This is a genomic window from Geodermatophilus sp. DSM 45219 (assembly GCF_900104025.1).
Taxonomy (GTDB): domain Bacteria; phylum Actinomycetota; class Actinomycetes; order Mycobacteriales; family Geodermatophilaceae; genus Geodermatophilus.
Window position 1 is genome coordinate 1 of the sequence record NZ_FNIQ01000009.1, and the last position, 56,498, is coordinate 56,498.

Below are 56,498 nucleotides of genomic sequence, written 5' to 3' on the forward strand. Positions count from 1 at the left end.
CGGCGGATACCCGCGTCGTCCCACAGCCCCTCCTCAAGGGGTCAGGTGGCACGAAGATCCAACAATCGGACTCCACGAAACAAGGGGCGGACCAACGAGTCAACCGAAGTCAAGGTCGTGCAGCACCGGCTCCGGCACGGCAGCGCCAAGACGACGCTCGACACCTACGGGCACCTCTGGCCGGACAGCGACGAGTCAGCACGGGCCGCCGTCGGTGCGGTGCTGGCGGCCCGTGCTGGGGACTCGTTGGGGACTGGCAGCGCCTCTCCGCAGTGAACTTGCAGGTCAGCGCGGTGTGAGACCTAGATGTCGTAGTACATCGCGAACTCGTGCGGGTGCGGGCGGAGGCGGATCGGGTCGATCTCGTGCTCCCGCTTGTACTCGATCCACGTCTCGATGAGGTCGGGGGTGAACACCCCGCCGTCGATCAGGTACTCGTGGTCGGTCTCGAGCCGGTCGAGGACGGCGTCCAGCGAGGCCGGCACCTTCTCGATGCCCAGGGCCTCCTCGGGCGGCAGCTCGTAGAGGTCCTTGTCGACCGGCGCCGGCGGCTCGATCTTGTTCTTGATGCCGTCGAGGCCGGCCATCAGCATCGCCGAGAAGGCGAGGTAGGGGTTGGCCGACGGGTCGGGCACGCGGAACTCGATGCGCTTGGCCTTGGGGCTGTCACCGGAGATCGGGATGCGGCAGCAGGCCGAGCGGTTGCGGGCCGAGTAGACGAGGTTGATCGGCGCCTCGTAGCCGGGCACCAGGCGGTGGTAGCTGTTCACCGTCGGGTTGGTGAAGGCCAGCAGCGACGGGGCGTGGGCCAGCAGCCCGCCGATGTAGTGCCGGGCGGTGTCGGACAGGCCCGCGTAGCCGGTCTCGGCGTGGAAGAGCGGCTCGCCGTCCTTCCAGAGGCTCTGGTGGCAGTGCATGCCGGAGCCGTTGTCGCCGAACAGCGGCTTGGGCATGAAGGTCGCCGTCTTGCCCTCGGCCCAGGCGGTGTTCTTGATGATGTACTTGAACAGCATCAGGCTGTCGGCCGACCGCAGCAGCGTGTCGAACTTGTAGTTGATCTCCGCCTGGCCGCCGGTGCCGACCTCGTGGTGGCCCCGCTCGAGCTCCAGGCCCGCGGCGGCGAGGTTCTTCATCATCGTGGCGCGCAGGTCGCTCTGGTGGTCGTAGGGCTCGACCGGGAAGTACCCGCCCTTGGGACGCGTCTTGTAGCCCAGGTTCGGGCCGCCGTTCTCGCCGGTCAGGGCGCCGGAGTTCCAGGAGCCCTCGACCGCGTCGATGTGGTAATAGCCCTCGTTGATGCCGGTGGAGTGCCGCACCGAGTCGAAGACGTAGAACTCCGCCTCGGGCCCGAAGTACGCGGTGTCGGCGATGCCGCTGCTCGCGAGGTAGGCCTCGGCCTTCTTCGCCACGTTCCGCGGGTCGCGGCTGTAGGCCTCGCGGGTGATCGGGTCGTGGATGAAGAAGTTGACGTTCAGCGTCTTGTGCCGGCGGAACGGGTCGAGGAAGGCGCTGTTGGCGTCCGGCAGCAGCAGCATGTCGGACTCGTTGATCGCCTGGAACCCGCGGATCGAGGAGCCGTCGAAGCCGAGGCCGTCGGAGAACGTGTCCTCGCCGAAGGTCGACGCGGGGATCGTGAAGTGCTGCATGACGCCGGGCAGGTCGCAGAAGCGGACGTCGACGAACTCGACGTCGTTGTCGCGGATGTAGGCGGCGACCTCGTCGGGACTGGTGAACATCGATCCTCCGGGAGTGGGCGGACAGCCGTGGCGAACGTACGAGCGGGCGGTTGCCCTCGGGTGTCTCCGGTGTTTCAGGCCGGTAACAACGGCACACGGCGTGTCGCCGTCCCGTTGCCGCCGGTCAGGCGGGCGGTCTGCGGGCGCCTCCTACGCTGAGGGCCATGGTCGGGGACGCACAGCCACCTTCTCAGGAGCGCCGGCGCGGCGCCGCACTGGGGCTGCCCGCCGAGGGCCCCGGCTCGCTGGCCCCGTTCGGCAGCCGCGTCGGTGCCTTCCTCGTCGACGCGATCGCCTCGGCGCTTGTCGCGGGGCTGTTCACCGCACCGGTGCTGCCCGGCAACTGGAGCCTGGTCGCCTTCGGGCTCATCACCGTGGCCACCCTCGTCGTCTTCGGGCAGACGCCGGGCATGCGGCTGCTGGGGCTGCGGCTGGCGCACCCCCAGGCGGGGCAGCGGCTGGCGCTGTGGCGGGCCGTCGTCCGCACGGCGCTGCTCGTGCTGCTGGTGCCCGCCCTGGTGGTGGACACCGACGGCCGGGGGCTGCACGACCGGGTCACCAGCACCGCCGTCGTCCGGGATTGACAGAGGAGCTCCTTGCCCCCCACCACTCGCGAGCTCGCGGCGGGGCCCTGCAGGGAGGCCGTCAGCGGCGGCGGACCTGGCGCTGGCTGACCGACATCTGGCGGCCGCCGGGCAGCGGGCCGCCGGGGACCGGCATCCGGCTGCCGCCGAGCGCGGAGAGCCGCTTGCGCAGGGCGTTGAGCTCGGCGCCGGAGAGGTTGCGGGGCAGCTTCATGACGTGCGTGCTGAGCTTGCGCAGCGGCACCTGGCCCTCGGCGTCCCCGACGAGGAGGTCGTAGATCGGGGCGTCGCCGGCGATCCGGGCGATCCGCTTCTTCTCCTGGGCCAGCAGCGGGCGCACGCGGGAGGGCACACCCTCGCCGACCAGGATGATGCCCGGCCGGCCGGTCACCCGGTGGACGGCGTCGAGCTGCGTGGTCCCGGCGACCCCGGAGGACACCTGCCAGTCGCCGCGCATGCCGTCGAGCACCCAGGCCGCGGCGCCCGGCTGACCCTCCACCTGGCGGTAGGCCGAGCCCTGCGCGCGGCGCCCGAACACGACCATCGCGGCCAGCGCGCCCAGCAGGACCGCCAGCGGCAGGAAGAGGAACGGCGAGCTCAGCAGGATGCCGATCAGCTCGACGACCGCGAACACCACCACGAAGGCGATGAGCATGAACCAGGGGAGCTTCGGGTCGTTCTTGCGGGTCAGCGAGTAGGCCTGCTTGATCATGCGGGCCTGGTTGCCGACCTTCTTGAGCCGGCCGACCTTCGGCTGGCCGTCCTTGCCGGCCTTCGCCGCGCCCCGGCCGGAGGCCGTGGCCCCGGTCGACCCGCTCCGACGACGGAAGCGGGAGCCGGGCCCCGTGGCGGCCTTGCCGGTGCCGGCGGGCGCGGGGGAGTCGCTGGGCCTGCTGCGTGCCATGCCCACAGGATAGTCGGAGGACCAGCTGCCCCCCGCCGCTCGCAAGCTCGCGGCGGGCCCCTGCAGCAGGCCGAAGGGCCTGGTTACCGCGTCGGGTTCAGACCGCGGGCCTCGACGGCCTGCTGGTAGAGCCGGCCGGCCCGGTAGGAGCTGCGCACAAGCGGCCCGGCCAGCACACCGGGGAAGCCGATCTCCTCCGCGGTCTGCTGGAAGCCGACGAACTCGTCGGGCTTGACCCAGCGGACGACGGGGTGGTGCCGCGGCGAGGGCCGCAGGTACTGGGTGATCGTGAGCAGGTCGCAGCCGGCGTCGTGCAGGGCCCGCATCGTCTCGACGACCTCGTCGGGCTCCTCGCCCATGCCCAGGATCAGGTTGGACTTGGTCACCAGCCCGGCCTCGCGGGCGGCGGTGATCACGGCCAGCGACCGCTCGAACCGGAAGCCGGGCCGGATCCGCTTGAAGATCCGCGGCACCGTCTCGACGTTGTGCGCGAGCACCTCGGGGCGCGAGGAGAAGACCTCGGCGAGCTGGTCGGGCTCGGCGTTGAAGTCGGGGATGAGCAGCTCGACTCCGCAGCCGGGGAGCTGGGCGTGGATCTGGCGGACGGTCTCGGCGTAGAGCCAGGCGCCGCCGTCGGGCAGGTCGTCACGCGCGACGCCGGTGACCGTGGCGTACTTCAGCCCCATGGTGGCCACGCTCTCGGCGACCCGGCGCGGCTCGTCGGCGTCGAAGTCGGCGGGCTTGCCGGTGTCGATCTGGCAGAAGTCGCAGCGCCGGGTGCACTGGTCGCCGCCGATGAGGAAGGTGGCCTCGCGGTCCTCCCAGCACTCGTAGATGTTGGGGCAGCCGGCCTCTTCGCAGACGGTGTGCAGGCCCTCGCGGCGCACCAGCGACTTCAGCTCCGTGTACTCCGGGCCGGTCCTGAGCCGGGTCTTGATCCACTCCGGCTTGCGCTCGATCGGGACCTGGCTGTTGCGGACCTCGAGGCGCAGCAGCCTGCGGCCCTGGGGCTCCGCAGCGGAAGGGGTCGGGGCCACCGTCTCGCTCATGATCGACCACGGTACCCCCGCAGACGGCAGCGCCCGCCTCGGTCGAGGCGGGCGCTGCTGCTCAGGCGGGGTGTCGGGTCAGGACGCCGGGTTGCGCGGGTCCTCGGAGTCCGAGCCGACGCCGCCGGAGGCGGTCTGCGGCTGGTCGTTCGGCGAGGCCGTCGCGGTGTCCAGCGCCGGGTCGTCGGAACTGGTCGTGGCGGTGCCGGGGGTGGCGGGCCCGGGGCTCTCGGACGGGGCGTTCTGCTGCGCCCACGAGCCGGCGTCGGTGTCGGGCGGGGTCGCGTCCCCCGGGGTGGTCTGGGCGGTCGAGACGGTCTTGCCGGAGTTGCTCGGGGAGCTGGGCACGGGGTCCTCTCGGTAGCTGGGCACGGGCCCGTCGCCGGTGGGGGCGGGGGTCCACAGCTCGTCAGTACCCCGCCGACGGCGCAACACCACGAACACCGCGGCACCGATGCCCAGGACGGCGAGCAGCCACGGCCAGCGCCGCGGCCCGGACCCGACCGCGGGGGCACCCCGCCGCACGCGGGTCCCGGCCTCGGCGGCCTTCCGGGCCGCCTTCTTCTCCAGCTCGCGGCGGCGCTTGACCGCCTGCTTGCGGGCCTGGGCCGTGGAGGCGGTGAGCTCCAGGCGGCGCAGCTCCAGCTCGTCGCGGGCGCTGCCCAGCCCGGAGACGAGGGTCTCGCGGGTGCTGTCCAGCACCGGCGAGACCGCCTCGCGGGCGGCGAGCACCCGGGGCGCGGCGTAGGCCAGCGTGGCCGCCTGGGCGGCGGTCAGCCGCGGGACGACGTCCTCGGTGAGCGACCTCTGCGCCGCGTCGCGGGCGGCCTCGACCCGCGGGCCGAGGTCGGCGGCGGCCTTGGCGGCCGCGGCCTGGGCGGCGGTCACGGCGGCGGCCAGGTGGGGGGCGGCCGCCTCGCGGGCGGCCTCCACTCGCGGGCCGAGGTCGGCGGCGGCCCGGCCGGCCGCGTCGCGGGCCGCGTCCACCCGGGGGGCGAGCGCGTCGCGGGCTGCGTCCACCCGGGGGGCGAGCGCGTCGCGGGCCGCCTCGACGGCGGGCGCGGCCACGGCCACCGCGGCGGCGACCCTGGGCATGACAGCCCCCTTGGCGGCGTCCAGCGCCGGGCCGCTCGCCTCGCGGGCGGCCTCCACGCGCGGTGCCAGCTGCTCCGTCGCCGCCTTCCGGGCCTCCGCCACCGCCGTCCCGATGTGGACGAGGCCCTCCTGCAGCTCCTCGCCGATGATCTGGCCGTGCGTCTTCTTGCGGAACACGGGATGCACCTCCGGTAGATCGTGTCGGCGGCCATCCTGCCCGCTCACCGCGGACGGCACACCCCCGGGACGGATCTCCGGGACGGCGGCGGCGGACCGCCCCGGACAGCGTCGGCGGGTGCAGCTACGCGTCCTCACCGAGCCCCAGCAGGGCGCCACCTACGACGACCTGCTGGCCGTCGCGCAGCGGACCGAGGAGACCGGCTTCGACGCCTTCTTCCGCTCCGACCACCACCTGGCGATGGGCGGCGACGGCCTCCCCGGGCCGACCGACGCCTGGGTGACCCTGGGCGGGCTGGCCCGGGAGACCAGCCGCATCCGGCTGGGCACGCTGATGTCGGCGGCGACCTTCCGGCTGCCCGGCCCGCTGGCGATCTCGGTGGCGCAGGTCGACCAGATGAGCGGTGGCCGCGTGGAGCTGGGTCCCGGGTCGGGGTGGTACGAGGCCGAGCTCGCCCGCCGGGCGGCCGCGATCGGCCGGGACGTCGACGAGCTCCGCGCCCACGGCGCCGCGGGCACGCCCGCCGAGGTGGTCGACGTCCTCGGCCGCTACCGCGAGGCCGGCGCGACCCGGGCCTACCTGCAGGTGCTCGACCTGGCCGACCTCGACCACCTTGACCTGGTGGCCGCGGAGGTGGCCCCCCAGCTCGGCTGACCCGGTCGCTACAGCTGCTGTAGCCGGACCGGCGTCTCCAGCCAGGCGAGGAGGGCGTCGACCGGCATCGGGCGGGCGACGGCGTACCCCTGGGCGGTGTCACAGCCCAGCCGGGCCAGGACGGCGGCGGTGTCGGCGTCCTCGACCCCCTCGGCGGTGAGGGTGAGGCCGAGGTCGTGGGCGAGCGCCACCGTGTGCCGGACGATGGCCGCCGCGCGCGGGTCGCGGCCGACGTCCAGGGTGAGGCTCCGGTCCAGCTTCAGCTCGTCGGCCGGCAGGTGCCGCAGGTACGCCAGCGAGCTGTAGCCGGTGCCGTAGTCGTCGATCGACGTCCGGACGCCCAGCCGGCGCAGCTCGCCCAGCACGGCGCGCCCGCGCTCGGGGTCGGCCATCAGGGTGTCCTCGACCAGCTCCAGGGTCAGCGCGGCCGCCGGGAGACCGTGGCGGTCCAGCGCGCGGGTGACCTTGGCGGGCAGGTCCAGGTCGGTGACGTCGGCCGCCGACAGGTTGACCGAGACCGGCACGCGGCGCTCCGGCCACCACCGGGCCGCCGCCGTCAGCGAGAGCTCCAGGACGGCGTCGGCCAGCGGGCGCAGCAGCCCGGCCTGCTCCGCGGCGGGCAGCAGGGCGGCGGGGGACAGCAGCCCGCGGACCGGGTGGTGCCACCGGACGAGGGCCTCGACGCCGACGACGCGGCCGTCGGCGAGGTCGACCTGCGGCTGCAGGTGGACGGCGAGCTGGTCGCCGTCCTGCAGCGCCGTCCGCAGCTCCTCCATGGTGTGCAGGCGGTCGCCGGTACCGCCGTGCGGGTCGGGCACGTAGACGCGCACGCCCTCCCGGCTGGCCTTGGCGGCGTACATGGCGACGTCGGCGCAGCGCAGCAGCTCGCTCACGGTCGCGGCAGGCACCGGCGCCGTGGAGACACCGATGCTCGCCCCGACGTGCAGCCGGGTGCGCTCGACGAGGAAGGGCTGCTGCAGCAGCTCGCGGAGCCGCTCGGCGGTCCGCTGCGCCTCGTCCAGCGCGACGTCCGGGAGCAGGACGGCGAACTCGTCGCCGCCGAGCCGGGCCAGGGTGTCGGCGCCGCGCAGCGCCCCGCGCAGCCGGGGGCCGACCTGGCGCAGCAGGCTGTCCCCGGCGTGGTGCCCGAGGCTGTCGTTGACCTCCTTGAACCCGTCGAGGTCGAGGAGCAGCAGCGCGGCCGGGTGGCGCGCGGTCGCGGTCCCGAGCACCCGGCGGGCGTCCTCCAGCAGCGCGCGCCGGTTCGGCAGCCCGGTCAGCTCGTCGGTCCGGGCCTGCTCGCGCACCTCCTGGAAGGCGCGGACCTCCCGGAACGTGATCGCGGTGCGGGCCAGCGCGGCGAGGACGCAGCCGATGGCGCACCAGCCGGCCACCGGGGAGAACGTGCCGCCCCAGCCGGCGGCGAGCACGACGAGGCTGGCGAGGACGCACACCAGCGGGACGGCCAGCACCCGCCAGCCGACGCGGGTGGAGAGGCTGCTGTCCGGCAGCTCGCGCCGGCCGGGTCGGCTGATGTGCGCCGCTCCGGCCATGAGGGAGACCCCGAGCAGCCAGCTGAGGTCCAGCGGTCCACCCTCCACGTAGACGCCCTGGGTGGCCAGGTTGAGGAAGACGATGTCGCCGGCCAGGTTGGCGAGGATCCCGGCCGCCAGCAGGGAGACGGTGAGGTCCCGCCGCAGCCCGAGGATCGAGCCGAGGGCGACGAGCACGGCCAGCAGCAGCACGTCGGCCATCGGGTAGGCCAGGCTGGTGAAGACGGCGGCCGGATCGCCCTCCGTCACCTCCAGGGCGGGACCGAGCAGGAGGCTGACGGCGACGGCGGCGCCGCCGAGGGCGCCGATGACCCCGTCGAGCCACATGCTCGCGTGGAACCGCGGCACCCGTGTCCGGATCAGCCCGAGGAGGGCGACGTAGAGGGGCAGGTAGTAGGCGAGGTAGAACGCGTCGGCCACGGAGGGGAAGGGCTCCGGGTCCAGGGTGGCGACCACGAGCGTGTAGACGACGTTGCCCGCGATGCCGAGGACGAAGGCCAGGGACATCGCGGCCCAGGCCCCGCGCTCGGTCGACGACCGGCGCGCCGCGGCGGCGCAGACCACCGCGGCCCCCAGGTAGACGGCGTTGTAGAGCACCAGGTCGTAGACGACGCCCCAGGCCTCGCCGTCCGGCCGCCCCCACACCCCGGTCGTGAACAGCGCCAGGGCCCCCAGCGGGACCGCGAGCTGACGGCGCGATGGAGCGGCCGGCGGGGTCGATGGCACACCGTCTTCTCGGCCACCCGCCTCCCGGGCTGCACCCCGACGTCGCACGGGTGCCCCGAGCGGGTGAGATCGGGCCCGGGGCCCGCGCGCGGTAGGCTCGACGTCGTGACCGGGCGGCTCCTCCTTCCGCGGCCGTGCTGACCTGAGACCCACCAGTCGGCACGGCGACCCCTCCTGCGTGAGGGGTCTTTTGCTGTCCGCCCCCGGTACGCGCACCCCGAGGACCCAGGAGCACCGACGATGAGCCAGACGGCCGACCAGCCGAGTGTCGAGCAGCCGGTGGGCGACGGGGTGGGTGGGGAGACACCCCCGCACCGCTACACGCCCGCCCTGGCGCAGCGGATCGAGCTCGCGTGGCAGGACCGCTGGGCGGCCGAGGGGACGTTCCACACCCCGAACCCCGTCGGCCGGCTGAGCCAGGGCTTCGAACGGGTCGCCGACCGGCCCAAGTACTTCGTGATGGACATGTTCCCGTACCCCTCGGGTGCGGGCCTGCACGTCGGCCACCCGCTGGGCTACCTGGGCACCGACGTCACCAGCCGGTTCCGCCGGATGGACGGCGCCAACGTGCTGCACCCGATGGGCTACGACGCCTTCGGCCTGCCCGCCGAGCAGTACGCCGTCCAGACCGGGCAGCACCCGCGGGTCACCACCGAGGCCAACATCGCGGCCATCCGGGCCCAGCTGCGCCGCCTGGGCGTCGACCACGACGACCGCCGCAGCTTCGCCACGATCGACCCGGGCTACTACAAGTGGACCCAGTGGATCTTCCTGCAGATCTTCGGCTCCTGGTTCGACGAGTCCGCCGGCAGGGCGCGGCGGATCGAGGAGCTGGTCGCCGAGCTGGACGCCGGTACCCGCGAGCCGGCGCCGGGTACCAACGACACCGGCCGGCCGTGGGCCGAGCTGGACGACGTCGAACGGCGGCGGGTCGTCGACGCGCACCGGCTGGCCTACCTGCACCAGGCGCCGGTCAACTGGTGCCCGGGGCTGGGCACGGTGCTGTCCAACGAGGAGGTCACGCCCGACGGGCGCTCCGAGCGCGGCAACTTCCCGGTGTTCCGGCGCCCGCTCACCCAGTGGATGATGCGGATCACCGCCTACGCCGACCGGCTGCTGGACGACCTGGACCGGCTGGACTGGTCGGACTCGCTGAAGCTGATGCAGCGCAACTGGATCGGCCGCTCGACCGGTGCGCGGATCGGCTTCTCCTGCGGCAGCGAGACGATCGAGGTATTCACCACCCGGCCGGACACGCTGTTCGGTGCGACCTACATGGTCCTGGCACCGGAGCACCCGCTGGTCGGGTCGCTGACCGCCGCCGCCTGGCCGGACGGGACCGACCCGCGGTGGACCGGGGGAGCGCCGACCCCGGCGGAGGCGGTGCGCGAGTACCAGCGGCAGGCCTCCCGCCGCTCGGAGCTGGACCGGCAGGACGCCGGCCGCGAGAAGACCGGCGTCTGGCTGGGCGTCACCGCGGTCGACCCGGTGAACGGCCGCGAGCTGCCGGTGTTCATCGCCGACTACGTGCTGACCGGCTACGGCACCGGCGCGATCATGGCGGTGCCCGGCGAGGACCAGCGGGACTGGGACTTCGCCGAGGCCTTCGGGCTGCCCGTCGTCCGCACGGTCCAGCCGCCGGCCGACTGGGACGGCGGTGCGTACACCGGCGCCGGCGCGATGATCAACTCCTCCAACGACGAGATCTCCCTGGACGGCCTGGACAAGGCCACCGCGATCGCCACCATCACCGACTGGCTGGTCGAGCACGGCCACGGCGAGGCGACGACCACGTACAAGCTGCGTGACTGGCTGTTCAGCCGGCAGCGCTACTGGGGTGAGCCGTTCCCGATCGTCTACGCCATCGACGGGGACGACGCCGACCTGCCGGTCGCCGTCCCGGACCCGATGCTGCCGGTGCTGCTGCCCGAGGTCGACGACTACTCGCCGAAGACCTTCGCCGACGACGACGCCGACTCCGCCCCGGAGCCGCCGCTGTCGCGGGCGACGGAGTGGACGACGGTCGAGCTGGACCTGGGTGACGGCCCGCGGAAGTACCGCCGCGAGACCAACACGATGCCGAACTGGGCCGGGTCGTGCTGGTACTACCTGCGCTACCTGGACCCGGGCGACGACACGCAGATGGTCGACCCCGAGCTGGAGCGGTACTGGCTGGGGCCCCGCGGGGACGGCGACGTCGGCGGCGTGGACCTGTACGTCGGCGGGGTCGAGCACGCCGTGCTGCACCTGCTGTACGCCCGGTTCTGGCACAAGGTGCTGCACGACCTGGGGTACGTCTCCAGCGAGGAGCCGTTCCGCCGGCTGGTCAACCAGGGCTACATCTCGGCGTTCGCGTACACCGACGAGCGCGGCTTCTACGTGCCCGCCGCCGAGGTGGAGGAGAAGGACGGCCGGTTCTTCCACGACGGTGCCGAGGTCAACCGCGAGTACGGCAAGATCGGCAAGAGCCTGAAGAACATGGTCACGCCGGACGAGATGATCGGCGCCTACGGGGCCGACACCTTCCGCGTGTACGAGATGTCGACCGGACCGCTGGACCAGTCGCGGCCGTGGGAGACCAAGGCCGTCGTGGGCTCGCAGCGGCTGCTGCAGCGGATCTGGCGGGTCGTCGTCGACGAGCAGTCCGGCGCGGTGCGGGCCGCCGAGGTGGAGCCCGGCGAGGAGACGCTGCGGGCGCTGCACCGGACGATCGCCGGGGTGCGCGACGGGTTCGCCACCCTGCGGTTCAACATCGCGATCGCGCGGATCACCGAGCTGACCAACCACCTGACGGCTGCCTACGGGGCGGACTCCCCGGTGCCGCGGTCGGTCGCCGAGCCGCTGGTGCTGATGGTCGCGCCGCTGGCCCCGCACATCGCCGAGGAGCTGTGGTCGCGGCTGGGCCACGGTCAGTCCCTGGCCTGGGCGCCGTTCCCGGAGGCCGACGAGCGCTGGCTGGTCGAGGACACCGTGCAGGTCGCCGTCCAGGTCAACGGCAAGGTGCGCGCGCAGGTGGGCGTGCCGGCCGCCGCCGACGCCGCCGCCCTGGAGGCCGCCGCCCGCGCCGACGAGAAGGTCGCCGCCCAGCTGGCCGGGAAGACGGTGCGCCGGGTGGTCGCCGTCCCCGGCCGGCTGGTCAACTTCGTCGTCGGCTGAAAGAGGACCTCCCTGCCCCCCACCGCTCGCACGCTCGCGGCGGGCCCCTGCAAGGAGGCCGTCAGGCGGGGACGCTCGCTCCCGTCAGGACGGTGCGCATCGCCGCCTCGACGGCGTCGACGACCTCGGCCACGGGGACGTCGCGACCGAGCTCGGTCGTGAGCGAGGTGGCACCGGCGTCCACGATCCCGCAGGGGATCATGTTGCCGAACGCCGACATGTCGGGGTCGCAGTTGAGCGCGAACCCGTGCATGGTCACGCCCCTGGCCACCCGGACCCCGATGGCGGCGACCTTGCGGTCCGGACCCCTGTCGTCGGCCCGCACCCACACGCCGCTGCGGTCCTCGACCCGCTCGGTGGCCAGGCCGAGACCGTCGCACACGTCGATGAGCGCCGCCTCCAGGCGCCGCACGTGGGCGACGACGTCGACCGGGTCGGCCAACCGGACGATCGGGTAGCCGACGAGCTGACCCGGGCCGTGCCAGGTGATCTTGCCGCCGCGGTCCACGTCGATGACGGGCGTGCCGTCGAAGGGCCGCTCGTGCGGCTTGGTGCGCTTGCCCGCGGTGTACACCGGCGGGTGCTCCAGCAGCAGCAGCGTGTCGGGGCCCTCGCCGGCGACCCGGGCCGCGTGCAGCTCGCGCTGCACCGCCCATGCCTCCTCGTAGGGGACCATGCCTGCCCGGACGACCTGCAGCTCGCTCACCGGACCAGCCTAGGCCCCCTCCCGGGCACCGCCCCGAGCTGGCGAGGGGTGGGGAGGAGGGGGTCCTTCATCAGCGGAGCCGGCGGGGGTCGATGCGGGTCTCGACCGCGGTGCCGTCGGGCCCCCGCTCCACGCGGTAGGCGGCCTTGTCCGGCCGGTCGGCGACGGCCTCCACCAGCTCGGTGCCGCGGTACACCAGCCCCACGCCGTCGTCGGTGGCGTGCCCGCCGGGCAGCGTGCCGTCGGCGACGAGCCGGTGGTAGAGCGGGCGGCGCTGCTCCTCGGAGTCGTGGTGGACGCCGTTGGAGGTCGGGATCAGCCCCAGCCCGTCGGTCACCGGGCGCAGGTCGGGGCCGTAGGAGTCGGTGGTGCCGCCGACGTGCCAGCACAGCGACCCGGCCGACACCCCGCCCAGCACGACACCGGCCTCCCACACCTCGCGGAAGACCTCATCCAGTCCGTGCACCCGCCACACCGCCAGCAGGTTGGCCACGCTGCCGCCGCCGACCCAGACCACGTCCTGGGCCAGCAGGTGCGCGCGGACGTCGGGCACGGTGGGCATCGGGAACAGGCTCAGGTGGCTGACCTGCACGCCGCTGCCCGCGAACGCGCCGTAGACGCCGGCCACCCGCACGGGGTCGTCACCGGTGGCGGTGCCGAGGTAGCACAGCCGCGGCCGCGCCGGGGCCCCGGCCAGCTCGAAGGCGAGGTCGAAGACCGGACCCGGCGCCCAGTCGTAGGGGCCGCGGCGGCGGGAGTCGAACCCGATGCTGGTCGCCAGGATGGTCGGGGCGGTCGCGGGCACGGTCAAGCAGCTCCTCGCCGGTCGGGGGCCAGGAGGCGCAGGACGGCGCGCGCGGCCCGCGCCCCGCTGGCCATCGCGCCCTGGATGGACGGGGTGTCACGGTGGTCGCCGGCCACGTACAGCCCGCCGCCGAGGTCGACCGGCTGCCGCAGGCGCAGCGGCGGGACGGCGGCCGGCTGGGCCCGCGGCACGGTGACCGAGGTGAGGTGCTCCAGGTCGCCGGGGCCGACCCCGTGCAGGGCGGCCACCTCGGCGCGGACGTCGTCCTCGCGGGTGGGCGCCAGGCTGGAGCTGGCGACCAGCGCCCGGCCGTCGGGGGCGTAGGCGGGCTGGGCGTCGGTGAGCACGGCGCTGTTGACCAGCCGCCCGCCCGGCGTGCCGAGCACGAGCAGCGGCTCGCCGGTCGGGGAGGCGGGCAGCACGTGCAGGTGCGTGGTGACCTGCCGGGGTGCGGTGGCCGTGAGCCCGGGGACCAGCGCGGCAGCCGTGTCGGGGTCGGTGGCCACGACCACCGCGTCGGCACGGGTGCGCCCGGCGTCCGTGGTCACCCCGTCGCCGGCCACGGCGCCGACCCGGACACCGAGGTGCACCCGCTCGGCACCGACCCGGCCGGCCAGCTGCTCGCCGACCGCCTGCATCCCGCGGGCCGGCAGGCCGATCGCCCCGCGGGCGAAGCTGCGCCAGAGCAGGTCCAGGTAGCGGCTGGAGGTCTCCAGCCGGTCCTCGAGCAGCACCCCGGCGAGGAACGGCCGGAAGAATCGCTCCAGCGCGGTGTCACCGACGCCCGCCCGCCGCAGCCGCTCCTCGGCGGTGGTCTCCTCCTCGCGCAGCAGCCGGCCGACGGGCGCGTACCCGGCCCGGGCCGAGTACGCGGCGACGGCGGCCTTGGCCAGCGGGGACCCGATGGGCGCCCGCAGCGTGTCGAGGACCGTCGTGGGCCGCCGCCGCGGATCGACCACGCGGTACCGGCGGCCCTCGACCCGCACCGCCGCGCCCGGCCAGAACCAGCCGAGGTCGAGCGCCGCCAGGTCGAGGTCGGCAGCGCGCGGGTAGCCGGTGTTGAGCACCTGGAAGCCGCGGTCGACGACGAACCCGTCGACCCGCTCGGTGGCCAGCCGCCCGCCGGCGTGCCCCGCCGCCTCGGCGACGTGCACGTCGAGGCCCGCGTCGCGCAGCCGGACCGCGGCGGACAGCCCGGCCAGCCCCGCGCCGACGACGACGACCTGGGCGCGGGCGGGCAGCGGCATGGCTCCGAACCTAGTAGCAGGACCCTCCTGCCCCCCCGCCCCTCGCAGGATCGCGCCAGGCCCCGTCCAGCGGCTCGCCGCGAGCTTGCGAGTGGTGAGTGGGACGGGGTCCTTCTGCCTGCAGGCGGGCCATCGGAGCGGGGCCTGTGGACGGCGCCGGCGGCGATGTCGTCCGGCCGCTTACGGTGCCCGCCATGCCGTCGCCCCCGCCCGCGCCCGTCGTCCCCGGCTACCGGCTCGAGGAACTGCTCGGCCGCGGCGGGTCCGGCGAGGTGTGGCGGGCCGTGCCGCGGGCGGGGGGCGAGCCGGTGGCGGTGAAGCTGCTGGTCGCCGGGGACGCGGAGCGGCAGGCCCGCGAGGCGGCGCTGCTGGGGGAGCTCGACCACCCGCACCTGGTGCGGCTGCACGAGGTCGTCCACGAGCCGCGCCGCGGCGGGCAGCCGCGCGTGGCGCTGGTGCTCGACCTGCTGGGCGGCGGCAGCCTGGCCGCGCTGCTGGCCCGGCGTGGCCGGCTGCGGCCGGGTGAGGTGGTGACCGCCCTCGCGCCGGTGGCCGCCGCGCTCGCGCACGCCCACGAGCGCGGGGTGGTGCACGGCGACCTCTCCCCGGGCAACGTCGTCTTCACCGCCGAGGGACGGCCGGTGCTCACCGACCTGGGCGTGGCGCGGGTGCTGGGGGAGGAGGCCGCCGGCGAGGTGACCCCGGCCTACGTCGACCCGACGGTGGCCCGCGGCGGCGCCCCCGGGCCGGCGTCGGACGTCTTCGGGGTCGCGGCCGCGGCCTTCCACGCGCTGACGGGGGTGGCGCCGTGGAACGGCGCGACGCCCGCCGACACGCTCCGGGTGGCCGCGGACGGCGTCCTGCCCGACCTCGCCGAGCTCGCGCCGGACGCCCCGGCCGAGCTGCTGGAGGTGCTCGCCCGCGGTCTCTCGCCGGACCCGCACGACCGCGGCTCGGCGGCCGCCTTCGCCCTGGACCTCCGGCACGCCTGCCGCCCGGAGCCGGTGCGGCTGCCGCGGGCCGGGGTGCCCGACGAGGAGCTCGCGCGCACCGGCCGCGGTCCGCGCACCGAACTGACCCACCAGGTCCCGGGCCGGCACCGGCGGGCAGGGGCAGCGCCGCCCGAGGCGCGGGCCGGCCTGGCCGCCCGCATCTCCGCCGCGGGCCCGGTGCTGCGCCGGGCCGGCGTGCTGGCCACGGTCGCCGCGGTCCTCGGCGGGCTGCTGTGGCTGGGCGTCACCTGGGGGCGCGACCCGGCGGCGCCCGCCGCGGAACCGGCGGTCCTCGCCGGCCGCGCCGCCGGCGCCCCGCACACGCCCGGGCCGACGACACCGTCGGTACCGGTGCCCGCCCCGGCGCCGGCACCCGCCCCGGCGACGACACCAGCCCCGGGGACGCCGCCCGCCGTCGTGCCCGAGGCGGACTGGGCGAGCCGGCTCGACGCCCTCTACGACCTCCGGGCCGAGGCGCTGTCGACCGGCTCGGCGGCGCTGCTCGACGGCGTGCACCTGCCCGGCAGCGCCCTGCTCGCCGCCGACCGGGACACCGTGGCCGCCCTCGCGGCAGCGGGGGAGACGCTGCGCGGCTTCGCCCCGGAGGTGGTCGGCGTGGCCGTGCTGGAGGAGGCGCCCGACGGTGAGCAGGTGACCCTGCGGGTGGTCGACCGGTGGCCGGCGTACGAGGTGGTGCCGGCGGCCGCCCCTGGCGGGCCGGCGCTGCGCCCCGTGCCAGGACGCGGCGAGGTGGAGGTGCGGATGACGCTGGCGATCAGCGACGGCGGGTGGCGGATCGCCTCGGCCGAACGGGTGGCCTGACCGCCGTCAGCCGCGGTGCAGGGCCGCCCGGAGCGCCGCGTCGAGGTCGGGGTGGGTCCACCGGTAGCCCGCGCGCTCCAGCGCCGCCGGCACCGCGCGCTGCCCGGCCAGCACGCTGGACCGGCCGAACTCCCCGAGCGCCAGGGAGAGCACCGGCCCGGGCACCGGCAGCAGGGCGGGCCGGTGCACCGCGGCGGCCAGGCGCCGGGCGAACTCGGCGTTGGTCACCGGCGCCGGCCCGGTGAGGTTGACCGGGCCGGAGACGTCGGCGGTGAGCAGGAAGCGGATCGCGCCCACCTCGTCGTCCAGGCTGATCCACGGCCAGTACTGCCGCCCCGAGCCCATCGGGCCCCCGAGGCCGGCCTTGAAGACCAGGCCCAGGATGCGCACCAGCATCGCGTCGCGGCCCACCACCAGGCCGGTGCGCAGGTGCACCACGCGCACGCCGGCGTCCTCCGCGGCGCGGGTGGCCGCTTCCCAGTCGACGCAGAGGCGGGCCAGGAAGTCGCTGCCCGGAGGCGCGTCCTCCTCGACCGGCCGCTCGCCCGTGTCGCCGTAGTAGCCGACCGCCGAGGCCGACAGCAGCACGCGCCGCCGCCCGGGCTCCGCGGTGGCGGCCGCGGCCAGCGCCTCGCTGACCGTGGCGGTGCTGTCCAGCCGGCTGGCGCGCAGCTGCTGCTTGTAGCCGGCGGTGAACGGTCGCGGCCGGATGGGGGTGCCCGCCAGGTTGACCACCGCGTCGACGTCGGCCAGCAGCGTCGGGTCGATCCGCCGGTGGGAGGGGTCCCAGCGGTGCTCGTCGGCGGTCCGCGGCGTCCGGCGGACCAGCCGCAGCACCTCGTGCCCGTCGGACCGCAGCGCGGCCACCAGGCCGGACCCGATCAGCCCCGAGGAGCCGGTGACCGCGACCTTCATGTGTCTCCTCCAGGCAGGGCGGACGCGATCGGGGCCCCGGCGAAGCGCCGGGGCCCCGATCGGGGGTGGATCAGGAGAGCCCGAGCTCGCCGTGGAACTGGCCGGCCTCCAGCCGCTCCTTCACCGTGCCGAGGAAGCGGGCGGCGTCGGCGCCGTCGACGATCCGGTGGTCGTAGGTGAGCGCCAGGTAGACCATCGACCGGACCGCGATGACCTCGCCGAGGTCGGGGTCCTGGACGACCACGGGGCGCTTGACCACGGTGCCGACACCCAGGATCGCCACCTGCGGCTGGTTGATGATCGGCGTGTCGAACAGTGCGCCCCGGCTGCCGGTGTTGGTCAGCGTGAAGGTGCCGCCGCCGAGCTCGTCCGGGGTGACCTTGTTGGTGCGGGTCCGCTCGGCCAGGTCGGCGATCTTGCGGGCCAGCCCGCCGATGCTCAGGTCGCCGGCGTCCTTGATCACCGGGACGAGCAGGCCGCGCTCGGTGTCGACCGCGACGCCCAGGTTCTCGGCGTCGTGGTAGGTCACCGTGCCGGCCTCGAGGTCGATCGAGGAGTTCACGGCCGGGTGGGCCTTGAGCGCCTCGATCGCGGCCTTGGCGAAGAACGGCAGGAACGACAGCTTGACGCCCTCGCGGGCCTCGAAGTCCCGCTTGGCCCGGTCGCGCAGCCGCGCGATCGCGGTCACGTCGGCCTCGACCACCGTGGTCAGCTGGGCGCTGACCTGCAGCGACTCCACCATCCGCCGGGCGATGACGGTGCGCAGCCGGGAGAGCTTCTCGGTGCGCCCGCGCAGCGAGGTGTCCGGCTGGGCGGCCGGCGAGGGGGTCGCAGCCGGGCGACCGGAGGCGGCAGCCGGGGCCGGCGCCTGCGCCGGGGCGGCGGCCTGCTCCGCGGCGGCGATGACGTCCTGCTTGCGGATCCGTCCGCCGACGCCGGTGCCGGTCACCGAGGCCAGGTCGACACCGCGCTCGGCGGCCAGGCGGCGCACCAGCGGGGTGACGTACTGCCCGCCGCCGTCGCCCGAGGGAGCCGGGGCCGGGGTCTTCGGCGCCTCGGGAGCCTGGGGGGCGACCGCCTGGGCCGGGGACGGGGCGTCGGTGGGCGACGTGGAGGGCAGCACCCCACCGGACCCGTAGTCCCCCCCGGGCTGCTCCGAGGAGGGCTGCGCGCGCTGCGGCGTCGGGTCGGCCTGCGGAGTCGGCTCGGTGGCCTGCGCGGGCGGTGCCGGCGACCGGTCCTCCTGCTGGGCCGGGGCCTCCTGCTGCGCGGGCGCGGGGGCGCCGCCGGCCGAGCCCGAGCCGATGACGGCCAGCTGCGTGCCGACGTCCACCGTCTCGTCCTCGTCGACCGAGATCTCCAGCAGCGTGCCCGACGCCGGGGCGGGGATCTCGGTGTCGACCTTGTCCGTGGAGACCTCGAGCAGCGGCTCGTCGGCGGTGACCTCGTCGCCGACCGCCTTCAGCCAGCGGGTCACCGTGCCCTCGGTGACGCTCTCGCCGAGCGCCGGCATGGTGACCGGCGTGCCCTCGCCGCCCCCGCCCCCGCCCCCGCCGCCGCCACCGGAGCCGTCGCCGGACGACGCCTGGGCCGGCTCCGGCTGCGGCTCCGGCTGGGCCGACCCGGCGTCGTCCACCTGGTCGACCGGGGTCTGCGGCATGGCGTCCGCGTCCTCCGCGGAGGCAGGACCGCCGGAGCCGCCGCCGTCGCCCTCCCCACCGATGACCGCGAGCTCCGCGCCCACGTCGACCGTCTCGTCCTCGGCGACCAGGATCTTGCTCAGCACCCCCGCGGCCGGCGAGGGGATCTCGGTGTCGACCTTGTCGGTCGAGACCTCGAGGAGGGGCTCGTCGACCTCGACCTGCTCACCCTCCTGCTTGAGCCATCGGGTGACCGTGCCCTCGGTGACGCTCTCGCCCAGGGCGGGCATGGTGACGGAGGTCGGCATCGGTGCAGGGCTCCTTCTGGCGCGGGGGGTGTGGGAGGTGGTGCGGGGTCAGCCGTGCACGTGCAGCGGCTTGCCGGCGAGCGCCAGGTGGGCCTCGCCCAGGGCCTCGCTCTGCGTCGGGTGGGGGTGGATGAGGGCGGCGACGTCGTCGGCCTCGGCCTCCCAGTTGTAGATCAGCTGCGCCTCGGCGATCAGCTCGCCGACCCGGCTGCCGACCATGTGCACGCCGATGACCGGGCCGTCGACGGCCTGGATCAGCTTGACCGCGCCGGCGGTCTTGAGGATCTGGCTGCGGCCGTTGCCACCGAGGTCGTAGTTCAGCGTCTTGACCTCGCCGTAGCGCTCCTTGGCCTGGGCCTCGGTGAGGCCCACCGAGGCGACCTCGGGGTCGGAGTAGGTGATCCGCGGGACGCCGGCGTAGTCGATCGGGGCGGGCTCCAGACCGGCGAGCCGCTCGGCGACGAAGATGCCCTCGGCGAAGCCGACGTGGGCCAGCTGCAGGGTCGGGATCAGGTCGCCGACCGCGGAGATGGTCGGCACGTTGGTGCGCAGGTACTGGTCCACGAGGACGTAGCCGCGCTCCATGGCGACGCCGGCCTCCTCGTAGCCTAGGCCCTGGCTGACCGGGCCGCGGCCGACGGCCACGAGCAGCAGCTCGGCCTCGATCTCCTTGCCGTTCTCCAGCGAGACCTTGACGCCGTTCTCGGTGTTCTGCACGCCCGAGAAGCGGCTGCCGAGCTCGAAACCGATCTTGCGGCGGCGGAAGGCGCGCTCGAGCAGCTTGGAGGAGGACTCGTCCTCCAGCGGCACCAGGTGGGGCAGGGCCTCGACGATGGTGACGTCGACACCGAAGGACTTCCAGGCGCTGGCGAACTCGCAGCCGATGACGCCGCCACCGAGGATGATCGCGGACGCCGGCACGCGGTCCAGGCGCAGCGCGTGGTCGCTGGTGATGACGCGGGTGCCGTCGATGTCCAGGCCGGGCAGCGAGCGGGCGTAGGAGCCGGTCGCCAGCAGCACGTGCTTGCCCTCGTAGCGCTGGCCGCCCGCTTCCACCGCGGTGGGGGAGACCAGCCGGCCCTCGCCCTCGACGTAGGCGATCTTCCGGCTCTTGATGAGGCCCTGCAGGCCCTTGTAGAGCCGGCCGACGACGCCGTCCTTGTAGCTGTTGACGCCGTCCATGTCGATGCCGGCCAGCGACGTCTTCACGCCGAACTGCTCGCCCTCGCGGGCCAGGTCGGCGACCTCGCCGGCATGCAGCAGGGCCTTGGTGGGGATGCAGCCGCGGTGCAGGCAGGTGCCGCCGACCTTGTCCTTCTCGATCAGGACGACGGACATGCCCAGCTCGGCGGCGCGCAGCGCGGCGGCGTAGCCACCCGAGCCACCACCGAGGATGACCAGGTCAGCGGGCGCGGTGGGTGAGCTCACGAGGTCTCCTCGAATGCCGGTGTCCCGTCCGGTTCACACGGGCGGGGGATGATCCGCGCCCATCCTGCCACTCCGGGAACGCCGGGGCGGCTAGCACCGTTGCCAGCCCGGACGTCGCGGCACGGACGCGACCCGGGCGGGACGGGAGCGGGTATGGGGCTGTGGGGCCGACGGCGGCGGCAGGCACCGGGTCGCGGCACGCTCGACCGGGGCGCCGGCAGGGCCGACGTCACCCACCTCGAGCAGTTCGTGGCCAGCCGTCGCGGGGTCGAGGGGTACGTCGAGCCCCGGACGTCGGTCACGGAGACCACCATCGTCCTGGTCGCCGCCGACGGCGAGTGGACGCGGCGCCGCATCGACGGCCCGGACACCGCGCGCCGGCTCTCCCGCGACCTGGGCATCCCGGTCTACGACGCCCAGGTCACCGGCTACCCGCAGCGGATGCGGGACTGGAACGCCCGCCAGAAGTAGGAGGACCCCCGTCCGCCCACCCCTCGCACGCTCGGGGCGGGACCCTGACGGGGGCCGTTCCAGCACCTCACCGGGCGATGAGGTCCTCGATGGTGGCCAGCAGGGTGCGCACCGGGACGCCGGTGCCGCCCTTGGGCGTGTAGCCCCACGGCGAGCCCGTGTTGTAGCTCGGGCCGGCGATGTCGATGTGCGCCCACGGCAGCCCGGCCGGCACGAACTCGGCCAGGAAGTGCGCCCCGACGAGCATGCCGCCCATCCGGTCGGCGTTGGCGTTGACGAAGTCCGCGATCGGCGAGTCCAGCCCGCGGCGCAGCTCGGCGGGCATCGGCATCCCCCACATCGCCTCGCCGCTGCGGGCCGAGGCGGCCACGACGGCGTCCCGCATGTCGTCGCTGCCCATCACGCCGGCGGTGCGCGAGCCCAGGGCCACCAGCTGCGCGCCGGTGAGCGTGGAGGTCTCCAGGATCGCGTCGGGGGAGTCCTCGGCCGCCCGGGCCAGGGCGTCGGCCAGGATGACGCGGCCCTCGGCGTCGGTGTTCGTGATCTCGGACTTCTTGCCGTTGCGGAAGGTCACCACGTCGGCCGGCCGGTACGCGGTGCCACTGGGCAGGTTCTCGGCGATCGGCACGGTGGCGGTGACCTCGACCGGGAGGCCGAGCTCGGCGACCAGGCAGACGGTGGCGATGACGGCGGCCGCGCCGGCCATGTCGCTGGTCATGTGGTGCATGTTCGCGGCGGGCTTGATCGACAGGCCGCCGCTGTCGAAGGTGATCCCCTTGCCGACCAGCGCGACCTTCTTCCGCGCCTTCCGGCCGGTGTAGGTCAGCCGCAGCAGGCGTGGCCCGCGGGCCGAGCCCCCGCCGACGGCGAGGATGCCGCCGTAGCCGCCGGCGGCCAGCGCCTCCTCGTCGAGCACCTCGACCTTGAGCCCGGCCTTCTTCCCGGCGGCCGCGCCGCGCGCGGCGAGCTCGGCGGGGTACAGGTCGTTCGGCGGGGTGTTGACCAGGTCGCGCACCAGCGTCACGGCCCCGGCGACCGCGCGGGCGCGCTCCAGCGACGCCTTGGCGACCCCGGCGTCCGGCACGACGACGCTGAACGCCCGGGGCGGGGAGGGCCGGTCGGCGCCGTCGGACTTGTAGGCGGTGAACTCGTAGGCGCCCAGCAGGCTGCCCTCGCCGACGGCGTGCAGCCGCTGCTCGTCCGGCGTCCCGCCGACCGCGGCCAGCAGGGTGACCACCGACGAGCGTCCGGACAGCGCGCGGCTGGCGGCGCCGGCGGCCCGCCGGACCGCCTCGGCCGCGTACCCGCCACCGGGCAGCGGTGCGCCGAGCCCGACCGCCGCGACCACGGGGAACGAGCCCTGGCCGAGGGCGGCGACCCGGGTCACCTCGTCCTCGGCACCGCGCGCGCCGAGGTCGGCGAGCGCGCCGAGCAGCCGTCCGCCGAGCAGCCGGTCGACGGCCTCCGCGCCCGGCGTGGGCAGGAGCCCGCGGGGGCCCTTGCCGATGCCGACGACGACGGCGTCGGCGGTGAGCTTCTCGAGCAGGCGGTCGGTGGCGGAGATCGTCGGCGGCACCGCACGATCGTAGGAGGAGGAGGACCGCGTCCTCCTCCCGCCTCGCGAGCTCGGCGCGAGCCTCGGGACGGGGCCGGGGCACGGGTCCCTGCACGGGGGGCGTTCCAGCACGTCACCGGGCTCGCAGCGGGACCCTGCAGGGAGGCCGCCCCGCGCCGCTAGCGTGCCTGCGTGACCTCGCCCAGCCCGACGCGGACCTCCCCCCTGCACGACCGGCACGTCGCGGCCGGCGCCAAGCTCGCCGACTTCGGCGGCTGGTCGATGCCGATCGAGTACGCCGGCGGCGGGGTGCTGGCCGAGCACGAGGCCGTCCGCACCGGCGTGGGCCTGTTCGACGTCTCGCACCTGGGCACCGCCACCGTCCGCGGTCCGGGCGCCGCGGCGTTCGTGGACTCCTGCCTGACCAACGACCTGTCCCGCATAGGGCCGGGCCAGGCGCAGTACACGATGTGCTGCCTGCCCGACGGCGACCCGCAGGCCGGCGGCGTGGTCGACGACCTGATCGTCTACCTGCACGGCCCGGACGACGTCCTGCTGGTGCCCAACGCCGCGAACGCCGCGGAGGTCGTGGCCCGGCTGACCGACGCGGCACCCTCCGGGGTGACGGTGACCGACCGGCACGCCGAGGTCGCCGTCCTCGCCGTGCAGGGTCCGCGCTCACCCCAGCTGCTGGCCTTCCTCGGGTTGCCCGGCGAGCTGCCCTACATGTCCTTCGTGACCGGCCTGGGCGGTGGCCGGGCCGAGGTGACCGTCTGCCGCACCGGCTACACCGGCGAGCACGGCTACGAGCTGCTGGTGGCCGCCGAGCACGCGGGCGAACTGTGGGACGTGCTGGTCGAGAACGGGCAGGACGAGGGGCTGCGGCTGTGCGGGCTGGGCGCGCGGGACACGCTGCGCACCGAGATGGGCTACCCGCTGCACGGGCACGAGCTGTCGACCGCGATCACCCCCGTCCAGGCCCGCGCCGGCTGGGCGGTGGGCTGGCGCAAGCCCGCGTTCTGGGGTCGCGAGGCGCTGCTGGCCGAGAAGGAGGCCGGGCCGGCTCGCCTGCTGTGGGGGCTGAAGGCGACCGGGCGGGGCATCCCGCGGCCGGGCATGGCGGTGCTGGACGCCGACGGCACGCGGGTCGGCGAGGTCACCAGCGGGACCTTCTCGCCGTCCCTGCGCACCGGCATCGCGCTGGCCCTGCTCGACACGGCGGCCGGGGCGGCGGAGGACGCCGAGCTGGCCGTGGACGTGCGCGGGCGGCCGCAGACCGTGCAGGTCGTGCGGCCGCCGTTCGTCCCCTCGCGGGTCCGCTGAGGACGAGCCCGCGCTACTGCTTGCGGGTCGGGTCCTTGTCCTCCTTGCTCGGCACCGGCGGGTCGGGCACCTCGTCGGCGACCGTCGCGTTGCGTTGCCCCATCGGCTGCGGCGGCCCCTCGGTGGTGTCCTGCGCCGTCTGGTGCTCGGTCTCGGAGTTGATCTCCGCCCCGAGCAGCACCAGGAAGCACGTCAGGTACAGCCACAGCATCAGCACGATGACCCCGGCGATGGCCCCGTAGGTCTCGTTGTAGGACCCGAAGTTGTTGACGTAGAAGCTGAACAGCAGGCTGACGACCGCCCAGATGACCGTGACGACGAGCGAGCCGAGGCTGACCCACCGCAGCTTGGGGTTGTCCCGGTCCGGGGCGAGCCGGTAGAGGACCGACAGCGACCCGGCCACCACCACGAGCAGCAGCCCCCAGCGGGCGATCTGCGCCAGCACCGTGCCGAACGGGCCCAGGGGCAGGGCGTCGATGACCGCGGGGAGCACGGCGACCAGACCGAAGGTGAGCAGCACGAAGACGATCGCGCCGAGGGTCAGCACCAGGGAAAGGGCGCGCAGCTTGACGAAGTTGCGGGTCTCCACCTCGTCGTAGGCGATGTTCACCGCCTTGACCAGGTTGCCGACCCCACCCGAGACGCTCCACAGGGCGCCGAGCACCGAGATGACCAGGCTCGTGGTGAGCGCGTCGTCGCTGCCGGCGGTGATGGTCGTCAGCTGGTCGGTGATCAGGTTCCGCGCGCTCTCCGGCAGACCGCTGGCGAAGGACTCGATCTGGCTGGCCGCCTCCTCCGGGGAGGCGACCAGGCCGTAGATCGAGATGATCGCGATCAGCGCCGGGAAGATGGCGAGGAAGCCGAAGAACGCCACCCCGCCGGCGATGATCGGCATGTTGTCGGCGTTGTGCTCGGCCCACGACCTCTTGACGATCTGCCACCAGCCCCGCGCCGGGATCTGGGTGGGCTTCTCGGCGTGGATGCCCGGCAGCTCCTCGTTGCTGGGCGCCCCCGCCGGCGGCCGGCCGGCATCGGGGTGCGGTCCGCGTTGCTCGGCCGCCTTCGCGGTCGCACGACGGGCGGCCTTCTCCTCGACCCGCTCCCGGATCCGGTCGACCGCACTCTCGCGTGGCCTCGTGCTGCTCACGTCAGTCCCCCGGCCAGCTGCCGGTCAGCTTGGTGAAGCCGCGGGCGCCGGCACGGTCGATGGCCGCCTTGGTGGCGGCGAAGATCGCACCCTGCAGCGCCGCGGCGAGCACGACCTCGCGCATCCGGTACTCGCTCTGCAAGGCGTCCGGTGCGTCCTCCTCGTTCGCGACACGCTTCCAGACCTGCTTGAAGACCGCGCCGGACACCATGCCGGCCAGGATCCCGCTCAGCAGGCCGATCGGCCGGTAGACCAGCTTCGCGCCCTTGCTGCTCACTTGCTCCTCCTCGCTGCCCGGCGGGTCTGCTGCACCTTCGTCGTCGCCCGCTTCGCCGCCGCGGCCCTCCGGGCAGCCGCGGCCTTGCGGGCGGCGCCGGCCCTCTGCTGCGCCGCCTCCGCCTTCCTCCGCGCGGCCTTCGCGTTCCTCCGCGCGGTCTTGCGGGCGGCCTTCTCGGCCGCCGCGCGCCGGGCGGCTGCGACCTTGGCCTCCCGCTTCACCGCGCGTCTGGCCTGCCGCTTCGCGGTGCGGCGGTCCCTGGTGAGGCGGCGCCACACCAGCAGGCCCAGCAGCGCCGCCGCGCCGGCGCCGGCGCCGATGACCGCCGGGGGGTTCTCCCGGTAGGTCTCGACCGCGGTGTCCCGGGCGCGGTAGGCGCCCTCCTTGGCGCGCTCGGGGACGTCGAGCCGGTGCGAGAGCTCGTCGACGGTGCGGCCGAGCTGCTCGCGGGTGGCCTCGATCTCGGCCTTGATGGCGTCCGGGTCGTTGGGGGCCGCGTCGGCCTGGGTGGAGCTGTCCTGCGGGCCGTCGGGGCCCGGGCTCACGGGGGTGCTCACCGGCGTGCACTCTCCTTCACGGTCGCGATGTCGGCCTTGGTGCTGGCGATGGCCTCGGTGGGCACGGGCGGGCTGCCCTTCTCGACGTCCTTCTTGCCGACCAGCGCGAGCACGCCCGCGACGGCGAACAGGACGACGGCGACGATCAGCGCCGCGAGCCAGGCGGGCAGGACGAGGGCCAGGGCCAGGACGGCGGTCGCGATCAGCACGGCCAGGCCGAAGAAGGCGAACAGGCCGGCGCCCCCGAAGAGGCCGGCGCCCACGCCCAGCCGCTTGGCCTTCTGGGTGACCTCGGCCTGGGCGAGCCGGGCCTCGTCGCGGACGAGCCGGCTGATCTGCTCGGTCAGCTGGCCGATGAGCTGACCGGTGGAGGCGTCCTCGGGGGTGGGCGGCGGGACGGACGCTCGGCTGGCGCCTGTGGTGGGGTCGGTCATCGGTCCTCCGGGACGAGCGAGAGTGTCGATGTGTCCCCATGCCCGCGACGGGTCCCCGGGTAACCAGGCCTGAGGTCACACTCGGGGCACGGCTGCCCGTGCGGCTCACTAACCTCGGTGCGCATGAGCTGGTACTGGCGGCTGGAGGACCCCTCGGGGGCGGAGCTGGACCCCGCCGCGGTCGGGGTGGAGGTCCCGTTGGCGGACAACCAGGGCGATGCGGAGTCCTGGCTGGGGGAGAACTGGCGGGACCTGCTCGAGCGCGGGGTCGCGACGGTCCGGCTCTTCGACGGCGAGCAGGAGGTCTACGGCCCCATGGGCCTCGCCGCGACGTGAGCCGAGCGGAACAGGTCCGGCTGTGGCCCCGCCCGCCCTGAGGTCGCGGAGGGCGGGGAGGACGGGGTCCTTCAGCCGCGCGAGGTCTTGGCGGGGTCGCGCTCCACGACGTCGCCGAGGACCTCGTCGATGCGGGTCAGGACGTCGGCCTCCAGCCGCACCCCGACCGCCCGCACGTTGTCGTGCACCTGCTCCGGGCGGGTCGCGCCGATGATCGCCGCCGCCACGTTGGGGTTCTGCAGCACCCACGCGATGGCGAGCTGCGCCATGGACAGGCCGAGGTCCTCGGCGACCGGCCGCAGCAGCTGCACCCGGGTCAGGACGTCGTCCCGCAGGAACCGCCGCATCGACCCGCCGGCCTCGGCGTGCCCGCCGCGGCTGTCGGCGGGCGGCTGCTGCCCGGGCGGGTACTTGCCGGTGAGCACGCCCTGGGCCAGCGGCGACCACACGATCTGCGACAGCCCCTCCTTCTCGGAGGTGGGCACGACCTCGGCCTCGATGACCCGCCAGAGCATCGAGTACTGCGGCTGGTTGCTGACCAGGTGGATGCCGAGGTCGCGGGCCAGCGCGGCGCCGGCGGCGATCTCCTCGGCGGTCCACTCCGAGACGCCCACGTAGAGCACCTTGCCGGCGCGCACGAGGTCGGCGAAGGCGGTCATCGTCTCCTCGAGCGGCACCGTCGGGTCGTAGCGGTGCGCCTGGTAGAGGTCGACGTAGTCGGTCTGCAGCCGCCGCAGCGAGGCGTGGCAGCTCTCGATGACGTGCTTGCGGGACAGCCCGCGGTCGTTGTGGCCGGGCCCGGTCGGCCAGTAGACCTTGGTGAAGACCTCGAGGCCCTCCCGGCGCTGGCGGGCCAGGGCGCGGCCGAGCACCGACTCGGCCCGCGTGCCGGCGTAGACGTCGGCGGTGTCGAAGGTGGTGATGCCGGCGTCGAGGGCGGCGCGGACGCAGGCGTGCGCGGCGTCCTCCTCGACCTGGCCCCCGTGGGTCAGCCAGTTGCCGTAGGCGATCGCTGAGGTGTTCAGGCCGGAGCGGCCCAGTCGTCGGGATTCCACGCCGTCCGACGCTAGTAGAGGACCCTCCTGCCCCCCACCGAGGAAAGGACCCCGTCCTCCCCACCCTTCGCGAGCTCAGGGCGGTGCCCTGGACGGGGCCGGCGGCGGGCCCCTCCAGGAGGGCCGCTCTCAGACCTTCGCGCCGAGCGCGACCTCCGGCTTGGGGAAGCGCCAGCGGCGGACCATCGTCGCCCGCGTGACGCCGTACCAGACCAGGCCCTTCATCTTGTGGTCCTGGTCGGGGAAGCGCTCGAGGACCGTCTTCTTGATCCGCCGGCCCAGGAGGACCGAGTCGACGATGATCACCAGGAAGAAGGCCAGCCAGAGCGTGACCGTGTAGCTCTGGAACTGCGGGCTCGGGACGACGGCCCCGGCGAGCACCAGCGCGGCGACGAGCAGGAAGAAGCTGCCGGCGTTGCGGCGGGCGTCGACGATGTCGCGGACGAGCTTGCGCACCGGACCGCGGTCCCGCGCGGGCAGATAGCCGTCGTCGCCCCGCGCGACGCCGGCGCGGACGGCCCCCCGGTTGGCCGCCTGCTGCTCGCGTTGCCGTCGGTACGCCTCCTTGCGGGTGGTCGGCGGCGGCGGGGGAGGGCCGGGACGGCGTCCCTGGGCCTCGTGGCGCTTGGGCGTGGGCCGGCCCTTGCCGCCCGTCCTCACCAGCTGCGAGGTCGGGTCGGCGGCGGGGTCGGGGGCGGCCTCGGTGCGGTCGCGGCGCCCGGGCAGGCGGAGCTTCACGCCCGCGAGTCTACGTGTGACCTCGGCCGATCCCCGTCCACGCGGCCGCCGACACCGTACAGTGGGAAGAGGCTCCGCTCCGGCGGCGTTGGCCTGCTGCAGGACGTGCCGCAGCAGGCACCCTCGAACGTGGGAGGACTTCCAACATGACGGTGCAGGACACCACGGCCACCGGCGTCATCCTCAGCGACCCGGCTGCCGCGAAGGTCAAGGCGCTGCTGGACCAGGAGGGTCGCGACGACCTCCGCCTGCGCATCGCCGTCCAGCCCGGCGGTTGCTCGGGTCTGCGGTACCAGCTCTTCTTCGACGAGCGGTTCCTCGACGGCGACCAGACCTTCGAGTTCGGTGGCGTCGAGGTCATCGTCGACCGGATGAGCGGCCCCTACCTCGGCGGCGCCGTGATCGACTTCGTGGACTCGATCGAGAAGCAGGGCTTCACGATCGACAACCCCAACGCGAGCGGCTCCTGCGCCTGCGGCGACTCCTTCAGCTGAGCAGGTGACACCGCGGTCCCACGGGACCGCACCCGGCGCCGGCCCCTCGTGGGAACGGCTCCCCGGAGACACGACGAAGGCCCGGCTCCTCCTCGGAGGGACCGGGCCTTCGCCGTCCCGTCCTACAACCTGACCGGGTAGACGGTCTCGGGGATCTCGGGCTTGATCCGCTGCTCGACGAAGACGCCGTGCCACACCATGAAGACCAGCAGCGTCCAGAGCTTGCGGGACAGGTCGACCGGCGAGCCGGCCCGCTGGTTGTCGCGGTGCTCGTCGAGCATCCACAGCACCTGCCGCCGGTCCAGCCACTCGTCGGTCTGGCTCTCCTCGACCACCTGCCGGGCCCAGTCGTGCAGGTCCTCGGCCAGCCAGTGCCGGGTGGGCACCGGGAAGCCGAGCTTGCGTCGGTTGAGCACGTGCGGCGGCACGATCTGCTCCAGCGCGCGGCGCAGCGCGTACTTCGTCGTCTCCCGGGTCACCCGCTGGTCGACGGGCAGCGTGCCGGCGACCGCGAACACCTCCGGGTCCAGGAAGGGCACCCGCAGCTCCAGCGAGTTCGCCATGGTCATCTTGTCGGCCTTGACCAGGATGTCGCCGCGCAGCCAGGTGAACAGGTCCACGTACTGCATGGCGGTCACGTCGTCGTAGCCCGCTGCCCGGGTCCGCTCGTACAGCTCGCGGGTGACGGCGACGTGCGAGAGGTCGGGGTCGCGGCGCTCCAGGAAGCCCAGCTCGTCGTCGCGGAAGATCCGCGCGTTGCCGTAGTACCGCTGCTCCAGCGGGATCGAGCCGCGGCGCAGCAGGTCCTTGCCGCGCATGCCGTTCGGCAGCCGCGCCGACAGCGCGCCGAGGGCACGGCGGATCCCGCCGGGCAGCCGGTCGAAGGCGGCCAGCGACAGCGGCTCGCGGTAGATGTTGTAGCCGCCGAACAGCTCGTCGGCGCCCTCCCCGGACAGCACCACCTTCACGTGCTCCCGCGCCTCGCGGGCGACGAAGTACAGCGGCACCAGCGCGGGGTCGGCGACCGGGTCGTCGAGGTACCAGACGACCAGCGGGATCGCCTCGGCGAACTCCTCCGGGGTGACCACCTTGGTCACGTGCTCCACGCCGATCGCGGCGGCGGACTCCGCGGCGACGTCGATCTCCGAGTAGCCCTGCCGCTCGAAGCCGACCGTGAAGGTCATCAGGTCGGGGTTGTACCGCTTGGCCAGCGCCGCGATCGCGGTGGAGTCGATGCCGCCGGAGAGGAACGACCCGACGGTGACGTCGGCACGCATGTGCACCCGCACCGAGTCGTCGAGGACGTCGGCGATCCGGTCGTACAGGGCCTGCTGCTCGTCCTGGGCCACCGGCCGGACCGGGAAGGTCGGGTGGAAGTAGCGGCTGGTGTGCAGCTCGCCGTCCACCACGGTGAAGCTCGTGCCGCTCTCGATCCGCCGGATGCCGCGGTGCAGCGTGGCCGGCTCGGGCACGTACTGCAGCGTCAGGTAGTGCTGCAGGGAGGCGGAGTCCACCCCGCCGGCCGCGTCGCTGCCGCCGAGCAGCTCCAGGACGGCCTTCTTCTCCGAGCTGAAGACCAGCGCGCCGTCGGCGAGGCGGGCGGTGAACAGCGGCTTGATGCCGAACGGGTCGCGGGCGCCGAACGCCGTCCCGGTGCGGGTGTCCCAGATGACGAAGGCGAACATGCCGCGCAGCCGCCGGACGACGTCCTGACCCCAGTAGTGGTAGCCGGCCACGATCGCCTCGGTGTCGCCCCCGGTGGCGAACCGCGCGCCGAGGGCCGCGAGCTCCTCGCGCAGCTCGACGTAGTTGTAGATCTCGCCGTTGAAGACGATCCGGTACCGGCCGTCGGCGTAGGGCATCGGCTGGTGGCTGTGCTCGATGTCGATGAACGCGAGCCGGTTGAAGCCGAAGGCGACCCGCGCGTCGTTCCAGACCTGGGTCTCGTCGGGGCCGCGGTGGCGCAGGCAGTGCAGCGCCTCGCGCACCTCCTTCACGCGGGTGTCGTCGACGCGGTCGGCGTCGGTGGACAGGTAGGCGAGCAGGCCGCACATGGGCGTGGTTCTCCGGGGGTCGTCGTGTACCGGGCGGAGTGGCCGCGGCAGGGTCAGACGCGGGCGCCAGCGCGGGTCTTGCGCGTGGCGTTGCGCTCGGCCACGAAGGACAGGATCGGAACGGTGCCTGCGACCAGGGTGAGAACCGTGCCGCGCAACGTCCAGGAGGCGCGCAGGGCGAGGTCGCAGGCGGTCAGGAAGAAGACGAAGTAGAGCCAGCCGTGCGCGGTGCCGAGGACGGTCACCGGCCCCTCGATGCCGCTGAGGTACTTGAGCGGGACGGCGACGAGGACCAGCGCGATGAGCAGGACCCCGACGATCCACGCCATCACCCGGTAGCGGGTCAGTGCGGCGGGGACGTCGCGCCCGACGCGCCGGGCCAGTGCGCGGGGCAGCCGGGAGGCGGTCGCCGGCTCAGCCATGGTCGGCCCGCTGCTGCAGGGCCCGCTCGTTGAGCTCGGCGAGGTAGGCGTTGTAGGCGGCGAGCTCCGGGTCGCCGGAGGTGTCGACCCGCGGCCGCTGGTAGAGCACCACGTCGGTGCCCGGCTCGTCGTCCTCGGGGTCGCGGCGGACCTCTTCGAGGCACATCTTCACGTAGAAGCCGAGCCCCATGAACCCGTACAGCGGCCACTGCAGCGCGTAGCTCCAGTTGACCGCGCCCCCGCCGGCCTCGGCCTTCGACAACTGCCACCAGCCCAGGAAGAAGGTGGCCACGAAGAGGGCGCCCACCACCAGGTGCCCGAGCACCCACCTGGGGGTCAGCAGCCGCGAGAACACGGCCCCGACTGTAACCGGCGGGGGCGCCCGGACGGGGACGCCGGTGAGGGGTCTCACCGTGGTCGACGGCGTCCGGCCGGGGGACGCCCGGACGTCGTCCGCCCGTGCGGTGGGCCGACCCGCGGGTCGGGTGTCTCCGGTGGTGGGCCGCCGTGCGGGGTCGGCTAGTCTCGCCGCAGACTGTGGTCGGCACAGGAGCCGTCCGCCGGGTACCGGCTGACGGCCCGCCGGGAAGACCGTCCGGCGCACCGGACGAGGACGAGGAGGCAGCGAGCAGTGGCTCGAGGCAGCAGGCTCGCGCGGGTCGCCGCGCTCGGTCTCCTGGGGGTGCTCGCCCTGACCGGGTGCACCCCGAACAACGAGTTCTGGCGCTGGGGCTGGCCCGACGGGATCACCGACGAGTCCTACCTCATGCGCGACCTGTGGATCTGGTCGGTGATCGCCGCCCTGATCGTCGGTTTCGCCGTCTGGGGGCTCATCGGCTGGTCGGTCGTCATGCACCGCAAGCGTGGTGACGAGCTGCCCAAGCAGACGGCGTACAACCTGCCGCTGGAGATCGTCTACACGATCATCCCGTTCCTCATCATCGCGGGCCTGTTCTTCTTCACCGTGGTCGTGCAGAACCGGGTGCAGGAGCGCACCGCCGAACCCGACGTCACCATCGCGGTCAACGCCTTCAAGTGGAACTGGCAGTTCGTCTACCCGGAGACCACGGGCGACGACGGCGAGCCGGTCAACACCGTCGGCAACAGCGACGAGATCCCCATCCTCGTCCTGCCGACCGACCAGACCGTCCGCTTCGAGCTGGCCTCGGCCGACGTCATCCACTCGTTCTGGGTGCCGGAGTTCCTCTTCAAGCTGGACGTGATCCCGGGCAACGAGAACGGCCGCGACAACGTCTTCGAGGTGACCGTCCGCGAGGAGGGGGCCTTCGTGGGCCGCTGTGCCGAGCTGTGCGGCACCTACCACGCGTACATGAACTTCGAGGTCCGGGCGGTCCCGCTGGAGGACTACGAGGCCTACCTGGCGGCGCGGGAGTCGGGGCTGAGCACCTACGACGCCCTGGAGAGCATCGGCCAGCCGGGCCGGGCGACCAGCACCTCGCCGTTCGACCTCGCCGACGACGCGCAGCAGGTCGACGGCTGACGTGTCCGGCACCCGCGCACCGCACAACCCGCAGGAGGGACGGCCGTGAAGGTCGAAGCGCTCATCTTCAACGTCATCGGCGTCTTCTGCATCATCGTGGCCACCGTCTACGGCATCTGGTCGCGTGAGCCGATCGGGACGACGGCGCTCGTCCTCTCCGGTGGGCTGACCTTCCTCGTCGGTGGCTTCTTCTGGTTCGTCTCGCGGCGCATCGACGCCCGCCCGGAGGACCGCAAGGACGCCGACATCGCCGACGGCGCGGGCGAGCTGGGCTTCTTCAGCCCGGGCAGCTACTGGCCCTTCGGCATCGCCCTGTCGGCGGGCCTGATGGGCCTGGCCCTGGCGTTCTTCTACCCCTGGCTGATCATCACCGCCGGCGTCGCGATCCTGATCACCGTCGGCGGCCTGCTCTTCGAGTACTACGTGGGGCAGAACGCCGAGAGCTGAGCCGCTCCGCACCGACCCTCGAGGGCCCCTCCCCGCTGCTGCGGGGAGGGGCCCTCGTCGTCGCGACGCGCCGCCGCCCCGCCCTCGTCCGTCGGGGCTCGTGGCCGGGCTGTGCGGGCGTCCGGGAGCGGCGCACACGCCGGGGGAGCCGCCCTCGACGGCAGGGTCCGCGCGCGGGCGGCGCGGCTTCCACGGGGTGTTCCCGGCCGTTCGTCCGGCGGGTGCCCCGGGCGCCGGACGGCGCCCGCCGGAGGCCGTGGGCGGCTCCGTGGCGTCGGTGTGGGTGCCTCGGGGCGACCCGGGGTGGGCCCCGCCGGCCGGAGGGGGCCAGTGGCGGCCGCACGGCACCGTCGGTGACGGGGCCGAGGCGGGGGGACGCCGCGGTGCCACAGCCCCGGCAGGGGCAGCACCGGTCGGGCCGGCCGGTCCCACCGGACGGGTGCCGGCCATCGGCCGCTCAGCAGGACGGTGGCGGCGGTGCTGCCGTGTGCAGCGGGGCCGGCGCGGCGCCGTCAGCCGGTCGTGCGGCGGTCGCCGTCCCGTGGCGGGGGAGTGCCGGTGCTGCCGGCGCACGGGCGGAGATGCAGCAGGGCCCCGACGGAGTCCGTCGGGGCCCTGCTGCGGCCCCTGCTCCCCGCCGCGGGCTCGCGAGCGGTGGGGAGCAGGGGGTCCTTCGGTCTGTCAGTCGCGCGGCTCCTGCGGCCGGCCACCGTCGGAGGGGCGACCGGAGCTGGTGAGCTCCCGGTCGGCCTCCGCCGCGGCCAGGCCGCGCTCGCTGCGCTGCTGCTCGAGCTCCACCCGTGCCGGCTCCTCGATCGGCGAGAAGAACCCGCGGATCGCGCGGCGGGCGCCACCGACCTGGTTCATCCGCTTGGGCACCGGGGCACCGCCGTACGCCAGCTGACCGTGGCCGTGCTCGTCGACCGGGCCGAGGGGCTGGTGGACCTCGATGAACTCGCCGTGCGGCAGCCGCCGGATGACACCGGTCTCCAGGCCGTGCTCGAGGACCTCCCGGTCGTGCTTCTGCAGCCCGAGGCAGATCCGGTAGGTGAACACGTAGGCGAGCGGCGGCACGATGATCAGCCCGATCCGGCCGACCCAGGTCATCGCGTTCAGGCTGATGTCGAACTTCTCGGCGATGACGTCGTTGCCGCCCGAGATGAGCAGCACCACGTAGAAGGCCAGCGCCATCATGCCGAGCGAGGTCCGCACCGGCACGTCCCGCGGACGCTGCAGCAGGTGGTGCGATGCGGTGTCCCGGGTCAGCTTCCGCTCGATCATCGGGTAGGCCGCCATCAGCGTGAAGATGATGCCGGGCAGCACGACCGTGGGCCAGAAGAGCGCGGGGATCGTGTAGTTCCCCGGCAGGTTGATGTCCCAGGCCGGGAAGAGGCGGGTCGAGCCGTCGAGGAACATCACGTACCAGTCGGGCTGCGACGCGGCGGACACCTGTGCGGGGTTGTACGGGCCCCACAGCCACACCGGGTTGATCTGCACCAGGCCACCGAGCGCGGCGCAGACGCCGAACACGATGAAGAACAGGCCACCGGCCTTGCCGGCGAAGGCCGGGAAGAGCCGGTTGCCGACCACGTTGTGCTCGGTGCGGCCGGGCCCGGGGAACTGGGTGTGCTTCTGCTTGACCAGCAGCAGCAGGTGCACCGCGATCAGCGCCAGCAGGATGGCCGGCACGATCAGGACGTGGACGATGTACAGCCGGCCGAGGATCTCCTCCCCGACGTAGTCACCGTTGAACACCGCCCAGTGCGCCCAGGTGCCGATGACGGGGATCGACAGTATGATCGCGCTGATGATCCGCAGGCCGGTGCCGGAGAGCAGGTCGTCGGGCAGCGAGTAGCCGGTGAAACCCATGGCGAAGGCCAGCAGCAGCAGGGCGATGCCGATCAGCCAGTTCGTCTCCCGCGGACGGCGGAAGGCGCCGGTGAAGAAGATGCGCAGCAGGTGGACCACGATGGCCGCGACGAACATCAGCGCTGCCCAGTGGTGCAGCTGCCGGATGAACAGACCGCCGCGGACGTCGAACGACAGGTACAGCGTCGACTCGTAGGCGGCGGTCATCTCCAGCCCGCGCATCGGCGCGTACGTGCCGTCGTACACGACCTCGGTCATCGCCGCGTCGTAGTAGAAGGTCAGGTACGTGCCGGAGAGCAGCAGGATGACGAACGAGTAGAGCGCGATCTCGCCGAGCAGGAAGGACCAGTGGTCGGGGAAGACCTTGTTGAGCGTGCGGCGCAGCGGGCCGGCGACGATCAGGCGATCGTCGAACTCCAGCGCCGCCTTGCCCACACGCGTGGTCGGGACACCCGGCGCTGTGGCGGTACGAGCCATCAGATGCGCTCCCGGTTCCAGTAGGTGGGGCCAACAGCCTCAATGTAGTCACTACGCGCTACGAAGTAGCCCTCGTCGTCGACAGTGATCGGCAGCTGGGGGAGCGGCCGGGTGGCCGGCCCGAAGACCGGCTGGGCGCCCCGCGTGACGTCGAACTGCGACTGGTGGCAGGGGCACAGGATGCGGCTGGTCTCCTGCTCGTAGAGCGAGACGGGGCAGCCGGCGTGCGTGCAGATCTTGGAGTAGGCCACGTAGTCGCCGTAGCCGAAGTCCTCCTGGTTCTCCCGCGGACGGTCGACCCGGACCTGCTCCGGGCGCAGCCGGATGAGCATGGTCGCGGCGTCGGACTGCCGGTTGCCGCCCGGGACCGCCGGGAACACCGTCTCCAGTGAGCCGGGCACCTGGTCGCCGGGACGGATCGGGCTGCCGTCGTCGCGGACGAGGCGGACGCCCTCGGCCCAGCTCGTGGTGCCCAGCGGGTCGCCGGTGTTGGGGTTGCGGATCAGGCCGCCCAGCGGCATGACCAGCATCAGCCCGACCCCGCTGCCCATGAACACCAGCGTGCGGGTGATCAGCTTCCGGCGCGCCAGGCCGCTGTTGTGCAGGCCGCCGACGAGGGTCGCGCCGGTGGTGACCCGGTCGAAGTGCGAGCCGTCGTGCTTGTCCTGCACCGCGGTCTCGTGCGGCAGCAGCTTCTTGGTGTAGAGCACCATCCCGACGCCCACCAGGACCAGGGACAGGCCGCCGAGCGCGCCGATCAGCGGCGTGAACAGTGCGCTCCAGCCGCTCTCGGTGATCTCCCACTGCCAGTCGGGCAGGAACCAGCCCGAGCCGGCGTAGACGACGAACGCCGCGAACGCGGCCAGCCCGGCGAGGGCGAAGGTGAGCGCGACCTGACGGACCGCGGCCTTCTCCAGCCGGGAGCCCGGCTCGGGACCGGGCTCGGTGTGCAGGACCTGCACGCCGTCGTAGCGGGCGCCCAGCAGGTCGAGGTCCTCGCGCGACATCGCGGCGAGCTGCTCGGGGGTGTAGTCGTCGTCCGGGCCGCCGTGCAGGGGGCCGGGGACGTCCGCGCCGCCGGTCGAACCGGGGGCGTCTTCGCGCGTGGTCACGCGTGCTCCTCGCTGGCGCCCGTGGTCGGCGCCGGTCGTGCGGCGGTGCCGGTGGTGGAGATGGTGCGCGCGCTCACGCCTTGCTGCCCATCCAGAAGATGCCGAACAGCAGCGCGGCCACCCCGACGACCCAGATGACGACGCCCTCGGCGACCGGGCCGATGCGCCCGACACCGAAGCCGCCCGGGTCGGCCTGGCTCTGCACCGTCTGGACGTAGTTGATGATGGAGCGCTTCTCCTCGGGGGTCAGCTGGTTGTCACCGAAGACCGGCATGTTCTCCGGCCCGCTCAGCATCGCGGAGTAGATCTCCAGGTCGTTGACGTCGTTGAGGCTCGGGGCCCGCTTGCCCGACGAGAGGGCGCCGCCCTCCCCGACGAAGTTGTGGCACGAGGCGCAGTTCAGCCGGAACAGCTCGCCGCCCTCGGCCAGGTCGCCGTCGCGCAGGTCGCCGGAGGGCAGGGTCGGGCCGCCGCCGTTGGCCTGGACGTAGGCCATCAGCTGGTCGATCTCCTCGTCGGAGAAGATGGCCGGCTTGTCCGGGGCCTGCGCCTCCTGGCGGACCAGCGGCATGCGGCCGGTGTGCACCTGGAAGTACACGGCGGCCTCGCCGACCCCGATGAGCGACGGGCCGCGGGTGGGCACGCCCTCGAGGTTCTCGCCGTGGCAGGTGATGCAGCTGCGCTCGTACAGCTCGCGGCCCGCGGCCTCGGCCGAGGACTCGGTGGCGGTGCTCTCCTCGGTGGCATAGGCGGGGGAGAGGGCCGAGTAGAGCGTCCCGGTCAGCACCAGGGCGGCCATCAGGCCGGCCACGTTGGCGATCCGGCGGCGCTGCTTGGAGGCCCGCCGGGCACGCGCTGCGGCGGCGGGGGTCCCGTCGGCGGGGCGGCGGGACCAGCGGCGGTGGCCGCGGGGCGTCCCCTCGTCGGACGGGGCGTCGGACTGCGGGTTCGTGGTGGACACCGGTTCCCTAGCGGATCAGGTAGATCGTGGCGAAGAGCCCGACCCACACGACGTCGACGAAGTGCCAGTAGTAGGAGACCACGATGGCCGCGGTCGCCTGCGCGGGCGTGAACCGGCCCATGGTGGACCGGATGAGCAGGTACACGAAGGCGACCAGGCCCCCGATGACGTGCAGCGCGTGGAAGCCGGTCGTCAGGTAGAAGACCGACCCGTAGGTCGAGCTGGAGATGCTGGTGCCGTGCTCGGTGACCAGCACGCGGTACTCGTTGGCCTGGGCCAGCACGAAGACCAGGCCCATCACGAAGGTGATGGTGAACCAGCGGCGCAGGCCGTAGACGTTGCCGTTCTCCGCCGCGAACACGCCGAGCTGGCAGGTGACCGAGGAGGCCACCAGGATGATCGTGAAGAACAGCGCGTAGGGCAGGTTCAGCTCGGTCGGTTCCGGCGGCCAGCCCTCGGTCGCCCGCGCGCGCGCCGTGAAGTACATGGCGAACAGGCCGGCGAAGAACATCAGCTCGCTGGAGAGCCAGATGATGGTGCCGACGCTCACCAGGTTCGGTCGGGTCAGGGAGTGCACCCGGGAGGTGTCGAAGGTGCCGCTCGCCACGGGAGCCGTTGTCACCGGCCCATCATGGCATCGCTCCTGCCGAGGCCACGACCGCGGGTGGGATGTCGTCGCGCCGCCGTGACCTCCCCGATACCGGGACCCCGTCCTGCCCGGTCCGCGCGCCTCCTGCCACTACGCTCGGCGCCGTGAGTGACGCCGCCCCGGCCACCGTCCTGGTCTACAGCTCCCGGCCCGAGGTGCGGGCCGCCGTGCGCACCGCGGTGGGCCGCCGTCCCGCCGCCGACGTGGGTCCCCTGACCTGGGTGGAGTGCGCCACGGGGGACGACGTCGTCGACACCGTGGACGGCGGAGGCGTGGACCTCTGCATCCTCGACGGGGAGGCGCAGCCGACCGGTGGCCTGGCGCTGGCCCGGCAGCTGACCGTCGAGGTGGCCGACCGCCCCGCGCTGTGCGTCCTCGTGGCCCGGCAGCCCGACCGGTGGCTGGCGCACTGGTCGCAGGCCGACGCCACCCTGCCGCTGCCGGTCGACCCGCTGACCGCCCCCACCGTCGTCGCCGGGCTGCTGCGCGACCGGGCGGGACGGCGACCGGTCGCCCGGTGACCGCCCGACCTCCCGCCGGACCGACCTGGCCGGCCCTGCTCACCCGCCTGCTCGCACGCGAGGACCTCTCCGCCGAGGACACCGCCTGGGCGATGCGCGAGGTGATGACCGGCGAGGCCACCCCCGCGCAGATCGCCGGGTTCGCCGTCGCGCTGCGCGCCAAGGGCGTGGCGCCGCAGGAGCTCGGCGGCCTGGCCGCGGAGATGCTCGCCCAGGCGACGCCGGTCGAGCTGACCCGGCCGGCGGTGGACATCGTCGGCACCGGCGGCGACGGCGCGCACACCGTCAACATCTCCACGATGGCCGCGGTGGTCACCGCCGCCGCCGGGGTGCCGGTGGCCAAGCACGGGGGCCGGGCGGCGTCGTCGTCCTCCGGTGCCGCCGACGTGCTCGAGGCGCTGGGCGTGGTCATCGACCTGCCGGCCCCGGCCGTCGCGCGCTGCGTGGAGGAGGCCGGCATCGGGTTCTTCTTCGCGCCGGTCTTCCACCGGGGCATGCGGCACGCGGCCGTGCCGCGGCGCGAGCTCGGCATCCCGACGGTCTTCAACTTCCTGGGGCCGCTGACCAACCCGGCGCGTCCGGCCGCGGCCGCCATCGGTGTCGCCGACCCGCGCATGGCCCCGGTCATGGCGGAGGTGCTGGCCGCGCGCGGTGTGCGGGCCCTGGTCTTCCGGGGGGACGACGGCCTCGACGAGCTGACCACCGCCACGACGTCGTCGGTGTGGGTGGTGCGCGACGGCGAGGTGGAGCCCGACCGGGCCGACCCCTCGGCCCTGGGCATCGCCGAGCCGCCGGCGGGCGCGCTGCGCGGCGGCGACCCGGCGTTCAACGCCGACGTCTTCCGGCGGGTGCTGGCCGGCGAGCCCGGCCCGGTGCGCGACGCGGTGCTGCTCAACGCGGCCGCGGCGCTGGCCGCCTCCGGCGAGCGTCCGGCGCGGCTGCACGACGCGCTGGCCGCCGGCCTGCAGCAGGCGGCGGCCGCGGTCGACGACGGGCGGGCCGAGGCCCAGCTGGCGCGCTGGGTGGAGACCAGCCGGGCGCTGCGCGGTTAGCGCCGCTGGCCCCGTCCCGAGGCTCGCGCCGAGCGGAGCGAGGCGTGAGGAGGACGGGGTCCTCTGTCAGTCGGCTGTGTCGAGACCGATGGAGAACGCGGCCTCGAGGTCGTGGCGGGAGTAGGCCCGGAAGGCGATGTGCGTCTCGGTCTCCAGCACGCCGGGGACCTTGTTGATGCGGCCGGCGATCACCTCGGCGATCTGCTCGAACTCGCGCACGCGCACAACGGCGATGAGGTCGACCTCGCCGGCGGTCGAGTAGACCTCGCTGACCCCGTCGAGGTCGGCGACGGCCTCGGCCACCTCGGGGATCGCGTCGGTGGCCGCGTCGATCATGACGATGGCGGTGATCACGCCGGGGATGCTAGTAGAAGGACCCTCCTGCCCCCCACGCCTCGCTCCGCTCGGCACGGGCCCCTGCAGGAGGGCCGTTCCAGCACGTCACCGGCTCGGCACCGGGCCCCTGCAGCGAGGCCGTTCCCGCACGTCACCGGTTCGGCACGGGCCCCTGCGGGAGGGCCGTTCCCGCACGTCACCGGGCGGCCGCGAGCCGCTCGGGGCGGGCGCGGGTGCCCAGCGCGCGGCCGTCGGCGAACGGGTCGCGTCCGGCGCGGCCGGCCTCCACGCGGTCGAGGAAGCCGGAGTAGCCGCCGGTGCCGGGCACCGGGCAGGCCAGCGTCCCGTCGACCCGGACGAGCCGCGTGCCGGGCTTCTCCATCCAGCGCAGCACCAGCTCGGTCTCCTCGACCGACGCGGCCAGCTCGCCGTCGGGCCCCAGGGGTGTCTCCGCGGTGGCCAGCAGCCCGTCGAGGACGGCCCGCACCGAGCTGCCGCGCGCCGCGCACCCGGCGGCCACCAGCCGGCCCCGGCGGACGACGGACAGCTGCCAGCCGCCCTCGCCGTCCGGCCGGGCCAGCACCAGCTCGGGCACCGCGGCGAGGGACTCCAGGCGCTGGCGGCGGCGCACCGCGCGCACGAGCGTGGCGACCCGGTCGCGCAGCACGGCGGCGTCCTCGTAGCGCTCCTCGGCGGCCAGCCGGTCGACGCGGGCCAGCAGCGGTGCCAGCAGGGGGTGCGGGTCCGCGGCGACGGCGCTGCGCAGGACCTCGGCGACCGCGCCGTACTCCTCGACCGACTGGGCGCCGGTGCACGGGGCGCCGCAGCGGCCCATCCCGGCCAGCGCGCAGGCCGTGCCCAGGACCCGCACCGAGAGCCGGCCGGTGCACTGGCGCAGCGGCAGCGACTCGTGGACGGCGGCCACCGCGGCGTCGGCGGCGCGCCGGTCGGCGAAGGGCCCGAGGAAGACCCCCGCCCCCGGGCGCACCCGGCGGACCACCGACAGCCGCGGGAAGGGCTCCTCGGTCAGCCGCACCCACAGCGCCCGCTCGGGGAACCGCGAGCGCCGGTTGTAGCGGGGTTTGTGCTCGGCGATCAGCCGCAGCTCGCGGACGGCGGCCTCCAGGTCGTGGGCGCAGGGGATGGCGTCGACCCGCTGGGCCAGCGCGACCATCTCGGTCATCCGGCTGCGCTGCTCGCCGGCGGTGAAGTAGCTGCGCACCCGGCTGCGCAGGTCGGTCGACGTCCCGACGTAGAGCGGCTCGTCACGGGGGCCGCGGAAGAGGTACACGCCGGGGCCGCGCGGGACGTCGTCGGCCAGGTGCCGCTTGCGCAGCCGGTCGGGGTCGACCTGGCGGGTGAGGCCGGTCAGCTCCTCCAGGCTGGTGATGCCGAGCGGGCCCAGGCGTTCGAACAGCCCGTGCAGGACGTCGACGGTGGCGCGGGCGTCGGCCAGCGCGCGGTGGCAGGGCTCGGTGGTGGTGCGGAAGAACGGCGCCAGGGTGGCCAGCTTGCAGTTGGGCACCTCGTCGCGGCTGAGCAGCCGGCGGGCGAGCACGGCGGTGTCGACCGACGCGGTCGCCGGCCACGGGACGCCGTTCTCCGCGCAGGCGGCCCTGAGGAACCCGAGGTCGAAGGGCGCGTTGTGGGCGACCAGCACGGCGCCGCGGGCGAACTCGAGGAAGTGCGGCAGCACCGACCCGATGCGGGGCGCCGCGGCGACCATCGTCGAGGTGATCCCGGTGAGCACGCTGATGTAGGGCGGGATCTCGCAGCCGGGGTCGACGAGGGTCTGGAACTCCCCGAGCACCTGCCCGCCGCGCACCTTGACCGCGCCGATCTCGGTGATCGCGCTGTCCTTGGGGGAGCCGCCGGTGGTCTCCAGGTCGACGACGACGAACGTGACCTCGGCCAGCGGGGTGCCCAGCTCGTCGATCGTGGCCTGCTCGTAGCGCGGCAGCCCGGCGGCGGCCCGGGCGGCCGTCCCGGCCAGTCGGGCGGGGGAGAGCGGCACCGGCCTGGCGGGGGAAGGGCGCACGGGGCGGACGGTAGGTCGGGGCGCTGACAGTCCCGGGGACGCGCGCCGGGCCGGGCGCCCGCCACTGCGCCGGCGTCCTCCCCCGAGGGGGCGAGGCCGCACGCGCAGAGCTGGCCGCCGGGCGGTGTCCGGGACACCATCGACGGGGACGGAGCCCGGTCCTGGACACGCGCGGAGGTGGCCGATGCGCCGGAGCTCCCTGGCCGTCGCGGTGGCGGCGGCCCTGCTGCTCGTCCCCGTGCCCGCGCTCGCCGCGCCCGGCGACGCGCCCGTCGTCCCGGCCAGCCTGCTGGACAGCCCGGAGCTCGACGAGCTGCAGCGGCGCGCCGCCGAGGTGCAGGCCGACCTGCAGGAGCACCAGGCGCGGGTCGTCGAGGCGCGGGCCGCCCTCGACGCCGCGCGGCAGGCCGCCGCACGGGCCGAGGCCGACATCGCCGCGGCGGACGCCGAGCTGGTGCGGACCCGGGCCGAGGTGGCCCGGCACGCGTCGGCGGTGTACCGGGACGCCGGGCAGGTCACCGCACTGACCGTGCTGCTCGGCGGCGGCGGCCCGGGTGACGTCGTCGCCGCTGCCGGCCTGCTCGACGCCGCCGAGCGGCACGCTGCCGAGGTGGTGGCCGCCGCGGAGCGGCAACGGCAGGAGGCCGCGGACCGCCGGGCGGAGGCGGAGACGGTGCGGGCGACCGCCCGCGCCCGCGCCACGGAGCTCACCACCCAGATCGAGGAGCTGGAGGCGGCCGCGGCCGCGGCGACCAGGGACCTGGACGGCGCCGTCGCCGCGGTCGACCGCGAGCTGGGTCGCCAGCGGGAGGAGCAGCGCCAGGCCGGTCGGCAGGCCGCGGCCGCCTGGCACGCCCACCTGGACCAGCTGGCCGCGGCCGGCGTCGACCCGCCGCCCGCGGCCGTGCTGCGTGACCCGGCGGCGGGCCTGCCGGGCGGGCTGGCACCGGTCCCCGCGGCCGAGGGCGGCGCGCAGGCCGGAGCGGCCCAGCTGCCCGGCTCCTCGCCCGTCGTCCTGCCCGCCGAGACCGTCGCCGCGGTCAGCGCGGCGGTCGACGCCCTGGACCGGCCCTACTCGTCCGGGGCGACGGGGCCGGGCGCGTGGTCCTGCGGGGGCCTGGTGCAGAGCGTCTACGCCACTGCCGGCGTCGACCTCCCGGGCGGCCAGGCGGACCTCTACGCCGTGACCACGCCGGTCGACCCGGCCGACGTCCTCCCCGGGGACCTCGTCTTCCTCGGCGGCGGGCGGTCCGGGCTGGGCAACGTGGGCATCGCGCTGGACGAGCGCACGGTGCTGGCGGCCGACGCCCGCGCCGGGGCCGTGGTGGTCGGCCGGCCACCGGCCGACCGGGTGCTGGGGGCCGGGCGGCCCAGCCTGGGGCAACGCACGGCCGTCGCGGCGCCGGGGCCGTCCGGCGGGGCGCTGCCGGTGGAGTGCGGCGACGTCCGCCACCCGCCGTCGACGGCCGGCGGGCGGGCGTGGGGCGGCTTCCCCAACGGGCTGGTCCCGCCCAGCGCGCTGTGCCCGCTCGGGGTCGGCGCGCACGCGATGCGCTGCGACGCGGCGGCGGCCTACCAGGCGATGAGCAGCGCCTACGCCGGCGCGTTCGGGACGCCGCTGTGCCTCACCGACTCCTACCGGACCTACGCCGAGCAGGTGCGCCTGTACGGCGAGAAGCCGGAGCTCGCCGCGGTGCCCGGCACCAGCGACCACGGCTGGGGCCTGGCGGTGGACCTGTGCGGCGGCGTCGAGCGGTTCGGGACGCCGCAGTACGCCTGGATGGTGGCCAACGCCGGCCGCTTCGGCTTCCTCCACCCCGGCTGGGCCGACCCCGGCAACGGCCGCGAGGAGCCCTGGCACTGGGAGTACGCCGGCGCCTGAGCCGGAACTGTCGGTGCCCGCTCCTAGCGTCCTGGCCGGATCGACCGGGGCCGTGGACGGTCCCTCGCGCCGAGGGTCGGCCAGCAGAGGAGTGGACCGTGTTCATCGACTGCGACACCTGCACCGCGCGCGGCACCGGCTGCAGCGACTGCGTCCTCACCGTGCTCCTGGGGGCGCCCCCGGGCTGGCAGGGCGCCGGCCCCCCGGTGGTGCCGATGGCCGCCCGGCGGGACGGCGGACCGACCGCCGAGGACGTCGTGGTCGTGCCGCCCGGAGTCGTGGTGGAGTTCGACGAGGTCGAGCGCCGCGCCGTCCGGGTGCTGGCCGAGGCGGGGCTGGTGCCACCGCTGCGCCACCAGCCCGCCCCGCGCCCCGTCCCCACGCGGCGGGCGGTCGCCGACCGCCGCGCCGGCGGGGAGTCGCGGCGCCGCACCGGCTGACCGCGTCGCGCGTCCCGGGCGGGCCTGGCGGCGTGGCGGACCGCGGCGGGTGGGCCGGATCCCACAGTCCCCACCGCCCCCGTTCGTCACTCCTCGCCCACGCCCGTACGGTGAGCCGGTCCGGCCGGGTGGTCGTCACCTGCACACAGGTGACCTCGGCCGGGAACCGCCGAGTCGCCCGAGGCGCCGCACCGGTGCCGAGGGGGAACCGGGGACCCACCGCAGCACTGGGGTGAGTTCTCCCGCGCACCGGTCCGCCGGGGCGCCGAGATAGGGCACTTCTTCCCAGCCCGAACCCGTCAGCTAACCCGGTAGGCGGTCGCTGAGGAAGAACGGAGAGCCGCCGCCCGTGGCGACCCCCCGCCCTGCCCTGGGGCATGCCGTCGATCAGTCCCACCCCGACCACCCGGTCGCATCCCGCCGCCCCACCCCCCGCGCCCTCGGTCGCGGGCTGGTCCTGGGAGCCAGCTGCGCCCTGGCCCTGACGCTCCTGCCGGGCACCGCCGCCGCGGACCCGGAGGAGGCCACCACCGCCGCGCAGGCGGCCCAGCTGGTCGCGGGCGCCGCCCACGAGCTCGAGGTCGTCACCGAGCAGGTCAACGAGGCCCGCGAGACCCTCGCGCAGCAGCGGGCCGCCGTAGAGACCGCCGACCAGGCCGCTGCCGGCGCGCAGGCGCAGCTCGACGCGCTCGACGGGCACATCCGGCAGGTCGCCCGCGCGGCCTTCACCTCCGGCGACGGCACGACCGAGCTGGACCTGCTGATGACCAGCGGGTCGGCCGAGGAGTTCGTCTCCCGGCTGGCCACCCTGGAGGCCATCGCCGGCCACACCGAGCAGGTGCTCGGCGAGGTCGTCGAGTCCGCCACCGCGGCGCGGCAGGCCCGCGCCGACGCCGAGGCCGCCCGGGCCGCCGCCCAGCGCACGCTGGACGACGTGACCGCCCGGCAGTCCGCGCTGGAGGCCGACATCGCCGGCTACGAGGCGCAGTACGCCGCGCTGTCGGCGCCGCAGCAGCAGGAGGTCGTGGCCGCCCACGCGGGCCAGGCGGTCCCCACCGCGGCGCCCGCCCCCGCGGCGAGCGGGGTCGCGCAGACCGCCGTCAACACCGCGCTGGCCCAGGTCGGGGACGCCTACGTGTGGGGCGCCGGCGGGCCGGACGCCTTCGACTGCTCGGGCTTGACGCAGTACGCCTACGCCGCGGCCGGGATCAGCCTGCCGCACTCGTCGCGCATGCAGGCCCAGATGGGCACCGCGGTCTCCCGGGCCGACCTGCAGCCAGGTGACCTGGTCTTCTACTACAGCCCGGTGAGCCACGTGTCGATGTACATCGGCAACGGCCAGATGGTGCACGCCTCGACCTCCGGCCAGCCGGTGAGGGTCGTGAGCGCGGACTCGATGGACGGCGTCGTCGCCGTGCGCCGCATCGCCTAGGAGGACCCCCGCGACCGGTCCACCCTGGCCGGGTGCCGTCCCGACCGCCGCGGACCCGGACCATAGGATCGACCGGGTGAGCGGGGCGGGGCGGGAAGGTGCTCGCGCCGCGCTGCTCCTCGCCGCCGGGCTGGGCGCCGCGGTCGTCGTCGTCATCGCGGTGGTCCCGCCCTGGACGCTGCTGGCCGAGCCGGCCGGCGGGCGGAGCCCGGTCGAGCCGGCCGACGTCCTCCCGCCGGACCTGCTGGAGCGGGCCGAGTCCTTCGCCGCCGCGCTGCGCCCGGCGTCGCTGGTCTCGATCGTGCTGGGCCTGGTGGTCTCCGCCGTCCTCGGTCTGACCCCGCTCGGGGCCCGGCTGGTGCGCACCGTGGCCCGGCCGTTCGGCGGCGGGTGGGTCGCCCAGGTGCTGCTGGGCACGGCGGCCGTGATCGTCGTCGGCCGCCTGGCGTCCCTGCCGGTGTCGGCGTACGCGGAGGTGGTCCGGCACCGCTACGGCCTGTCGACCCGCGGCTGGGGCCTGTGGCTGCGCGACGTCGCCGTCTCCACCGCCATCAGCGCGGGCATCACGGCGCTGGCGCTGGCGGGCCTGCTGTGGCTGGTGCGCCGGGCGCCGCGCACCTGGTGGGCATGGGCGTCGGCGGTCACCGCCGGCTTCGTCGTCGTCGGCTCCTTCCTGTACCCGGTGGTCATCGAGCCGGCGTTCAACCGCTTCGAGCCGCTGCCCGCGGGCGAGCTGCGCACCCGGCTGCTGGACCTGGCGGAGGAGAACGGCACACCGGTGCAGGACGTGCTGGTCTCCGACGCCTCGCGGCGGACGACGGCGCTCAACGCCTACGTGTCCGGGTTCGGCTCCACCCGCCGCGTCGTCCTCTACGACACGACGCTGGAGCAGCTGCCCGAGGACGCCGTCGCCTCGATCGTCGCCCACGAGCTCGGTCACGTCGTCCACCGCGACGTCCTCACCGGAACGCTGGTCGGGGCGCTGGGGGCCGGGTCGGCCGTGGCGCTGGCGGGCTGGCTGCTGTCGTGGACGCCGCTGCTGCGCCGCGCGGGTGCCCGGTCACCGGCCGACCCCGCCGTCGTCCCGCTCGTGCTGCTGCTCCTGTCGGTGGGCGGGCTGCTCAGCACCCCCGTGCAGAACCTGGTGTCGCGCCAGGTCGAGACGCGGGCCGACCTGCGGGCGCTGGAGCTCACCGGGGACGCCGGGGCCTTCGTCACGATGCAGCGGCAGCTGGCCGCGACCAACCTGTCCGACCCCGACCCGCCGGGAGCCTGGCACTGGTTCTTCGGCTCGCACCCGACGTCGGCGCAGCGGATCGCGTTCGCGCAGGACTGGCAGCGGCTGGAGGACGCCGGGTGAGGACCCTGGTCGTCACCAACGACTTCCCGCCGCGGCAGGGCGGCATCCAGACCTTCGTCGCCGCGCTGCTCGCCCGCCGCCCGCCGGAGTCGCTGGTCGTGCTCGCCTCCCGCTCACCGGGCTGGGAGGCCCACGACGCCGCGCTGCCCTACGAGGTGGTGCGCCACCCGACGGGGATGCTGCTGCCCACCCGGGGCGTGGCCCGCACCGCCGCCGGGCTGGCCCGCCGGCACGGCTGCGACACCGCGTTCTTCGGCGCCGCGGCGCCGCTCGGCCTGCTCGCGCCGGCACTGCGCGAGGCCGGGGTGCGCCACGTGGTGGGGGCGACCCACGGCCACGAGACCGGCTGGGTGGCCCTCCCCGGCGCCCGGCAGCTGATGCGCCGCATCGCCGCCGGGCTCGACGTGCTGACCTGCATCAGCGACTACACGCGGGACCGGCTGGCGCCGGCGCTCGGGGACGTGACGCGGATGGCGCAGCTCTCGCCCGGCGTGGACGTCGACCACTTCACCCCGGCCGCCGACGGCGCCGCCGTGCGGCAGCGGTACGGGCTGGGGACGGCGCCGGTCGTCGTCTGCGTGTCCCGGCTGGTGCCGCGCAAGGGCCAGGACGTGCTGGTCGAGGCGTGGCCGCGGGTGCTGGCGCGGCACCCCGGCGCCCGGCTGCTGCTGGTCGGCGGCGGCCCGCTGGAGGACCGCCTGCGCCGGGCGGTCGCGGCGCGGGGGCTGGCGCGTTCGGTCGTCCTCACCGGGCCGGTGCCGCCGGAGGAGCTGCCCGAGCACTACGCCGCCGGCGACGTCTTCGCCATGCCCTGCCGCACCCGCCGCGGCGGCCTGGACGTCGAGGGCCTGGGCATGGTCTACCTCGAGGCCGCCGCCTGCGGCCGCCCCGTGGTGGCGGGGACCTCCGGCGGGGCGCCGGAGACGGTGCGGGAGGGGGTCACCGGGCACGTCGTCGCCGACCCGCGATCACCGCGGGCGGTGGCCGCCGTCGTCACCGGGCTGCTCGACGACCCCGAGCGGGCCCGGCGGATGGGCGCGGCCGGCCGGGCGTGGGTCGAGCGGCGCTGGTCCTGGACCTCGATCGCCGCGACCTACGCCGACATCCTGGGCGGGTGAGTCGGCGGAGGCCGCGGCGCGGCCCCGTCCAGAGGCTCGCCCCGAGCCTGCGAGGGGTGAGGAGGACGGGGTCCTCTTTCAGCGGCTGTAGAGCTCCTCGACCTCGCCGTCGAACTCCTTGAGGACGACGGAGCGCTTGAGCTTCAGGCTCGGCGTCAGCATCCCGTTGTCCTCGGTGAAGTCCGTGCCGAGCACCCGGTACCGCTTGATCGCCTCGGCCTGGGACACCGCCTTGTTGGCGTCGGCGACCGCGGCGTCGAGCTCGGCGCGCACGTCGGGGTCGTCGGCCAGCTGGGCGGCGGTCAGGCCGCCGTCCTTGCCCTTGGAGGCCAGCCACAGCGGCAGCGCCTCCTCGTCGAGGGTGACGAGCGCGGCGATGTAGGGCCGCTGGTCGCCGACGACGATGCACTGGCTGACCAGCCGGTGCGCGCGCAGCCGGTCCTCGAGGACGGCGGGGGCGACGTTCTTGCCGCCCGCGGTCACCAGGATCTCCTTCTTGCGCCCGGTGATCGTCACGAAGCCGTCGCCGTCGATCTCACCGAGGTCACCGCTGTGGAACCAGCCGTCGGCGTCGATGGCCTCCTCGGTGGCCTTCTCGTTCTTCCAGTAGCCGCGCATCACGATGCCGCCGCGGATGAGGATCTCGCCGTCCTCGGCGATGGCGAACGAGACGCCGGGCAGCGGCCGGCCGACGGTCCCGACGCGGATCGCGTCGTCGTGGTTGACCGACGCGGCGGCGGTGGTCTCCGTGAGGCCGTAGCCCTCGAAGACGGTCACGCCGATACCGCGGAAGAAGTGGCCGAGCCGCTCACCGAGCGGGGCGCCGCCGGAGATGGCGCCCTGGCAGCGGCCGCCGAGCGCGGCGCGCAGCTTGCCGTAGACCAGCCGGTCGAACAGCGCGTGCTGCAGACGCAGCCCCAGGCCCGGGCCGCCGGTGTCCTGGGCGCGGGACCAGTCGATGGCCACCTGGGCGGCCCGGTCGAAGACCTTGCCCTTGCCGTCCCCCTCCGCCTTGGCCTTGGCGCCGTTGTAGACCTTCTCGAACACCCGGGGGACGGCGAGCACGAAGGTCGGCGTGAACCCGCCGAGGTCCTCGACCAGGTTCCTCACGTCCGGCGTGTGACCGATGACGGTGCGGGTCTTCACCGCGCCCACCTGCAGGACGCGGGCCAGCACGTGGGCCAGCGGGATGAAGAGCAGCAGCGAGCCCTCCGGGTTCATGAACCGGCTCAGCAGGCTCATGCCGTTGCCGATCTCGAACAGGAAGTTGCGGTGCGTGAGCTCGCAGCCCTTGGGCCGGCCGGTGGTGCCACTGGTGTAGATCAGCGTGGCCGGGCTGTCGGCGTCCAGTGTCGCCCGGCGGGCGTCGAGCTCGCTGTCGGGCACGTCCTGACCGGCGACGCCGAGCGTGCCGACCGCGTCGTCCTCGATGACGAAGACGGCCTGGAGGTCGGGAGCCTGGTCGCGCACGGACTCGACGGCCGCGGCGTGCTCGTCGCGCTCGACGACGGCCGCGGTGGCCCCGGAGTCGGACAGGATCCAGGCGACCTGGTCGGGGCTGGAGGTCTCGTAGACCGGGACGACGACCGCGCCGGCGGTCCAGATGGCGAAGTCGAAGACGGTCCACTCGTACCGGGTCTTCGCCTGCAGAACGACGCGGTCGCCGGCGGCCACGCCGGAGGCGATGAGGCCCTTGGCGACGCCGCGGACCTCCTCGCCGAACTGCCGCCAGGTCACGTCGACCCACCGGCCGTCGACCCGGCGCCGCAGCCCGGTCTCGTCGCCGTGCCGGGTGACGTTCTCGTCCAGCATGTCGGTCAGGGCCTCGTCCTGGCCCACCTCGGTGGTCGCGGGGACGCTGAACTCGCGCACGCCTCGTCCTCTCCTGCCCGCCCGGTCCCGGGCGCCGTCGCCCGGGGCCCGGAGCCGGGGCCTCTCGGGGGAATCTAACCGCTGCTCCCTACCCATGAGTAGGGACGGTCGGCGTCGCCACCCGCCCGTGTGGGGCCGAGCGGCTAGCCTGCTCGGCATGGCCGACCAGTCCACCCAGTCGATCACGGTGGCCGCACCGCCGGCCGACGTCATGGCCGTCATCGCCGACTTCCCGGCCTACCCGCAGTGGGTGGCGGCGGCCAAGCAGGTCGAGGTGCTGGAGACCGGGCCGGACGGCCGGGCCCGCCGCGTCCACTTCGTCCTCGACGCCGGCGCGGTCAAGGACGACTACGTCCTCGAGTACGTCTGGGAGGGTGACCGCCGGGTCTCCTGGCACCTCGTGCAGGGCCAGATGCAGAAGCGGCAGGAGGGCTCCTACACCCTCACCGAGACCCCGCCGGGCAGCACCGAGGTCACCTACGCCATCGCCATCGACCTCAGCATCCCGATGCTCGGGATGATCAAGCGCAAGGCGGAGAAGGTCATCCTCGACACCGCGCTCAAGGAGCTCAAGAAGAGGGTCGAGGGCTAGGCGGCAGGTGCGCACGATCCTCCTCACCGGGCCCGGTGGGGCCGGTACCACGACCCTCGCGGCCGCGACCGCGGTCCGGACCGCCGCCGACGGCGCCCGCACGCTGCTGCTGCTCCGCCCGGGACGGCGCCCGGCGGGGCTGGACGGCGTGCCCGGGCTGGCGGTCGCCGCGGTGCCGCCGCTGGCCGCGGTCGAGGCGCTGTGGTCCTCGGCGGGCGACGCGCTCGCCGCCGTCCCCGGCCTGACGCCGCCCCCGCCGACGTCGGTGGTGCCGCTGCCGGGCACCGCCGAGCTGGCGCTGCTCGCCCGGCTGGCCCGCGCGGCCGCCGACGACGAGGCCGACACCGTGGTCGTCGACGCCGGCCCGCTGGAGTCCGGCACCGCGCTGGTCGCCCTGCCCGGCGCGCTGCGCTGGTGGCTGGACCAGGCGCTGCCGACCCGGCTGCGGGTGCTGGGCGCCGTCCGCACCGCCGCCGTGCGGTCCGGTGCGGCCGCGCGCGGGCCGGTCGACACCGTGCTCGACGCCCTGCCGCCGCTGGAGGCCGCGCTCGGCCGGCTGCCGCTGGCCGACCCGGCGGTCACCGAGGTGCGGCTGGTGGCGGTGCCGCGCGCCGGCGCCGTGCCCGCGCTCCGGACGGCGGTGACCGCGCTCGCCCTGCACGGCCAGCAGCCGGCCGCCGTCCTCGCGCGGGTGCTGCCCGACGGCGGGACGGGGGAGTGGTGGGCGGCGCGCGCCGCCGAGCAGGACGCCGCGCTCGCCACGCTGGCCGAGCTGGCCCCGGTCCACCGGGTGGCGGAGGCCGCGCAGGAGCCCGCGGGGGCCGCGGCGCTGGCCGGCCTGATGCCGCCCGGGGACGACGACCCGCCGGTGGCCGCGCCGACCCCGACGGTCGACCGCGGGGACGGCGCGCGGCGCATGGTGCTGCCGCTGCCCTTCGCCGAGCGCGGGGACCTGGAGCTCACCCGCTGGCAGGACGACCTGGTCGTCACCGTGGCCGGGACCCGCCGCTCGCTGCGGCTGGACTCCCTGCTGCGCCGGTGCGTGGTCACCGGCGGCGCGCTCGCCGACGCCGGGACCGCCCGGGCGCGGCTGGAGGTCGCCTTCACACCTGATCCCCAGCAGTGGCCGGCCGCCCTGCTGGCCGCCGAGGGGAGCACGTGATGACCGAGGGACCGGACTGGCTGGAGCAGGCCCGCCGGCTGGTGACCGGGCTGGGGCAGACCCTCGGCTCGGCGGTGCGGGACGGTGCCGCGGCCGGGGGGGCCCCCGGCGCTCACCCGGCGGACTGCCGCTGGTGCCCGGTGTGCCAGGCCGCGTCGGTGCTGCGCGGCGAGCGCCCCGAGGTCACCGACGCGCTGGCCGACGTCCTCACCGCCGCCGCCGCGGCGCTGCGCGGCCTCGCCGAGCCGCCGCCCGCACCGGCCCCCGAGGCCGCGGCCGAGGAGGAGCCGCCGGCTCCGCCGGTCCAGCGCATCGAGATCGCCTGAGTGGCCGTGCAGCCCACTCCCCACCCCGCCGCGACCGACGTCGCCGAGCTGCCCGCGCTGGGCATCGACATCGGTGGCACGAAGGTGGCCGGCGGTGTCGTCGCCCCGGACGGGACCGTGCTCGCGACCGCGCGGCGGGCCACCCCCGGCTCCTCGGTGACCGAGACCGAGGACGCCATCGCCACGGTGGTCGAGGTGCTCGCCCGCGGGCACGACGGCCCGCTGGTCGGCGTCGGCGTGGGGGCGGCCGGCTGGTTCGACCGCACCGGCGACACCGTGCTGTTCAGCCCGCACCTGGCCTGGCGGCACTCGACGTTGCGCAAGGACCTCGCCGTCCGGCTGCAGCGGCCGATGTGGGTGGGCAACGACGCCGACGCCGCCGCCTGGGCGGAGTACCGCTACGGCGCGGCCCGCGGAGCCGACCTCGCGCTGATGATCACCCTGGGCACCGGCATCGGCGGCGGCATCGTCATGGACGGCCGGCTGCAGCGCGGCTCGCACGGCGTCGCGGGGGAGTGGGGCCACATGCGGGTGGTCCCCGACGGGCGGCTGTGCGCCTGCGGCAACCGCGGCTGCTGGGAGCAGTACGCCAGCGGCACCGCGCTCGGCCAGACCGCGCGCGAGGTTGCCCGCAACTCGCCGGCCGCCGCGGCGCTGCTGCTCGAGCGGGTGGACGGCGACGCCGACCGGCTCACCGGCGAGCACGTCGCGACCGCCGCGGCCGAGGGCGACCCGCTGGCGCTGGAGCTGCTGGCCGAGGTGGGCGCGTGGCTGGGCCAGGGGATCGCCGACCTGTCCGCCGTCCTGGACCCGGAGGTCGTGGTGATCGGCGGCGGGGTCAGCGTGCTGGGCGAGATGGTGCTCGGCCCGGCGCGCGAGCGGCTGGAGCGGGCCCTGCCGGGGCGCGGCTTCCGCCCCGGGCCGCGCGTGGTGGCCGCCCGGCTGGGCGCGCAGGCCGGTCTGGTCGGTGCCGCGGACCTGGTCCGCCGCGCCGTCGCGGAAGGCAGGTGACACCGTCGTCCCACCGGACGACACCGCGACCAGGTGCCGTCCCCCTGTCGCGTTGAGCCGATCCGTCGCGCCTGCGCGGACCCCTCCGGGGCCCACTCGGCACGACACCTCGTACTGCGGTCACACGACCGCGCCGTCGTCCCCGTCATCGGTGGTGCGCTCGCGCATCCGCGACAGCAGCACCCCGACCCCGCCGGCGACGGCGGCCACGCCGAGCACCAGCCCGAGGTCGGCGGACAGGCCGACCACCCGCGGGGCCACGACGAGCACCGCGCCGGCGGCGATCAGCAGCACCGCGTACAGCGAGGCCGGCGCCGGGGCGGGCACCGGCGGCGCGGGCGGGGGCTCGTAGTGCTCCTCCGGGCGGTCGAGCACCGACGGCTCGGCCGGGGACGGCGGAGGTGCGTCGGCGGGGTCCTCGTCGACGACGGTGCGCCCGTGCTCGGCCTCGAAGGCGGCCACGATGCGGTGCCACTCGGCGTCCTCGTCGACGTCCCGCCGCGCGGACTGCCGGGCGCGGGTGCGCTCGGCGACGTGGTCGTCGGCGTGCTCCTCGACCAGCGCGCGGGCCTCGGCGGAGCGGGCACGGTCGACGAACAGCCGGTCCGACGGCGGGCTGGGCAGCGAGACCGAGCGGGTGTAGGGCTCGACGTCGGCGGACGGCTCCAGGTAGGCGGCCACCCCGGCCTCGCGGAGCACGTCGAGCAGGTGCTCGCCGACCCGCGGGTCGACGTCGCGCAGCGGCGTCCAGAGGGCGGCGTCCAGGCCGTTGTCCCGGCGGCCGCGCCCGCGGGGGTTCACGACAGGCCCCAGCGGGGCAGGACCGACGGTGCGACGCCGGTCACAGGGACGGGGTGGGGCACGGGTCCTCCTCGGCGACCGGCGAGGGAGCCGGGTGGGACGGGGCGGCAGGGGGTGGCATTGTCCTCCCACCTCCGGGCTCCCTAGTCTGGCAGCCCCAGAGGGAGGCGTGTTGTTCTACTGGTTCCTCAAGTTCGTGGCGATCGGCCCGGTCGTGAAGCTGGTGTTCCGGCCACATGTGGAGGGCGTGGAGAACGTGCCGCCTCGCGGGGCCGCCGTCCTCGCGAGCAACCACCTGTCGGCGGCCGACTGGATCTTCATGCCGATGGCGCTGCGCCGGCGGGTGACGTTCCTCGCCAAGGCCGAGTACTTCACGGGCAGGGGCGTGAAGGGCTTTCTCCAGCGTGCCTTCTTCTCCGGCGCCGGGCAGGTGCCGATCGACCGGTCCAGCGCCTCGGCGGCCGAGGACGCGATCCGCACCGGGCTGCGCCTCCTGCGCCAGGGACGGCTGCTCGGCATCTACCCCGAGGGCACCCGGTCGCCCGACGGCCGGCTCTTCCGCGGCAAGACCGGGGTGGCCCGGATGACGCTGGAGACGGGGGTGCCGGTCGTCCCTCTCGCGATGGTCTACCGGCCGCGCCGGCTGCCGCTCCTGGGCTGGAACGTGCCGGCGGTGACCGTCCGCTTCGGCGAGCCGCTGGACTTCTCCCGCTACGAGGGCCTGGCCGGCGACCGCTTCGTCGAGCGCTCTGTCACCGACGAGATCATGTACGAGATCATGACCCTGTCCGGGCAGGAGTACGTCGACGTCTACGGCGCCCGGGTGAAGAAGTCGATGGACGCGACCGGGGCCAGCGCGGCGGAGGTCCTCAGCACGCTGCAGCCGCCGGTCGACGAGGCCGGCGACCGCGCCCCGGAGTCCCTCGCCGGCTGAGGCAGGACCCTCCCTGCCCGCCACCGCTCGCACGCTGCGGCGGGACCCTGCAGAGGGGCCACTTACGGTGGGCGGCGTGCGGCGCTTCTTCTACGACACCGAGTTCATCGAGGACGGCACCACCATCGACCTCGTCTCCATCGGCGTCGTGGACGAGACCGGCCGGGAGTTCTACGCGGTGAGCACCGAGTTCGACGAGCGCCGGGCCATCCCGTGGGTGCGGCGCAACGTGCTCGACCAGCTGCCGCCGCCCGCAGACCGCGCCTGGCGCAGCCGGCAGCGGATCCGCGACGACCTGCTCGCCTTCCTCACCGGCCCGGGCGAGGAGGTCGAGCTGTGGGCCTGGTACGCCGCCTACGACCACGTGGCGCTGTGCCAGCTGTGGGGCGCCATGCCGGCGCTGCCGCGGCCGATCCCGCGGTTCACCCGGGAGCTGCGCCAGCGCTGGGACGACCTCGGGCAGCCCCCGCTGCCGCCCCGGCCCAGCGGCACGCACGACGCCCTGGTCGACGCCCGCTACAACCTCGCCCGCTGGCACGCGATGGAGGCCTCCCGTCCCTGAGACGCCGACGGCCCCGCCCACGTGCGTGGGCGGGGCCGTCGACGGGTCCCGCGAGGCGTCGAGGAAGGGCGGTCCTCAGACGGTGAAGGCCCCCAGCAGGCGGGTGAGCTCGTGCGAGAGCCGGTCGAGCTCGCGGGCCGCGGTGCGGGCGGTCTCCACGTCCTCGGCGCTGCGGTCGGCGTCCTCGCTGACCGCGGCCAGCGTGCCGGTGAACGCGGTGGCGCCGTCGGCCGCCGCGCCCACGCTGCGGGTGAGCTCGGCGGTGACCGCGGTCTGCTCCTCCACCGCGCTGGCGATCGTCGTCTGGTGGTCGTTCATGTCGCGGACCACCTCGGCGATCCGGCCGATGGAGCCCACCGCCGCGGTCGTGTCGGCCTGGATGCCCTGGACCCGCTGGGCGATGTCCTCGCTGGCGCGGGAGGCCTCCTGCGCCAGCTCCTTGACCTCGTTGGCCACGACGGCGAAGCCCTTGCCCGCCTCACCGGCCCGCGCGGCCTCGATGGTCGCGTTGAGGGCCAGCAGGTTGGTCTGCTCGGCCACGGCCGCGATCACCCTGACGACGTCCCCGATCTCCGCCGAGCTCGCCCCCAGGGTGGCCACCGTGCCCTCGGTCCGCCGGGCCAGGTCCGCGGCGCTGCGGCCGACCTTCGCGGCCTCGCTGGCACTGCGGGCGATCTCGGCG

General features: G+C 74.9%; 53 protein-coding genes and 1 riboswitch (1 of these 54 running past the window's edge). Of the genes, 23 read left to right on the plus strand and 30 right to left on the minus strand.

Annotated features, from left to right (window positions below; genetic code table 11):
- Positions 1-302 precede the first annotated feature (302 nt).
- Positions 303-1,736 carry a type I glutamate--ammonia ligase gene (gene glnA, locus BLR12_RS22550; RefSeq protein WP_091382712.1) on the minus strand — a complete coding sequence of 478 codons (1,434 nt, stop codon included), beginning with the start codon at positions 1,734-1,736 and terminating at the stop codon, positions 303-305.
- Between the two features lie 164 nt (positions 1,737-1,900).
- Here glnA and BLR12_RS22555 point away from each other — a divergent pair, with 164 nt between their 5' ends.
- On the plus strand, positions 1,901-2,320 hold the full coding sequence (locus tag BLR12_RS22555) for an RDD family protein (RefSeq protein WP_091382714.1): 420 nt from the start codon (positions 1,901-1,903) through the stop codon (positions 2,318-2,320).
- Positions 2,321-2,381: 61 nt separating this feature from the next.
- Here the strand turns inward: BLR12_RS22555 and BLR12_RS22560 are convergent, their stop codons facing one another.
- The 3 genes from BLR12_RS22560 to BLR12_RS24755 form a co-directional block, all read right to left on the minus strand.
- Positions 2,382-3,224 (minus strand): DUF4191 domain-containing protein, encoded by an 843-nt coding sequence (locus BLR12_RS22560; protein WP_091382937.1) that lies wholly within the window; start codon positions 3,222-3,224, stop codon positions 2,382-2,384.
- An 83-nt stretch (positions 3,225-3,307) separates the two neighbouring features.
- Entirely contained in the window at positions 3,308-4,273 is a 966-nt protein-coding gene (lipA, locus tag BLR12_RS22565) for a lipoyl synthase (RefSeq protein WP_091382716.1), read from the minus strand.
- A 78-nt stretch (positions 4,274-4,351) separates the two neighbouring features.
- Entirely contained in the window at positions 4,352-5,545 is a 1,194-nt protein-coding gene (locus BLR12_RS24755; protein WP_091382717.1) for a hypothetical protein, read from the minus strand.
- Positions 5,546-5,663: 118 nt separating this feature from the next.
- Here BLR12_RS24755 and BLR12_RS25605 point away from each other — a divergent pair, with 118 nt between their 5' ends.
- On the plus strand, positions 5,664-6,200 hold the full coding sequence (locus tag BLR12_RS25605) for an LLM class flavin-dependent oxidoreductase (RefSeq protein ID WP_091382720.1): 537 nt from the start codon (positions 5,664-5,666) through the stop codon (positions 6,198-6,200).
- An 8-nt stretch (positions 6,201-6,208) separates the two neighbouring features.
- On the opposite strand, the gene BLR12_RS22580 is transcribed toward BLR12_RS25605, so the two are convergent.
- Positions 6,209-8,479, minus strand: coding sequence for a putative bifunctional diguanylate cyclase/phosphodiesterase (locus tag BLR12_RS22580; protein WP_091382722.1), 2,271 nt, complete (start codon positions 8,477-8,479; stop codon positions 6,209-6,211).
- A 240-nt stretch (positions 8,480-8,719) separates the two neighbouring features.
- Between BLR12_RS22580 and leuS the strand changes: the two genes are divergently transcribed.
- Complete coding sequence (gene leuS, locus BLR12_RS22585; RefSeq protein ID WP_176832649.1) at positions 8,720-11,635, plus strand: leucine--tRNA ligase; 2,916 nt, start codon at positions 8,720-8,722, stop codon at positions 11,633-11,635.
- 61 nt (positions 11,636-11,696) lie between these two features.
- On the opposite strand, the gene lipB is transcribed toward leuS, so the two are convergent.
- The 3 genes from lipB to BLR12_RS22600 form a co-directional block, all read right to left on the minus strand.
- Positions 11,697-12,341, minus strand: coding sequence for a lipoyl(octanoyl) transferase LipB (gene lipB / locus BLR12_RS22590; protein ID WP_091382723.1), 645 nt, complete (start codon positions 12,339-12,341; stop codon positions 11,697-11,699).
- Positions 12,342-12,411: 70 nt separating this feature from the next.
- Positions 12,412-13,146: a Type 1 glutamine amidotransferase-like domain-containing protein gene (locus BLR12_RS22595; RefSeq protein ID WP_091382725.1), complete on the minus strand. Its 735-nt coding sequence runs from the start codon at positions 13,144-13,146 to the stop codon at positions 12,412-12,414.
- A 2-nt stretch (positions 13,147-13,148) separates the two neighbouring features.
- A complete protein-coding gene (locus BLR12_RS22600; protein ID WP_091382726.1) occupies positions 13,149-14,393 on the minus strand; it encodes an NAD(P)/FAD-dependent oxidoreductase in 1,245 nt (414 codons plus the stop codon).
- Positions 14,394-14,587: 194 nt separating this feature from the next.
- Here BLR12_RS22600 and BLR12_RS22605 point away from each other — a divergent pair, with 194 nt between their 5' ends.
- Positions 14,588-16,207, plus strand: coding sequence for a serine/threonine-protein kinase (locus tag BLR12_RS22605; protein ID WP_091382941.1), 1,620 nt, complete (start codon positions 14,588-14,590; stop codon positions 16,205-16,207).
- Positions 16,208-16,213: 6 nt separating this feature from the next.
- Here the strand turns inward: BLR12_RS22605 and BLR12_RS22610 are convergent, their stop codons facing one another.
- The 3 genes from BLR12_RS22610 to lpdA form a co-directional block, all read right to left on the minus strand.
- On the minus strand, positions 16,214-17,122 hold the full coding sequence (locus BLR12_RS22610; protein WP_091382728.1) for a TIGR01777 family oxidoreductase: 909 nt from the start codon (positions 17,120-17,122) through the stop codon (positions 16,214-16,216).
- Between the two features lie 70 nt (positions 17,123-17,192).
- Complete coding sequence (gene sucB, locus BLR12_RS22615; RefSeq protein ID WP_091382730.1) at positions 17,193-19,070, minus strand: 2-oxoglutarate dehydrogenase, E2 component, dihydrolipoamide succinyltransferase; 1,878 nt, start codon at positions 19,068-19,070, stop codon at positions 17,193-17,195.
- A 48-nt stretch (positions 19,071-19,118) separates the two neighbouring features.
- Positions 19,119-20,498, minus strand: coding sequence for a dihydrolipoyl dehydrogenase (lpdA, locus tag BLR12_RS22620; RefSeq protein ID WP_091382732.1), 1,380 nt, complete (start codon positions 20,496-20,498; stop codon positions 19,119-19,121).
- A gap of 153 nt (positions 20,499-20,651) precedes the next feature.
- On the opposite strand from lpdA, the gene BLR12_RS22625 reads away from it, so the two are divergent.
- On the plus strand, positions 20,652-20,969 hold the full coding sequence (locus BLR12_RS22625; protein ID WP_091382734.1) for an oxidoreductase: 318 nt from the start codon (positions 20,652-20,654) through the stop codon (positions 20,967-20,969).
- A 67-nt stretch (positions 20,970-21,036) separates the two neighbouring features.
- Here the strand turns inward: BLR12_RS22625 and BLR12_RS22630 are convergent, their stop codons facing one another.
- The gene (locus tag BLR12_RS22630; RefSeq protein WP_091382735.1) at positions 21,037-22,545 is read right to left on the minus strand and encodes a leucyl aminopeptidase; all 1,509 of its coding nucleotides are present in this window, start codon (positions 22,543-22,545) and stop codon (positions 21,037-21,039) included.
- Positions 22,546-22,716: 171 nt separating this feature from the next.
- Between BLR12_RS22630 and gcvT the strand changes: the two genes are divergently transcribed.
- On the plus strand, positions 22,717-23,847 hold the full coding sequence (gene gcvT, locus BLR12_RS22635) for a glycine cleavage system aminomethyltransferase GcvT (protein ID WP_091382737.1): 1,131 nt from the start codon (positions 22,717-22,719) through the stop codon (positions 23,845-23,847).
- 13 nt (positions 23,848-23,860) lie between these two features.
- Here gcvT and BLR12_RS22640 read toward each other — a convergent pair whose 3' ends face one another.
- Genes BLR12_RS22640 through BLR12_RS22655 form a run of 4 tightly spaced genes read right to left on the minus strand, consistent with a single transcriptional unit; the run spans position 23,861 to position 26,262 of the window.
- On the minus strand, positions 23,861-24,994 hold the full coding sequence (locus BLR12_RS22640; RefSeq protein ID WP_091382739.1) for a YihY/virulence factor BrkB family protein: 1,134 nt from the start codon (positions 24,992-24,994) through the stop codon (positions 23,861-23,863).
- 1 nt (position 24,995) lies between these two features.
- Positions 24,996-25,271, minus strand: coding sequence for a DUF4235 domain-containing protein (locus BLR12_RS22645; protein ID WP_091382740.1), 276 nt, complete (start codon positions 25,269-25,271; stop codon positions 24,996-24,998).
- Positions 25,268-25,828, minus strand: coding sequence for a DUF3618 domain-containing protein (locus BLR12_RS22650; protein ID WP_255363714.1), 561 nt, complete (start codon positions 25,826-25,828; stop codon positions 25,268-25,270). The genes BLR12_RS22645 and BLR12_RS22650 overlap by 4 nt, the downstream gene beginning before the upstream one ends.
- Complete coding sequence (locus BLR12_RS22655; protein ID WP_091382742.1) at positions 25,825-26,262, minus strand: phage holin family protein; 438 nt, start codon at positions 26,260-26,262, stop codon at positions 25,825-25,827. The genes BLR12_RS22650 and BLR12_RS22655 overlap by 4 nt, the downstream gene beginning before the upstream one ends.
- A gap of 123 nt (positions 26,263-26,385) precedes the next feature.
- Between BLR12_RS22655 and BLR12_RS22660 the strand changes: the two genes are divergently transcribed.
- The gene (locus BLR12_RS22660; protein ID WP_091382744.1) at positions 26,386-26,598 is read left to right on the plus strand and encodes a hypothetical protein; all 213 of its coding nucleotides are present in this window, start codon (positions 26,386-26,388) and stop codon (positions 26,596-26,598) included.
- 71 nt (positions 26,599-26,669) lie between these two features.
- Here BLR12_RS22660 and BLR12_RS22665 read toward each other — a convergent pair whose 3' ends face one another.
- Positions 26,670-27,653, minus strand: a complete 984-nt coding sequence (locus tag BLR12_RS22665; protein WP_091382745.1) for an aldo/keto reductase family protein — start codon at positions 27,651-27,653, stop codon at positions 26,670-26,672.
- Positions 27,654-27,782: 129 nt separating this feature from the next.
- On the minus strand, positions 27,783-28,391 hold the full coding sequence (locus tag BLR12_RS22670; RefSeq protein WP_091382747.1) for a DUF3043 domain-containing protein: 609 nt from the start codon (positions 28,389-28,391) through the stop codon (positions 27,783-27,785).
- 146 nt (positions 28,392-28,537) lie between these two features.
- Here BLR12_RS22670 and BLR12_RS22675 point away from each other — a divergent pair, with 146 nt between their 5' ends.
- Positions 28,538-28,885 (plus strand): HesB/IscA family protein, encoded by a 348-nt coding sequence (locus BLR12_RS22675; protein WP_091382748.1) that lies wholly within the window; start codon positions 28,538-28,540, stop codon positions 28,883-28,885.
- Between the two features lie 122 nt (positions 28,886-29,007).
- On the opposite strand, the gene asnB is transcribed toward BLR12_RS22675, so the two are convergent.
- From asnB to BLR12_RS22690, 3 genes are read right to left on the minus strand one after another with little or no spacing between them, the layout of a single operon-like run.
- Positions 29,008-30,939 (minus strand): asparagine synthase (glutamine-hydrolyzing), encoded by a 1,932-nt coding sequence (gene asnB, locus BLR12_RS22680; protein ID WP_091382750.1) that lies wholly within the window; start codon positions 30,937-30,939, stop codon positions 29,008-29,010.
- A gap of 53 nt (positions 30,940-30,992) precedes the next feature.
- Positions 30,993-31,361 (minus strand): DUF3817 domain-containing protein, encoded by a 369-nt coding sequence (locus BLR12_RS22685; protein ID WP_091382752.1) that lies wholly within the window; start codon positions 31,359-31,361, stop codon positions 30,993-30,995.
- On the minus strand, positions 31,354-31,716 hold the full coding sequence (locus BLR12_RS22690; RefSeq protein WP_091382755.1) for a metalloprotease: 363 nt from the start codon (positions 31,714-31,716) through the stop codon (positions 31,354-31,356). The genes BLR12_RS22685 and BLR12_RS22690 overlap by 8 nt, the downstream gene beginning before the upstream one ends.
- Before the next feature lie 276 nt (positions 31,717-31,992).
- Here BLR12_RS22690 and coxB point away from each other — a divergent pair, with 276 nt between their 5' ends.
- Together coxB and BLR12_RS22700 are read left to right on the plus strand one after the other, a co-directional pair.
- Positions 31,993-32,862, plus strand: coding sequence for an aa3-type cytochrome oxidase subunit II (coxB, locus tag BLR12_RS22695; protein WP_091382757.1), 870 nt, complete (start codon positions 31,993-31,995; stop codon positions 32,860-32,862).
- 45 nt (positions 32,863-32,907) lie between these two features.
- Positions 32,908-33,309, plus strand: coding sequence for a cytochrome c oxidase subunit 4 (locus BLR12_RS22700; protein WP_091382759.1), 402 nt, complete (start codon positions 32,908-32,910; stop codon positions 33,307-33,309).
- A gap of 681 nt (positions 33,310-33,990) precedes the next feature.
- On the opposite strand, the gene BLR12_RS22705 is transcribed toward BLR12_RS22700, so the two are convergent.
- From BLR12_RS22705 to BLR12_RS22720, 4 genes are all read right to left on the minus strand, one after another.
- Positions 33,991-35,655 (minus strand): cytochrome bc1 complex cytochrome b subunit, encoded by a 1,665-nt coding sequence (locus tag BLR12_RS22705; RefSeq protein ID WP_091382761.1) that lies wholly within the window; start codon positions 35,653-35,655, stop codon positions 33,991-33,993.
- A complete protein-coding gene (locus BLR12_RS22710; RefSeq protein ID WP_176832650.1) occupies positions 35,655-36,767 on the minus strand; it encodes a cytochrome bc1 complex Rieske iron-sulfur subunit in 1,113 nt (370 codons plus the stop codon). The genes BLR12_RS22705 and BLR12_RS22710 overlap by 1 nt, the downstream gene beginning before the upstream one ends.
- A 73-nt stretch (positions 36,768-36,840) precedes the next feature.
- On the minus strand, positions 36,841-37,728 hold the full coding sequence (locus BLR12_RS22715; RefSeq protein WP_091382763.1) for a cytochrome bc1 complex diheme cytochrome c subunit: 888 nt from the start codon (positions 37,726-37,728) through the stop codon (positions 36,841-36,843).
- Positions 37,729-37,735: 7 nt separating this feature from the next.
- Positions 37,736-38,350 carry an aa3-type cytochrome oxidase subunit III gene (locus tag BLR12_RS22720; RefSeq protein WP_091382765.1) on the minus strand — a complete coding sequence of 205 codons (615 nt, stop codon included), beginning with the start codon at positions 38,348-38,350 and terminating at the stop codon, positions 37,736-37,738.
- A gap of 131 nt (positions 38,351-38,481) precedes the next feature.
- Between BLR12_RS22720 and BLR12_RS22725 the strand changes: the two genes are divergently transcribed.
- Both BLR12_RS22725 and trpD read left to right on the plus strand, forming a co-directional pair.
- The gene (locus BLR12_RS22725; RefSeq protein ID WP_091382767.1) at positions 38,482-38,898 is read left to right on the plus strand and encodes a hypothetical protein; all 417 of its coding nucleotides are present in this window, start codon (positions 38,482-38,484) and stop codon (positions 38,896-38,898) included.
- The gene (trpD, locus tag BLR12_RS22730; RefSeq protein ID WP_091382769.1) at positions 38,895-39,950 is read left to right on the plus strand and encodes an anthranilate phosphoribosyltransferase; all 1,056 of its coding nucleotides are present in this window, start codon (positions 38,895-38,897) and stop codon (positions 39,948-39,950) included. Before BLR12_RS22725 ends, trpD begins: the two co-directional genes overlap by 4 nt.
- 66 nt (positions 39,951-40,016) lie before the next feature.
- On the opposite strand, the gene BLR12_RS22735 is transcribed toward trpD, so the two are convergent.
- Both BLR12_RS22735 and BLR12_RS22740 read right to left on the minus strand, forming a co-directional pair.
- Positions 40,017-40,304 (minus strand): Lrp/AsnC family transcriptional regulator, encoded by a 288-nt coding sequence (locus BLR12_RS22735; protein ID WP_091382771.1) that lies wholly within the window; start codon positions 40,302-40,304, stop codon positions 40,017-40,019.
- Positions 40,305-40,482: 178 nt separating this feature from the next.
- A complete protein-coding gene (locus BLR12_RS22740) occupies positions 40,483-42,324 on the minus strand; it encodes a DEDD exonuclease domain-containing protein (RefSeq protein WP_255363715.1) in 1,842 nt (613 codons plus the stop codon).
- 184 nt (positions 42,325-42,508) lie between these two features.
- Here BLR12_RS22740 and BLR12_RS22745 point away from each other — a divergent pair, with 184 nt between their 5' ends.
- From BLR12_RS22745 to BLR12_RS22765, 5 genes are all read left to right on the plus strand, one after another.
- Entirely contained in the window at positions 42,509-44,206 is a 1,698-nt protein-coding gene (locus tag BLR12_RS22745) for a M15 family metallopeptidase (RefSeq protein ID WP_091382775.1), read from the plus strand.
- A 98-nt stretch (positions 44,207-44,304) separates the two neighbouring features.
- Positions 44,305-44,646 (plus strand): hypothetical protein, encoded by a 342-nt coding sequence (locus BLR12_RS22750; protein WP_091382777.1) that lies wholly within the window; start codon positions 44,305-44,307, stop codon positions 44,644-44,646.
- 174 nt (positions 44,647-44,820) lie between these two features.
- A riboswitch (cyclic di-AMP (ydaO/yuaA leader) is annotated at positions 44,821-44,979 on the plus strand.
- Between the two features lie 16 nt (positions 44,980-44,995).
- The gene (locus BLR12_RS22755) at positions 44,996-46,078 is read left to right on the plus strand and encodes a C40 family peptidase (protein WP_091382779.1); all 1,083 of its coding nucleotides are present in this window, start codon (positions 44,996-44,998) and stop codon (positions 46,076-46,078) included.
- A gap of 76 nt (positions 46,079-46,154) precedes the next feature.
- The gene (locus BLR12_RS22760; protein WP_091382781.1) at positions 46,155-47,438 is read left to right on the plus strand and encodes a M48 family metallopeptidase; all 1,284 of its coding nucleotides are present in this window, start codon (positions 46,155-46,157) and stop codon (positions 47,436-47,438) included.
- Entirely contained in the window at positions 47,435-48,556 is a 1,122-nt protein-coding gene (locus BLR12_RS22765; RefSeq protein ID WP_091382783.1) for a glycosyltransferase family 4 protein, read from the plus strand. The genes BLR12_RS22760 and BLR12_RS22765 overlap by 4 nt, the downstream gene beginning before the upstream one ends.
- A 78-nt stretch (positions 48,557-48,634) precedes the next feature.
- Here the strand turns inward: BLR12_RS22765 and BLR12_RS22770 are convergent, their stop codons facing one another.
- The gene (locus BLR12_RS22770) at positions 48,635-50,428 is read right to left on the minus strand and encodes an AMP-dependent synthetase/ligase (RefSeq protein WP_091382785.1); all 1,794 of its coding nucleotides are present in this window, start codon (positions 50,426-50,428) and stop codon (positions 48,635-48,637) included.
- A gap of 157 nt (positions 50,429-50,585) precedes the next feature.
- Between BLR12_RS22770 and BLR12_RS22775 the strand changes: the two genes are divergently transcribed.
- Genes BLR12_RS22775 through BLR12_RS22790 form a run of 4 tightly spaced genes read left to right on the plus strand, consistent with a single transcriptional unit; the run spans position 50,586 to position 53,519 of the window.
- Positions 50,586-51,020, plus strand: a complete 435-nt coding sequence (locus BLR12_RS22775; protein WP_091382787.1) for an SRPBCC family protein — start codon at positions 50,586-50,588, stop codon at positions 51,018-51,020.
- 7 nt (positions 51,021-51,027) lie between these two features.
- Complete coding sequence (locus BLR12_RS22780; protein ID WP_091382789.1) at positions 51,028-52,182, plus strand: ArsA family ATPase; 1,155 nt, start codon at positions 51,028-51,030, stop codon at positions 52,180-52,182.
- Positions 52,182-52,508, plus strand: coding sequence for a hypothetical protein (locus tag BLR12_RS22785; protein ID WP_091382791.1), 327 nt, complete (start codon positions 52,182-52,184; stop codon positions 52,506-52,508). The genes BLR12_RS22780 and BLR12_RS22785 overlap by 1 nt, the downstream gene beginning before the upstream one ends.
- A gap of 6 nt (positions 52,509-52,514) precedes the next feature.
- Entirely contained in the window at positions 52,515-53,519 is a 1,005-nt protein-coding gene (locus tag BLR12_RS22790; protein ID WP_091382947.1) for an ROK family glucokinase, read from the plus strand.
- 120 nt (positions 53,520-53,639) lie between these two features.
- Here the strand turns inward: BLR12_RS22790 and BLR12_RS22795 are convergent, their stop codons facing one another.
- Positions 53,640-54,320 (minus strand): hypothetical protein, encoded by a 681-nt coding sequence (locus tag BLR12_RS22795; RefSeq protein WP_255363716.1) that lies wholly within the window; start codon positions 54,318-54,320, stop codon positions 53,640-53,642.
- Between the two features lie 169 nt (positions 54,321-54,489).
- Between BLR12_RS22795 and BLR12_RS22800 the strand changes: the two genes are divergently transcribed.
- Positions 54,490-55,254 carry a lysophospholipid acyltransferase family protein gene (locus tag BLR12_RS22800; protein ID WP_255363717.1) on the plus strand — a complete coding sequence of 255 codons (765 nt, stop codon included), beginning with the start codon at positions 54,490-54,492 and terminating at the stop codon, positions 55,252-55,254.
- 76 nt (positions 55,255-55,330) lie between these two features.
- A complete protein-coding gene (locus tag BLR12_RS22805; RefSeq protein WP_091382951.1) occupies positions 55,331-55,816 on the plus strand; it encodes a polyadenylate-specific 3'-exoribonuclease AS in 486 nt (161 codons plus the stop codon).
- Positions 55,817-55,891: 75 nt separating this feature from the next.
- Here the strand turns inward: BLR12_RS22805 and BLR12_RS22810 are convergent, their stop codons facing one another.
- Positions 55,892-56,498, minus strand: the 3' end of a protein-coding gene (locus BLR12_RS22810) for a methyl-accepting chemotaxis protein (protein WP_255363718.1). Its footprint extends 1,424 nt past the window's final position; the window shows 607 of its 2,031 coding nt (coding positions 1,425-2,031); the start codon falls outside the window, past its right edge; its stop codon occupies positions 55,892-55,894.

Excerpts from the sequence above, each read along its gene's own strand:
- BLR12_RS22685 (WP_091382752.1), bottom strand. The coding sequence starts at position 31,361 with ATGGCTGAGCCGGCGACCGCCTCCCGGCTGCCCCGCGCACTGGCCCGG.
- BLR12_RS22675 (WP_091382748.1), top strand. The coding sequence starts at position 28,538 with ATGACGGTGCAGGACACCACGGCCACCGGCGTCATCCTCAGCGACCCG.
- glnA (WP_091382712.1), bottom strand. The coding sequence starts at position 1,736 with ATGTTCACCAGTCCCGACGAGGTCGCCGCCTACATCCGCGACAACGAC.
- BLR12_RS22745 (WP_091382775.1), top strand. The coding sequence starts at position 42,509 with ATGCGCCGGAGCTCCCTGGCCGTCGCGGTGGCGGCGGCCCTGCTGCTC.
- BLR12_RS22785 (WP_091382791.1), top strand. The coding sequence starts at position 52,182 with ATGACCGAGGGACCGGACTGGCTGGAGCAGGCCCGCCGGCTGGTGACC.
- BLR12_RS22660 (WP_091382744.1), top strand. The coding sequence starts at position 26,386 with ATGAGCTGGTACTGGCGGCTGGAGGACCCCTCGGGGGCGGAGCTGGAC.
- BLR12_RS22705 (WP_091382761.1), bottom strand. The coding sequence starts at position 35,655 with ATGGCTCGTACCGCCACAGCGCCGGGTGTCCCGACCACGCGTGTGGGC.
- BLR12_RS22655 (WP_091382742.1), bottom strand. The coding sequence starts at position 26,262 with ATGACCGACCCCACCACAGGCGCCAGCCGAGCGTCCGTCCCGCCGCCC.
- BLR12_RS22625 (WP_091382734.1), top strand. The coding sequence starts at position 20,652 with ATGGGGCTGTGGGGCCGACGGCGGCGGCAGGCACCGGGTCGCGGCACG.
- BLR12_RS22605 (WP_091382941.1), top strand. The coding sequence starts at position 14,588 with ATGCCGTCGCCCCCGCCCGCGCCCGTCGTCCCCGGCTACCGGCTCGAG.
- BLR12_RS22560 (WP_091382937.1), bottom strand. The coding sequence starts at position 3,224 with ATGGCACGCAGCAGGCCCAGCGACTCCCCCGCGCCCGCCGGCACCGGC.
- asnB (WP_091382750.1), bottom strand. The coding sequence starts at position 30,939 with ATGTGCGGCCTGCTCGCCTACCTGTCCACCGACGCCGACCGCGTCGAC.
- BLR12_RS22775 (WP_091382787.1), top strand. The coding sequence starts at position 50,586 with ATGGCCGACCAGTCCACCCAGTCGATCACGGTGGCCGCACCGCCGGCC.
- sucB (WP_091382730.1), bottom strand. The coding sequence starts at position 19,070 with ATGCCGACCTCCGTCACCATGCCCGCCCTGGGCGAGAGCGTCACCGAG.
- BLR12_RS22555 (WP_091382714.1), top strand. The coding sequence starts at position 1,901 with ATGGTCGGGGACGCACAGCCACCTTCTCAGGAGCGCCGGCGCGGCGCC.
- lipA (WP_091382716.1), bottom strand. The coding sequence starts at position 4,273 with ATGAGCGAGACGGTGGCCCCGACCCCTTCCGCTGCGGAGCCCCAGGGC.
- BLR12_RS22610 (WP_091382728.1), bottom strand. The coding sequence starts at position 17,122 with ATGAAGGTCGCGGTCACCGGCTCCTCGGGGCTGATCGGGTCCGGCCTG.
- BLR12_RS22600 (WP_091382726.1), bottom strand. The coding sequence starts at position 14,393 with ATGCCGCTGCCCGCCCGCGCCCAGGTCGTCGTCGTCGGCGCGGGGCTG.
- leuS (WP_176832649.1), top strand. The coding sequence starts at position 8,720 with ATGAGCCAGACGGCCGACCAGCCGAGTGTCGAGCAGCCGGTGGGCGAC.